At 46.6% G+C, this 46572-nt stretch carries 37 protein-coding genes; 30 read left to right on the forward strand and 7 right to left on the reverse strand.

The features are described from left to right. Window positions 1-315 precede the first annotated feature (315 nt). The 5 genes from ACZLMD_RS07290 (at window position 316) to ACZLMD_RS07310 (ending at window position 5814) form a co-directional block, all read left to right on the forward strand. A complete protein-coding gene (locus ACZLMD_RS07290) occupies window positions 316-504 on the forward strand; it encodes a YjfB family protein (protein WP_482523631.1) in 189 nt (62 codons plus the stop codon). A gap of 254 nt (window positions 505-758) precedes the next feature. Then, the gene (gene fucO / locus ACZLMD_RS07295) at window positions 759-1907 is read left to right on the forward strand and encodes a lactaldehyde reductase (RefSeq protein WP_484107653.1); all 1149 of its coding nucleotides are present in this window, start codon (window positions 759-761) and stop codon (window positions 1905-1907) included. A gap of 258 nt (window positions 1908-2165) precedes the next feature. Next, window positions 2166-3554 carry a glycine--tRNA ligase gene (locus tag ACZLMD_RS07300; protein WP_022304827.1) on the forward strand — a complete coding sequence of 463 codons (1389 nt, stop codon included), beginning with the start codon at window positions 2166-2168 and terminating at the stop codon, window positions 3552-3554. Between the two features lie 266 nt (window positions 3555-3820). Continuing rightward, on the forward strand, window positions 3821-4786 hold the full coding sequence (locus ACZLMD_RS07305) for a hypothetical protein (RefSeq protein WP_482521744.1): 966 nt from the start codon (window positions 3821-3823) through the stop codon (window positions 4784-4786). Between the two features lie 137 nt (window positions 4787-4923). After that, window positions 4924-5814, forward strand: a complete 891-nt coding sequence (locus ACZLMD_RS07310) for a C39 family peptidase (protein WP_489495452.1) — start codon at window positions 4924-4926, stop codon at window positions 5812-5814. 26 nt (window positions 5815-5840) lie between these two features. Here ACZLMD_RS07310 and ACZLMD_RS07315 read toward each other — a convergent pair whose 3' ends face one another. Continuing rightward, complete coding sequence (locus ACZLMD_RS07315) at window positions 5841-6263, reverse strand: putative ABC transporter permease (RefSeq protein ID WP_022305363.1); 423 nt, start codon at window positions 6261-6263, stop codon at window positions 5841-5843. A gap of 215 nt (window positions 6264-6478) precedes the next feature. Between ACZLMD_RS07315 and ACZLMD_RS07320 the strand changes: the two genes are divergently transcribed. The 4 genes from ACZLMD_RS07320 (at window position 6479) to ACZLMD_RS07335 (ending at window position 9492) form a co-directional block, all read left to right on the forward strand. Further along, a complete protein-coding gene (locus ACZLMD_RS07320; protein ID WP_158577103.1) occupies window positions 6479-7654 on the forward strand; it encodes a serine hydrolase domain-containing protein in 1176 nt (391 codons plus the stop codon). 19 nt (window positions 7655-7673) lie between these two features. Next, on the forward strand, window positions 7674-8009 hold the full coding sequence (locus tag ACZLMD_RS07325; protein WP_482523192.1) for a hypothetical protein: 336 nt from the start codon (window positions 7674-7676) through the stop codon (window positions 8007-8009). Window position 8010: 1 nt separating this feature from the next. Further along, on the forward strand, window positions 8011-8769 hold the full coding sequence (locus ACZLMD_RS07330) for a lytic transglycosylase domain-containing protein (RefSeq protein WP_482523191.1): 759 nt from the start codon (window positions 8011-8013) through the stop codon (window positions 8767-8769). Between the two features lie 81 nt (window positions 8770-8850). Next, window positions 8851-9492 carry an HAD family hydrolase gene (locus ACZLMD_RS07335; RefSeq protein ID WP_482523190.1) on the forward strand — a complete coding sequence of 214 codons (642 nt, stop codon included), beginning with the start codon at window positions 8851-8853 and terminating at the stop codon, window positions 9490-9492. Here the strand turns inward: ACZLMD_RS07335 and ACZLMD_RS07340 are convergent. Together ACZLMD_RS07340 and ACZLMD_RS07345 are read right to left on the reverse strand one after the other, a co-directional pair. Beyond that, entirely contained in the window at window positions 9462-10892 is a 1431-nt protein-coding gene (locus ACZLMD_RS07340; RefSeq protein ID WP_489495454.1) for an RsmF rRNA methyltransferase first C-terminal domain-containing protein, read from the reverse strand. The genes ACZLMD_RS07335 and ACZLMD_RS07340 overlap by 31 nt on opposite strands. An 18-nt stretch (window positions 10893-10910) precedes the next feature. After that, complete coding sequence (locus ACZLMD_RS07345; protein ID WP_022305356.1) at window positions 10911-11549, reverse strand: DUF4867 family protein; 639 nt, start codon at window positions 11547-11549, stop codon at window positions 10911-10913. A gap of 198 nt (window positions 11550-11747) precedes the next feature. On the opposite strand from ACZLMD_RS07345, the gene ACZLMD_RS07350 reads away from it, so the two are divergent. The 5 genes from ACZLMD_RS07350 to ACZLMD_RS07370 all read left to right on the forward strand — a co-directional run bounded on the left by ACZLMD_RS07350 (window position 11748) and on the right by ACZLMD_RS07370 (window position 22178). Next, window positions 11748-12542: a nitrilase-related carbon-nitrogen hydrolase gene (locus ACZLMD_RS07350; RefSeq protein WP_489495456.1), complete on the forward strand. Its 795-nt coding sequence runs from the start codon at window positions 11748-11750 to the stop codon at window positions 12540-12542. A gap of 16 nt (window positions 12543-12558) precedes the next feature. Then, window positions 12559-14682, forward strand: a complete 2124-nt coding sequence (locus ACZLMD_RS07355) for a tetratricopeptide repeat protein (RefSeq protein ID WP_486818176.1) — start codon at window positions 12559-12561, stop codon at window positions 14680-14682. 1 nt (window position 14683) lies between these two features. Next, the gene (locus tag ACZLMD_RS07360) at window positions 14684-16330 is read left to right on the forward strand and encodes a putative manganese-dependent inorganic diphosphatase (RefSeq protein WP_118559204.1); all 1647 of its coding nucleotides are present in this window, start codon (window positions 14684-14686) and stop codon (window positions 16328-16330) included. Window positions 16331-16551: 221 nt separating this feature from the next. Next, window positions 16552-20121 carry a metallophosphoesterase gene (locus tag ACZLMD_RS07365; RefSeq protein ID WP_484107645.1) on the forward strand — a complete coding sequence of 1190 codons (3570 nt, stop codon included), beginning with the start codon at window positions 16552-16554 and terminating at the stop codon, window positions 20119-20121. Window positions 20122-20270: 149 nt separating this feature from the next. Next, the gene (locus tag ACZLMD_RS07370; RefSeq protein WP_489495457.1) at window positions 20271-22178 is read left to right on the forward strand and encodes a substrate-binding and GGDEF domain-containing protein; all 1908 of its coding nucleotides are present in this window, start codon (window positions 20271-20273) and stop codon (window positions 22176-22178) included. A 100-nt stretch (window positions 22179-22278) separates the two neighbouring features. On the opposite strand, the gene ACZLMD_RS07375 is transcribed toward ACZLMD_RS07370, so the two are convergent. Continuing rightward, window positions 22279-23562, reverse strand: coding sequence for an ABC transporter permease (locus ACZLMD_RS07375; protein WP_489495458.1), 1284 nt, complete (start codon window positions 23560-23562; stop codon window positions 22279-22281). A 107-nt stretch (window positions 23563-23669) separates the two neighbouring features. Continuing rightward, a complete protein-coding gene (locus ACZLMD_RS07380; RefSeq protein ID WP_489495460.1) occupies window positions 23670-24584 on the reverse strand; it encodes an ABC transporter ATP-binding protein in 915 nt (304 codons plus the stop codon). A gap of 357 nt (window positions 24585-24941) precedes the next feature. Here ACZLMD_RS07380 and ACZLMD_RS07385 point away from each other — a divergent pair, with 357 nt between their 5' ends. The 5 genes from ACZLMD_RS07385 (at window position 24942) to phnX (ending at window position 30335) form a co-directional block, all read left to right on the forward strand. Next, window positions 24942-25712 (forward strand): ABC transporter ATP-binding protein, encoded by a 771-nt coding sequence (locus ACZLMD_RS07385; protein WP_484107644.1) that lies wholly within the window; start codon window positions 24942-24944, stop codon window positions 25710-25712. Between the two features lie 2 nt (window positions 25713-25714). Then, window positions 25715-27382: an ABC transporter permease gene (locus ACZLMD_RS07390; RefSeq protein WP_243100506.1), complete on the forward strand. Its 1668-nt coding sequence runs from the start codon at window positions 25715-25717 to the stop codon at window positions 27380-27382. Further along, window positions 27376-28383, forward strand: coding sequence for an extracellular solute-binding protein (locus tag ACZLMD_RS07395; protein WP_486818174.1), 1008 nt, complete (start codon window positions 27376-27378; stop codon window positions 28381-28383). The genes ACZLMD_RS07390 and ACZLMD_RS07395 overlap by 7 nt, the downstream gene beginning before the upstream one ends. Before the next feature lie 76 nt (window positions 28384-28459). Then, window positions 28460-29548, forward strand: coding sequence for a 2-aminoethylphosphonate--pyruvate transaminase (locus ACZLMD_RS07400; protein WP_489495461.1), 1089 nt, complete (start codon window positions 28460-28462; stop codon window positions 29546-29548). A 16-nt stretch (window positions 29549-29564) separates the two neighbouring features. Further along, window positions 29565-30335: a phosphonoacetaldehyde hydrolase gene (gene phnX, locus ACZLMD_RS07405; protein WP_489495462.1), complete on the forward strand. Its 771-nt coding sequence runs from the start codon at window positions 29565-29567 to the stop codon at window positions 30333-30335. 123 nt (window positions 30336-30458) lie between these two features. Here the strand turns inward: phnX and ACZLMD_RS07410 are convergent, their stop codons facing one another. Both ACZLMD_RS07410 and ACZLMD_RS07415 read right to left on the reverse strand, forming a co-directional pair. Continuing rightward, complete coding sequence (locus ACZLMD_RS07410) at window positions 30459-31079, reverse strand: response regulator transcription factor (RefSeq protein ID WP_489495463.1); 621 nt, start codon at window positions 31077-31079, stop codon at window positions 30459-30461. A gap of 120 nt (window positions 31080-31199) precedes the next feature. Further along, a complete protein-coding gene (locus ACZLMD_RS07415; protein WP_489495464.1) occupies window positions 31200-32276 on the reverse strand; it encodes a sensor histidine kinase in 1077 nt (358 codons plus the stop codon). 269 nt (window positions 32277-32545) lie between these two features. Here ACZLMD_RS07415 and ACZLMD_RS07420 point away from each other — a divergent pair, with 269 nt between their 5' ends. The 11 genes from ACZLMD_RS07420 (at window position 32546) to ACZLMD_RS07470 (ending at window position 46301) form a co-directional block, all read left to right on the forward strand. Beyond that, the gene (locus ACZLMD_RS07420; RefSeq protein WP_489495466.1) at window positions 32546-33478 is read left to right on the forward strand and encodes an ABC transporter ATP-binding protein; all 933 of its coding nucleotides are present in this window, start codon (window positions 32546-32548) and stop codon (window positions 33476-33478) included. 11 nt (window positions 33479-33489) lie between these two features. Next, a complete protein-coding gene (locus tag ACZLMD_RS07425; protein WP_022305731.1) occupies window positions 33490-34623 on the forward strand; it encodes an ABC transporter permease in 1134 nt (377 codons plus the stop codon). Then, window positions 34610-35770, forward strand: a complete 1161-nt coding sequence (locus ACZLMD_RS07430; protein ID WP_484109083.1) for an ABC transporter permease — start codon at window positions 34610-34612, stop codon at window positions 35768-35770. The genes ACZLMD_RS07425 and ACZLMD_RS07430 overlap by 14 nt, the downstream gene beginning before the upstream one ends. A gap of 214 nt (window positions 35771-35984) precedes the next feature. Beyond that, on the forward strand, window positions 35985-37907 hold the full coding sequence (locus ACZLMD_RS07435; protein WP_482523389.1) for a BMP family ABC transporter substrate-binding protein: 1923 nt from the start codon (window positions 35985-35987) through the stop codon (window positions 37905-37907). Window positions 37908-38000: 93 nt separating this feature from the next. Further along, entirely contained in the window at window positions 38001-38663 is a 663-nt protein-coding gene (locus tag ACZLMD_RS07440) for a metallophosphoesterase family protein (protein WP_482521729.1), read from the forward strand. Window positions 38664-38724: 61 nt separating this feature from the next. Further along, window positions 38725-40521, forward strand: coding sequence for a hypothetical protein (locus ACZLMD_RS07445; protein ID WP_118559217.1), 1797 nt, complete (start codon window positions 38725-38727; stop codon window positions 40519-40521). 126 nt (window positions 40522-40647) lie between these two features. After that, window positions 40648-42387: an AAA family ATPase gene (locus ACZLMD_RS07450; RefSeq protein ID WP_489495470.1), complete on the forward strand. Its 1740-nt coding sequence runs from the start codon at window positions 40648-40650 to the stop codon at window positions 42385-42387. Window positions 42388-42451: 64 nt separating this feature from the next. Continuing rightward, window positions 42452-43081 carry an RNA polymerase sporulation sigma factor SigK gene (gene sigK / locus ACZLMD_RS07455; RefSeq protein ID WP_489495472.1) on the forward strand — a complete coding sequence of 210 codons (630 nt, stop codon included), beginning with the start codon at window positions 42452-42454 and terminating at the stop codon, window positions 43079-43081. Window positions 43082-43192: 111 nt separating this feature from the next. After that, window positions 43193-44164, forward strand: coding sequence for a 3'-5' exoribonuclease YhaM family protein (locus ACZLMD_RS07460; protein ID WP_489495474.1), 972 nt, complete (start codon window positions 43193-43195; stop codon window positions 44162-44164). Between the two features lies 1 nt (window position 44165). Beyond that, on the forward strand, window positions 44166-45644 hold the full coding sequence (gene rlmD / locus ACZLMD_RS07465) for a 23S rRNA (uracil(1939)-C(5))-methyltransferase RlmD (RefSeq protein WP_489495476.1): 1479 nt from the start codon (window positions 44166-44168) through the stop codon (window positions 45642-45644). A gap of 237 nt (window positions 45645-45881) precedes the next feature. Continuing rightward, a complete protein-coding gene (locus ACZLMD_RS07470) occupies window positions 45882-46301 on the forward strand; it encodes a SpaA isopeptide-forming pilin-related protein (RefSeq protein WP_489495477.1) in 420 nt (139 codons plus the stop codon). Window positions 46302-46572 lie beyond the last annotated feature (271 nt).

Consider the following 46572-nt stretch of genomic DNA (forward strand, 5'->3'; position numbering starts at 1 on the left):
GCCGTCCGAAACAGCTGAGCCCACCTATGGGGCTCAGTCGTACGGATGCGTATTTATCAAAGCATTGCAAAGCAAAGTCTTTTCAGAAATCCTACTGATCTGCGTCAATTTTTTAGTCACAGCTCACGGATAAATATGTTTTTCGAGGCAAAATGTCTCATTGATTTTTAGGACATAAGAAATATTATGGGCGGATTTCCATCCTTGATATGGGAAGTCTTAGAGAATAAACAAAACGGTAAGAATTTCTTGCTATTTGGCGGTGTCCCTGTTATGATAAGCTTATAAGAAATCGGATAGATGGAGGTGATCCCGATGGATATGATAGGAAGTATTGCGGACCTTTCGGTGGCGATGGCGCAGAACCGGCTGGTATCGAATGTCAGTACGGCGATATTAGATAAGACGATGGATACGTGGAAGGAGCAGGGAGACGAGATGGTCAAGATGATGGAGTCTTCGGTGCAGCCGTATCTCGGACAGAATATCAATACATACATATAAACAATCAGGTGCAGATCATTGATCGGCACCTGTTTTGGTTAAGAATCAAAGAGCAAAGAACTGTTTTAAGCTTTTCTAAAACAAGTATAAAATATGTGCAAATTTTGTGAAAATTCAGAAAAAGACTTCCATTTTTTGTGAAAGTTTACTATAATAATGTGTATGAGAGGTATGGAACTGTAGGACGGCAGATACATACCATAGGAGCTTGAATATCTGCTGACACAATCTAAAAGAAAAGGGAGAGTATTATTATGGTAAACAGATTTGTATTGAACGAGACATCTTATCATGGAGCAGGAGCGATCAAGAGCATCGCAGACGAGGCAAAGGGACGTGCTTTCAAGAAAGCATTTGTATGTTCTGATCCGGATCTTGTAAAGTTCGGTGTGACACAGAAGGTTCTGGATGTGCTTGAAGGCGCAGGACTTGCTTATGAGTTGTATTCCAATATCAAGCCAAACCCAACGATCGAGAATGTACAGACAGGTGTTGCGGCTTGCAAGGCTGCAGGCGCTGATTACATTATCGCGATCGGTGGTGGATCTTCTATGGATACCGCCAAGGGCGTTGGTATCATTATGGAGAATCCGGATTTTGCCGATGTGCGCAGCCTGGAGGGCGTTGCCGATACAAAGCATAAGAGTATGCCGATCTTTGCAGTGCCTACGACAGCAGGTACCGCAGCAGAGGTTACGATCAACTACGTTATCACGGATGTAGAGAAGAATCGTAAGATGGTCTGCGTAGATCCTCATGATATTCCGGTCGTTGCATTTATTGATCCGGAGATGATGGCAAGTATGCCGAAGGGACTGACTGCTGCAACCGGTATGGATGCACTGACACATGCGATTGAGGGTTATATTACCGCAGGCGCATGGGAGCTTTCCGATATGTTCCATCTGAAAGCAATCGAAATTATTTCACGTTCCTTAAGAGGCGCGGTTGACAATACACCGGAAGGCAGAGAGGGTATGGCATTAGGTCAGTATGTTGCAGGTATGGGCTTCTCCAACGTTGGTCTTGGTATCGTTCATTCCATGGCACATCCTCTTGGTGCTCTTTATGATACACCACACGGTGTGGCAAATGCGATCATCCTGCCAACCGTTATGGAGTACAATGCAGATGCTACCGGTGACAAGTACAAGTACATCGCACAGGCAATGGGCGTAGAAGGAACAGAGAACATGTCTCAGGAAGAGTACCGCAAGGCTGCCATTGATGCAGTTCGTAAGCTGTCTCAGGATGTTGGAATCCCTGCAGATCTCAAGGAGATCGTGAAGAAGGAGGATATTCCGTTCCTTGCACAGTCTGCTTACGACGATGCCTGCCGTCCGGGCAATCCAAAGGAGACATCCGTTGAAGATATCACAGCTTTGTATGAGAGCCTGATCTAATCAATTTACGTAGATATTATTACCTAATTATAATAGAAGACACCCGGAGATCCAATGAAGAAGATTTCCGGGCGTCTTTTTATTGTTATCGTCAGGAAATGACAGGATTTTAGAAAATAGCAAATTGTTTCGCAGGGACATGGTTCCCTACAGAAAACAGCCGTACACTCGGGCGGTATACTTGCATTCTGGTTAAGATAATGGTATATTTAGAAACAGTTTAATAGTAGGAACACACCTATGGAATGGAGGATAATCATGGAAAAAACAATGGAGAAGATTCAGGCAGTCGCAAAGGCAAGAGGTTTTATTTATCCTGGATCTGAGATTTACGGCGGACTTGCGAATACATGGGATTATGGTAATCTCGGTGTGGAATTGAAGAATAATGTGAAACAGGCATGGTGGCAGAAGTTTATTCGTGAGAGCCAGTACAATGTCGGTATTGACTGTGCAATTCTTATGAACCCACAGACATGGGTCGCATCCGGTCATCTTGGAAGCTTTTCCGATCCATTGATGGATTGTAAGGAATGTCATGAGCGTTTTCGTGCTGATCAGCTGATCGAGAAGTTTGCTGAGGAGAACAGCATCGAGCTTGACGGCAGCGTGGATGGATGGAGCAATGAAAAGATGCAGGACTTCATTGCGGAACACAGCGTGCCATGTCCAACCTGTGGAAAGCACAATTTTACAGATATTCGTCAGTTCAATCTGATGTTTAAGACATTCCAGGGTGTTACAGAGGATGCTAAGAATACCGTATATCTTCGTCCGGAGACAGCACAGGGTATTTTCGTCAACTTTAAGAACGTGCAGAGAACATCCAGAAAGAAGATCCCGTTTGGTATCGGACAGATTGGTAAGTCTTTCCGTAACGAGATCACACCGGGTAACTTCACATTCCGTACCCGTGAGTTTGAGCAGATGGAGTTAGAGTTCTTCTGTGAGCCGGACACCGATCTTGAGTGGTTCGCATACTGGAAGGATTTCTGTATCAACTGGCTGCAGACGCTTGGCATTAAGCCGGAAGAGATGCGTGTTCGTGACCATGACAAGGAGGAGCTTTCCTTCTATAGTAAGGCAACATCTGATATCGAGTTCCTGTTCCCATTTGGCTGGGGCGAGCTTTGGGGTATTGCAGACCGTACCAATTACGATCTGAGCCGCCATGCGGAGACCTCCGGTGAGGATATGAGCTACTTCGACGATGCCAAGAATGAGAAATATATCCCATATGTTATCGAGCCTTCGCTGGGTGCTGACCGTGTGACACTGGCATTTCTGTGCAGTGCATATGATGAAGAAGAGCTTGAGGGCGGCGATGTTCGTACCGTAATGCATTTCCATCCTGCAATTGCACCGGTTAAGATTGGTGTGCTTCCATTATCCAAGAAGCTCGGCGAGCAGGCAGGCAAGATTTACGAGACATTGTCTAAGCTGTACAACTGTGAATACGATGACAGAGGTAACATCGGTAAGCGTTACCGTCGTCAGGATGAGATTGGTACTCCTTACTGTATCACATATGACTTTGATTCTGAGGAGGATGGTGCTGTAACAGTACGTGACCGTGATACCATGGAGCAGGAACGTATCAAGATTGAGGATCTTCCAAAGTACTTCGAGGGCAAGTTCAGTTTCTAATAAAGCGTATGTGATGTACGAAATAGACCGGAAATAATGTGTGGCGAAAATGTGTCATGAAAATGAGCATTTCTCACAATAGAAAAGAAATAGTAATTTTGTTTGTTCGACAAAATTACTATTTTTTTTGACAATCTATAAAATGTGACGGAAATATAATAAAAAGTTAAGAATCTTTTGTGCATTGTGTCTATTGAATTGTAAGGAGTGCCATGCTAAAATTCCGCATGTATCAAGAAATCCACTAATATAAGGGGGAAATAATCATGAAGACTTCTATGAAGAAAGTACTTTCATTGGCTCTGGCTGGAGCACTTGCACTTACAAGTGTATTCTCTGTAAATGCAGTTGATGCTTCCAATGCTAAGAAGGCAGCCGCTGTTAAGACAGCAAAGCTTTCTATCGTTGCTGCAAAGGATAAGGCAGTTAACGCTTCTACAACAGTAACAGGTGTTGCAGTTTCTACAAAGGGTGCACTTGCCTGCAAGTATGACGCAAAGCTTGCTACAAGCATTGCTTCTGCATCTGCAGTTGTTGTATCCGGCGATGCAATCAAGGTAACAGTTACCGCTACAAAGGGTGCTGTAGCTTGTACAGATGCTGCTGTCAGCGTATTATCCGCTAACACAGAGATCGCTAAGGTTCTTGTAACGATTAAGGGTGCTGCTACAACAAAGGCAACAAAGTCTATCAAGTTCAAGAAGAACAAAGTAGTAGTTGCTGCCGGTAAGAGCACAAAGGTTGCTTACACAGTTAAGAAGGCAGCTACAGCTGATGCTGCTAAGAAGGTGACTGTTAAGTCTGCTAACAAGAAGATCGCTAAGGCTACTCTTGTAAAGGGTCAGAAGAAAGTTAAGATCGCTGTACCTAAGAAGGCTAAGGCAGGTACATCTACAAAGGTAACACTTAAGTCTGGTTCTAAGAAGGCTGTTCTTAAGGTATTCGTTAAGAATCCTGCAAAGAAGGTTAAGGCTAAGAAGGCTACTGTAGTAGTTAAGAAGAACAAGACAAAGAAGATCACTGTAGCAGTTAAGGCTAAGAACAACAAGAAGGCTACAACAGACGCAATCAAGGTTAAGTCCTCTAACAAGAAGGCTGTAAAGGTTAAGTCTGCAGTTGCTAAGAAGGGCAAAGTTGTTATCACTGTTAAGGCTGCAAAGAAGGCTGGAAAGAGCAAGCTGACTGTTAAGGTTGGTGCTAAGAAGGCTACTGTAAATGTAAAGGTTAAATAATTTTACATTCCTTATGTGACTTTGACTTGAGGGTGTCGCACTGGTGACAGTGCGGCACCTTTTTCGTGGTATAGGAAAATGCTCGTAACGTACGTGGAAGCCAACGAAAATTAATTTGGTACGAAAAGAGGAAATATATGCGTGGTACGAAAAAGAAAAGAAAATGGAGTCGCAAGAAGTGCCGTTTACTGCTGATGTGGTCAAGTGTCATATTCGTTGCGGCGGCATTGCTGCTTTCAACGATCTGGAGTCATAATTACCGGATGCGCAGGAACAATACTGTGGCGAAGAACGATCCTGTCAGGAAAGCAGAGACTACAAAGGTGCCGAATAAGACAGCAGAGCCGATGGAAAGTCCGACGCCTTCCATGAAACAGACGGAAAAGCCGGATGAAACGAAGAAACTGTACACGTATCTTCAGGGACCAAAGTCCTGGAAGCGGGGCATTGACTGGTCCGGTGAATGGGGAGAGCAGTATATGGATGGAGGCTCGTTTGGCGGCTTTGGCTGCGGTCTGTGCTGTATGGCAAATGTGTATTCGTCATTGACAGAGTATCAGTGTTCTCCGGTGGATATGTATCGTTTTGCCAAGAAGCATACCGGCTATGGCGGTGGCATGGCAATTGACTGGGGATATATGCGAAGAAGCCTTACCAGGCTGGGATTTCAGTGTCATGTCGAGCATAAGCAGGAGACATACCGACAGTTTCGACAGAATATCAGCGATGCCAAATGTGCGATTGTTCTCGTCTCCAGTAGCAACTCTACGGTTCACTGGAAGAATACACCGGGGCATTATGTGACGATCTTTGCTTATGATAAAAAGCATGACCGGGTTTTTCTGGCGGATTCCGGAGATCCGGATCACAACAGGAAGTGGATCTCGCTGAAAAAGATTTATCGTTCTCTGAAAACGGCAAGCAACTGGCAGTACCTTTTGGTTGAGGGTTATCAGAAATCGAAGGATATCTGGAAGCATAAGACGGCATCCGGAGTATGGAACCGGCCGGCATATCTGCAGAAATAATCGTGCACAGTGCTGTGCCCGGCTGGTCAAAGAATGTGATAATGCGGTAACGGCATGTTGAGCAGAATATGCCGCAGAAAGTCAAACAACAGGATGGAAGGACCGGACAGGAGAAACCAGAGCGTGCTGTTCAGCAGACAGATCTGCCCTTGTATATTGTATGGGCGTCCGGTGTAATCCCAGACGTTTAAATGGAGCTGGTGATTGACAAGAAGTCCTACCAGATATTCGATAGTTGTGATCATCAGACCACAAAGAAGCATTTGCAGCAGAAGGGAAAATCTGGCATGGAACAGAGCTTCCACCGCACCGATCAGCAGAAAGCAGATGCCGGCAGTGAAAAACATGGAAATATGCGTGTATCCCCGGTAGAGAATTTCGATTCCACAGTAAAGAAAGCCCCCTGTGAAAAATATAATGGAATATGCCTGTATTGGAGTAAGTGCCATAGAAATACCATGCCTTTCTGATTCATATTACGTGCCTTTAGTATGATTATTTTTTTGCTTGTTTATACCTGTGTATTGATGAATAGGGCTGGAATATGTTACACTAATAAGAGTGATCAAAACGGGAATAAATTTTTGCATATGGAATTTATTCTTCGGCATACCTGACACAGATCCGGTATGTGCGCAAAATATGTTTAGAAATGAGGAATGATATGAATTACGATATTTTAAATAAAGCGGACAAGGTCATCTGCGAGCGGATTGAAAAGGATGAGATCAAGGGAGCGAGTCTCTGTGTGATCCATAAAGGAGATACCGTATATTTCCGTTCCTTTGGTATGGCAGATGTGGCAAGAGACATTCCGATGACGAAGGATTCTATCTTCCGTTGTTATTCCATGACAAAGCCGGTTACGGCAGCGGCAGTGATGACCGTGGTAGAGAAGGGGCTTCTTTCCCTGAGCGATACGGTGGATATGTATCTTCCGGGGTTTCAGGATCAGAAGGTGTTAAAGGACGGCGAGCTTGTGCCGGTGCAGCAGAAGGTGACGATCCAGCATTTGTTGAATATGACAGCCGGTGTGACATATCCGGATGCCAGTTTTCCGGCGGGAACTTATATGCAGAATATGATCGACAAGTATTATGCAGATCTTGAGGCGGGCAAGCCGACGAGTACATACGATCTTGCTAATCTGATCGGACAGCAGCCGCTGGAATTTGAGCCGGGAGAGGGCTGGCGTTATTCCTTCTGTGCGGATGTGCTTGGTGCTGTGATCGAAGTGGTGACGGGTAAGACATATGGTGAATATTTAAAAGAGACAATCTTTGAGCCGCTCGGAATGGTGGATACCGACTTTTATGTGCCGGAGGACAAGCTGGACCGTTTTATGGAGAATTACGAGTTTAAGCCGGAGACAGGAACGCTGGAACCATGTACATGGCAGCATCTTGGACTTTCCTATATGCACAAAAAGAAACCGGCATTTGAGTCCGGTGGAGCGGGACTTGTATCCACGGTGGGTGATTACTCCAGGTTTGTCCGGATGATGATGCACGACGGATGCTATGGTGGTGTCCGTATTTTGGGGCGCAAGTCGATCGAGCATATGCATATCAACCAGCTGACACCGCAGCAGATGAAGATGTATGACTGGGAGGCACTCAGAGGCTACGGCTATGGTGATCTGATGCGCCATATGATTGATGTTCCGGCATCCTACGGACTTGGCTCAGAGGGAGAGTTTGGATGGGATGGATGGCTCGGCTCTTATGTGGCGATGGATCCGGCGGAGGATCTTGCGATCATTTATGTGATCCAGAAGTGTGGCGGTAACGGATACCGTGATGTGCAGCTTCTGCGCAACATTATTTACAGCGCACTGTAGGCAGGAGAGAGGTGGCGTCATGAAGATCATAGAGGGAAAGCAGGCTGTCGTGAAACAGATTGAGACAAAGACTGCCGTACAGAATCATGCAGCGCAGGCAGTGTGTCGCGATGTTCTGGCACCGGAGTATCAGACGCTGCATTATCATGGCGTGAAACAGGAGAAGGGAAAGTCTCTTGCGTTTCAAAAGCAGGTGATACCGGCTGAAGTGTACGCAGCAGACGAAGGGAGAAACGGAGTCATCGGAGCAGATATCGTGACGCCGGTGTTTGCGGAAGAAACACTCGGACAGTTGGATCATGAGACGACATTGAAGGAGCTGTTTGCGGGGGCAGGCAGTCGGAGAGAGGGATGAAATGGTAGATCATATTGTCAGGCTGGATATTAAGCCGTTAATGACATATAACGATGGTAAGAAGCGTAAAACCACACTGACATCTTTCGAAAAGGTGTTAGCGCATAAAGAGAACGGCATTGTCAATGAGGAGGATATCAAGACTCAGGCAAAGGCAGACCGCAGGAAGCTGCAGAGCACGACGGACCGTAAAGCGGGACAGGCAGTAGAGACCAGGACAGCGAAGACATTATATGCTGATCCGGTGACAGGACGGGCTGTGACTTATGAGGATGTTGCGGATACCAAGAAGAGTCAGGCGGATAAGGCATCGGGAACCGGGAGAGTGTCGGCGCAGAGTAAGACAACCACAGCGGACTCCATGAAAACAACAAAATACGATTCATATTTTAAGAAGGCAGCCGCCAAATACGGAGTATCCGAGAGTCTGCTCAAGGCAATCGCAAAGGCAGAATCTAATTTCAATGCAAAGAGCGTTTCCGGTGCAGGAGCGATGGGCGTCATGCAGCTGATGCCGGATACCGCAAAGGGACTTGGTGTGACTGATCCTTATGATCCGGAACAGAATATTATGGGCGGAGCAAAATGTATTTCGCAGAAGCTCAAGGAGTTTAACGGGAACGAGAGAATGGCTCTGGCAGCCTATAATGCCGGAAGCGGCGCAGTCAGAAGATATGGTGGCATACCGTCCTACTGCAAATCATATGTTAATAAAGTACAAAGCTACAAGAAGGCATATGAAACCGCAGATGCTGTATGATATTGAAATGTTATGGATTCGGTTATGCGGACTTCCTAAGCGGAAATCTGTATAGCCGAAATTTATTAAAGGGGCGTATTTATGATCACAAAGAAATATATTGTCTGGGACTGGAACGGAACAATCATTGACGATGTCGGGATCGCGCTGGATGCCGTGAATGATATGCTCAGAGAGAAGAAGCGGCCGGAAATCACACTGGAGCAGTATCGTCAGGCGATGGATACGCCGATTCTTCGTTTTTATGAACGGTTTTTTGATATGGAAGAGACCGATTTTGACTGGATCGCAGAGAGGTTTCAGGAATATTATGAGGCGCATAAGCGGGAGCTTTCTCTGCATGAGGGAGTGGAGGATCTGCTTCACCGATTTGAACAGGAAGGGTGTCATCAGATTATTTTGTCCTCCTCTGCAACAAGGATCATAGAACAGCATGTCAAGAGATTTGGACTGACGCATTACTTTGATGCAGTGCTTGGAGCCAATGATCTGCTGGCAGCAGGGAAGATTGAGCGGGCGGTCGACTATTTCACACAACAAAAAATACCAAGAGATGAGACGGTCATGATCGGAGACTGTGTTCATGACTATGAGGTGTCTCATACACTTGGTATCGATTGTGTGCTGATGAGTGGTGGCCATCAGGATCTTGCAAGTCTGAAAGCCTGTGGATGTCCGGTGCTGTCCGGATATCAGCCCATGATCCGAAGCCCCTTCGGATAGTGGTTTTTCAGCATACCGTTCTGTGCCTTGCCCCAGCCGAGGGTACAGTTGTCAACGGTGACAAGAACCCAGCCCTTGAAGGACGGATCACAGGCGATTGTTTCGCCGTGAAGATAACGGTTGGCATCTTCATAGCTGCAGGAAAGGCTCTGACATGCCTGTGACGGCTTCAATGCTTTTGCCAGTGCGTGTGCAGGTTCAAACCGGTTCTTTTTGAGTGTACCAAGCTGAAGACCGCTTCTAAGCAGCTTCAAGCCGGCAAGCGAAGGCGCTGCGGCCGGCAGCAGATAAAGAGAATCGCCGAATAACTCCATTCTGCCATGTGCAAACACGGGATCATCCTGCAGAGGTGTCTGCAGGTATTTTTTTTCAAATTCTTTGTAATCGGTCAGATCGACCGCCTTATCGCGCTGTTTCTTTTTGGACTTCTTTGCGGAAACGGTCGGCAGGACTTCGCAGGCCGGCTGTGGTGTACCTGCTTTGACGAGACGTGCGGCAAAGTGTCCTTCTCCATGGAGCTTATGCGGCCAGAGACGCAGAACGCGGGATGAGATCTCGTCGGGGTATGCGGCAATGCCGCAGGAAAGGCCACCGTGATCCGGAAGGTCTGCTACGCGTTGTCCAAGAGCAGTGTCGTGCCAGTCGGTCAGAGTATAATCCGGATGTGTCTCTAAAAACCACTGGATCATGGCTTCATCCTCGTCCGGTGCAAAGGTGCACGTTGAATAGACGAGAACGCCGCCGGGCTGCAGCATCTGGTCTGCCTGCGTAAGGATCATCCGCTGACGGTCAGCACAGATCCCGACATTCTCAAGACTCCATTCACTGACGGCGGTATCATCCTTACGGAACATTCCTTCGCCGGAGCATGGGGCATCGACAACGATCCGGTGGAAGAACAGCGGAAAGTGAGTGGCAAGTCCTTCCGGGGATTCGTTGCAGACAAGTGCATTCGGGATTCCCATGCGTTCGATATTCTGTGAGAGAATGCGGGCGCGGTTCGGGAAAATCTCATTGGACACCAGCATGCCCTGCCCCTGAAGCAGAGCGGCAATATGAGTACTCTTGCCGCCGGGAGCAGCACACAGGTCACAGACAAGTTCGCCGGGCTGTGGATCTAACAGGCTCACCACAGACATGGCACTTGGCTCCTGAATATAGTAGGCACCGGCTTCGTGGAGCGGATGCCTTCCGGGACGCTCCTCCGGATCAAAATAATAGCCATCCTCCGCCCATGCAACCGGCTTTAATGAGAAGGGAAGCGTATCACAGCCTTGAAATGGATTACGCCGGAGCCCGTAAGCTCGCGGCGTATCATACGACTGTAGAAAATCTTCCCACTCTGCACCAAGGATCGGTTTTCTCTCACGGAGAAAATCAGGTGGTAAATTTCTAGACATATTTGACTCCTATCGTGATTAGATCAGATCGATGATATCGACATTCTCTCCGGTAATACCAACCTGAGCACCGTCAGCAGCCTCGGTTGAGTCAGGATGTGCGATGAGCCATTTGTTTCTTGCCCAGAGATACTTGTCGTTATCATTGACAACGGAGATCTCAGGAGCATCCTCGTTGGTTCCCTTCGGAAGAACGATAACAACACGGAAGCCCTCGCCCTTCCTGGCACTGCAAGGTGCATAGTGAAGTGTGGTTGCGTAAAGCTCTACGCCGGTTCCCTTCGGACACAGGAATGCCTCCGTCTTAGAGGAATCAATCTTGCCGTCAATAATGTCCTGCTGTCTTGCAACAAGAAGGATTGCATCGTCAGCAGCAATATCGATCTCGCTGTCTCTGTGATACTCGAAACAGTTTAATTTCGTGTTGGTTCCGTTGCAGTAACCGATCTCGATCGGCATACCACCGTAGCAGTTATCGCGAAGCTGTGCGTAAGCAGGGGTATCCTCAAGCTCTGCGACCGATGGAACATATACAACACTGTCTGCCGGCTTCGGTGTATTGGCCTCCAGACGCTCCAGAAGCAGGGAGTAATCGTAACTGTCAACAACTCGTCCGTATGTACGGAATGCATCATCAAATACTGATTGGATCTTCATATTAGTGTCCTCCATTTCTATGCCTCAAAGGCAGTTATACATCGTAAGAACAGTATAGCATACTTTTGGAAAATGGGGAATGCTTCTGGCAGAAGTTTGGTATTGCCATATGGGTACGATAAATATATAATAAAGTAGAATATGTGAAAAAACTGATACTACAGCAGTAGAATGAATAGGGGGAGTGTGAAAACTCATATGAAAATTGCATTAGGACAATTAAATATGGCGTGGGAGGACAAAGAATTGTCCCTGCAAAAAGTACGGAAGCTGACGGCTCAGGCAGCAGCCGGTGAGGCAGATATGATCGTGTTTCCGGAAATGTCATTGACCGGCTTTTCGATGGATATTGACCGGATCGGAGAGGATCCGGATCAGCCGGAGTCGGTGGAACGGATGGGAAGGATCGCCGGAGAGTATCATATCGCCATCGGCTTTGGATGGGCGGCACTTCCGGAAGCCGGACAGACAAAGGGGACAAACCGGTTTACCGTACTGGACGCAGAGGGGAAGGTGCTTGGAGAGTACAGTAAGCTGCATCCGTTCCGGTATGGGGGCGAAGCTGATATTTATCAGGGTGGCGACCGTCTTGTTACTGTCCCGTTTATGGGACACACGATAGGTCTGTTTGTGTGTTATGATCTGCGGTTTCCGGAGATTTTTGAGCTGGTATCGGAGCAGGCGGATGTGATGCTTGTGATCGCGGACTGGCCGGCTTCGAGAGCGGATCACTGGCTGACACTGTTAAAGGCGCGGGCAATTGAGAATCAGTCTTACATGGCGGGGGTCAATTGCACCGGAAGCCTGAACGGGCTGGATTACAGCGGAGACAGTACGGTGTTTGATCCATTGGGGAATCTGCTTGGCACGCTGCATGGACAGGAGGGCATCGTAATCTGTGAGATCGGTCATGATGTACAGGTGCTGCGGCAGAAGTTTCAGATGAAACAGGACAGAAGAAACGAATTTTATATACAGGAATATCAAAAATAAGGAAGGTACATTAATTATGAGCAAATACGAAATGGCGGTAAGAGTTTCACAGGTGCAGAGTCTGGTTGAGGAAAGAAAGTACCGGAAGGCGGCGGCCGTTCTCTCGACGATCGATGTGCGTCAGGTTAAATCACAGACAGAGCTGCAGACCTTTGCGGAGGTTTATGTGAAGACAGAGCAGTTTGAGGCGGCGAAGGCAATTTATCTGCGTATTTATAAGCGCAATCACAATAAAAAGGTGCTGTATCGTCTGATCTATCTTGCAATCCGGACCAACAATCTGGATGAGGCGGAGCGTTTTTATGAGGAGTTTCAGGATCTGAACCACAGTGAGCAGGAGAGCCTTATTCTTCGCTACCGGATCGACAAGGCAAAGGGAGCACCGTTTAACCGCCTGATCGAAACACTGGAGCGGTTGAAGGAAGAGGATTATGTCGAGGAGTGGGCATATGAGCTTGCAAAGCTGTATCAGCGTGCCGGACGCGAGGAAGAGTGCCGCAGAGAGTGTGAGGACATCAAGCTCTGGTTTGGCGAGGGTGAGATCGTGGAGCGTGCACAGGCATTGCTTGATTATCTGGATGAGGATGAATCTATTTACTATGAAGATAGAGACTATACGGTAGCCCTTCCGGAGGAGCCGAACCCGGATGATACCGGTTCACTGCCGGATCTGGGACCGGAGCTTATGAAGCAGGAAATCGAGAAAATGAAAAAGAAAAAGAGAGAGGAAAGACTTCGCGAACTTCCGGAAGAGGAGCCGGAGGATGAAGAGTTTGTCGATGATTACGAGGATGAGGACGAAGAGGAAGAGCTTTTAGTTTCGCCGGAGGAAATCACCCAGAAGGCAAAGGGCGGTTTTCATCTGCTGCGTGGACTCTGGAAACGCGGCAGCAAGGACAAAGAGGAGGAAGAGGATGCTCAGGAAGCAACTTATCCGGAGGGGATGGAGCCTATAGAGGAAGATACTGCTCAGGTAATGCCGGAGGATGAGATGGCAGCTTCGGAGGAAGAGTCTGAAGCGGTTCAGACTGATGAGATGGATCAATGGAAGCCGGAGGAAAATAAGGAAGAGACGGAGGAGCAACAGAATACGGCTAAACCGATGAGCCGGGAGATGAAGAATACATTGGCGGCAGCCGTGGAAAATGTTCTGGCAGAGCAGGCGGCAGCGAGTGAAGAACCGGAGAAGCCTGAGAAACCGTCGCAGTCGGGTCTTGGCATCACGCAGGATCTGGCAAAGGAGATCACGGCAATCTTTGAGGCGGAGAAGAGAGAGCAGTTAAAGGAAAAGGCAGTGTCAGTCATGGATAATGCGACCGGAAAGATCAGCGATGTGCCGAACCTTGCTTCCGATGTACTGGGACGCATGACACAGGCGGTTCAGAGTAAGGTTGGGAAAACATATATTCCGATGGACATAGCGGAGCCACAGGAGGAAGCGGAAGAAGAGATGCAGACTCTGCAGGAAGAGCAGCCGGTATCATTGACGGAGGACGGCGAGATACAGCGTCCGGTCGGAATGGAGGAGATCATTGCATCCGGCGTGCTTCCGGTGAAGGAGGATGATGTTACGATGATAGAGCTGGACCAGATCATGCCGGAGCCGGATATTCCGGAGCTTCGTCAGGTGATGCCGGAGGACAGCCCGGAACTTGGCAATCTGCCGGAGCTGGAGGAGAGTGAGCTGCCAACGACAAGAGCACTGCATCATTCCTTCAATGATATTCTGACCCTGATCGCCGGAGAGCTGGAGCCGAAGCATTTTGTATTGATTGGTGAAGGTGAGGAGAAAATCCTTGGAATCACGAAAAAGATCGTTCGCGTGAATCACGACAAGGGCTTTTTGTCCACAAGCCAGATCGCAAGGATCAGTTCCACACAGTTAAATCAGATGGATCTGCTGCGTGTCTGCAACCAGATCAAGGGTAACTGTCTGCTGATTGACAATGCATCAGAGCTTGCATTTACGACGATCACAAAGATATTTGCCGTGATGGATGCATTCCGCGGTGACTTTATTGTAGTGCTGGCGGATGACGGTAATACACTGGATGAGCTTTTCCGTGTAGCACCGGCACTGGCAAGACGATTTGAGTATGTAATTGATATCGCACAGTATAGTGAGGAGGATTATCAGTAGAATGGCAGGAGAAGAAATACATGTAATCGGTCATATTAATCCGGATACGGATTCCGTCTGCTCGGCGATCGCATATGCCGATCTGAAGCGGCAGGTGACAGGTCGGTCTTATATTGCAAAGAGAGCAGGGCAGATCAACGCAGAGACGCGCTTTGTGCTGCAGAAGTTTCATGTGCCGGAGCCGGACTATTTAAGTGATGTCCGGACACAGGTTTTTGATATTGATGTGGTACAGGTGCCGGGAGTTGGCAGCGATATTTCCCTGAAAAAGGCATGGGAGATCATGAAGGAAGGTACACTGGCGACGCTGCCGGTCGTACAGCAGGACGGCATGCTTGAAGGTCTGATTACGATCGAGGATATCGCGAAATCCTACATGGATGTGTATGACAGCCGCGTTATCGCAAAGGCACAGACGCCGTTTCGTAATCTGATCGAGACTCTGGAGGGCGAGATGATCGCGGGGGATCCGGATGAGATCATTTCCTCCGGTAAATGTCTGATCGCCGCAGCAAATCCGGATCTGATGGAAAATTATATCGAGAAGGACGATATTGTGATACTGGGTAACCGCTACGAATCACAGCTTTGTGCGATCGAAATGGATGCCAAATGTATTATTGTCTGCGATGGTGCGCTCGTATCCTTTACGATCAAGAAGCTGGCAGAGAGCAAGGGCTGCTTCATTATTAAGACACCGTATGATACTTATACCGCAACGCGTCTGGTCAATCAGAGTATGCCGATCCGTTATTTTATGAAGGCAAAGGATCTGATCACATTCCGGCGCAACGATTACATTGATGATATCCGAGAGACAATGGCACAGAAGAGATACCGTGATTTTCCGATCATGGATCTGAATGGCAGATATTATGGCATGATCTCCAGACGAAGCCTGTTGGGTGCCCGCAAGAAACAGCTTGTGCTTGTGGATCATAACGAGATTGCCCAGGCAGTGGACGGTCTGGATGAAGCAGAGGTGCTGGAGATCATCGATCATCACCGTATCGGTGGGCTGGAGACGATGAATCCGGTATATTTCCGTAACCAGCCGCTCGGCTGTACGGCGACGATCGTTTATCAGCTTTATCGGGAGCAGAATGCTACGATCGACAAGCAGATCGCAGGTCTCCTCTGCTCGGCAATCTTATCGGACACATTGATCCTTCGTTCGCCGACCTGCACGGAGACGGACAAGAAGGCAGCCTACGCACTCGCGGAGATTGCAGGGATCGATCCGGAGAAATATGCCGAGGAAATGTTTGCGGCAGGCAGCAATTTGTCATCGCGCACGCCGGAGGAGATATTCTATCAGGATTTCAAGAAATTCGTGGTGGACGAGGTTTCCTTCGGAGTAGGACAGATCAACTCCATGACGCAGAAGGATCTGGACGATGTGAGGGCGCGACTGATTCCGTATATGGAGAAGGCACTCACTTCGCATGCGATTCCGATGCTGTTCTTTATGCTGACCAATATTCCGCAGGGAACGACCGAGCTCTTGTGTGCCGGCAACGGAGCCCAGGAGCTTGCCAGAAAGGCATTTCATCTTTCCGGGGATGAGGATGCGATCATTCTGAAGAATACCGTATCCCGTAAAAAGCAGCTGATCCCGGCACTGATGCAGGCGATTCAGCAGGGATAGCAAATATGATGCAAAGGGCAAAAAGTCTTTTGCATCCAACATCATAAATATAAGAAAATTGACAGAAATTTGACATAAAATGGAAATAAACTAATGCTAAAATATGACTGCCGGATTGCGGAAATTGCATGGCGGTGGAGCAATCCGTGACATCATTTTTAGGGGACAAAGACATTTTGATCCCAATATTATTACATCGCAAAAGGGGGAAAGAACGCGATATGCAGCTAAGGGGAAAATCAGAACACAGAAGAGGGAACACCAAGACAAGGATCATGGCAGTCGTCATGGCTGTCGCAATGCTTTCGGTACAGCTGTTTAGTGCAGCACCGGTCAACAAGGCTTCTGCCGAGGGGGATACGGCAGACCTTCGTATTATGTTTACGACCGATCTGCACGGACAGGTTGTCGATGTGGACTATTCCAAGGGAACACTGTTTCCGAAGGGAGGTCTTTCCAAGGCGGCAACATTAATTAACCAAGCGAAGAGTGAGGTGCCGGATGGCAACACGCTCTTATTTGATCTGGGAGATGTCATGTATGACTACACGACAGATTATATTTATGAGCATGATCAGTCAGAGACACAGCCGATCTACAAGGCAATGGCATCGTTAAACTATGATGCGATCATTCTCGGCAATCATGACTATGAGTACACACTGCCATACATACAGAAGCAGTATGAGACAAGTGGTCTTAAGGACAAGGTCATCGCCTCTAATATTACAGATGCCGTGACCGGAAAGCATGTTTTCAATGAGAATAAGATCATTGAAAAGACATTAAAGACAAAGGCAGGAGCCAGTGTGACAGTCAAGGTCGGAGTGATCGGGGAGTCGATCCCGATACTTTCCAAGAAGCGTTGTGACTATACCGGTGTGTTAAATGGAGAGGATATGGTTGCCAATGTAAAGAAGGAGACCAAGATCTTAAAGGATGCCGGAGCAGATATCGTTGTGGTACTGGCGCATTCCGGCGTGGGAAGTGAGCAGCCGGCACTGATGGATGAGAATGTCGGATATGCACTGACACAGATCGATGGTGTGGATGCGGTGCTGTGTGGTCATAAGCATTCCAATTTCTGTGCGGATGGCACAACACATTATGATACTTATCCGGGGGTGGATACGAAGACAGGTCTGGTCAACGGCAAGAACCTTGTTATGGTCGCAAACAGCGGTCAGGGTATCGGAGTGATCGATCTCGGCGTATCAGCCGGCAAGAGAATCGTGACCAGAAAGTCACAGATCAAAAAGACACAGATCAATACGGGGATCAATCAGACGATCGCAGCATACATGGACAAGTGGGGCGCCGTTTTCGGGGCAGACAGCACAGAGATCCTGGCTGAGCTGAAATCTTCCGCAAGATGGCAGAACTACTTTGGCACGGTTGAGGACAGCAGTCCGATCCAGCTTCTCAATGATATGGCGATCTCTTATGGCCTGGAATATCAGAACAATGACAATACAGAATGCAAGGGACTTCCGGTTGTTGCCGCATCACGTTATTCAAGATACGGTGCGGGCAGTGGACTGGATTATTATGATATTAAGGACAATTTTACCAGTGCGGATCTTTATCAGCTGATGAACTACAGGATTCAGCTCTGGCGTTACAAGGTGACAGGGGCACAGCTTAAGGAATGGCTGGAGTGGGCAGCGAGTGCTTACGAAACAGCGGGGAGCAACGTTATCACGACCGGTTCTGCAATTTCAAGCCCGTCACCTTCGCCGGCAGCAACAGCGACACCGTCGGCGACTTCGGTAGCAGATCCATCCGGGCAGCCACAGGATTCTGTTCTGACACAGTCTGCCAATAAGGGGATTTCCCAGACGAGTGACCTGTTAGCCGGCATTATCAATTACAAAGGAAGCAAGCCGTTGCAGTATTCGCTGCAGGAGCTGTATCTGACAGATCTGAGCCGTTTCTATGTGATGGACGGTGTGGAATATACGATCGATACGAAAGTGGCACCGCGTTATAACTACGATGGCAAGAAGGTCAATGATACCAGACGTGTTACGAACATTACAAGAAACGGGCTGCCGGTAAAGGATACGGATGAGTTTCTTCTGATCGTCAACCGTCTCGATTCGACAAAGGTGCCGGAGCTGTTTACGACACAGGCAATGACCAAGCTCAGTGCCGCAGATACAAGAGCTTACTTTAAGAAGTATATGCAGAAGCAGTCCGAGTGCGGTACACTGGGTAATCTTGAGGATAACAACTGGGATGTGAAGTATTCCGGCCAATATAATTATGTATTAAAGACCGGTTCCGGTGCGAGTGATCTGATCGGGCAGAGATCATGGATCAAGGAGAAGCTCGATTCGTCGGAGGATTTTGACTATTACAGAGCGGAGCTGTCGAAGAAGAGCACACAGGATACCTCCGGTCCGGATCTGAACCTGGCAGCATTAAATGAGATAGAGACAAATCATCCGGTCCGCGTTGCCGTTCAGGCAACAGACCGCTCCGGTATTGCGTCCCTGACCTATCTGCAGGGCAAATACAACGATGCCTCTATCGCATGGAACAGCGCAAAGGCTGTTGAAAACGGGTATATTTCCTGTGATAAGAACAGCATTTATTCGGTTCGTGCTGTCGATGGCAACGGCAATACAACGATCCGTTATATCCGGATCAATAATATCAATGAGGGTGTTCTGGAAGCACCAAAGGTAGACACTTATACAAATCGTAAGGTTTATATCACAGGTACAGCCGAGCCGGTCACAACAATCTATTTTGAGTTGGAGGATTCCACCGTCTACAAGACAACCGTACCGGACAGTGGCGCATTTAAGTATGCTCTGCCACCGCAGAATGCCGGTAAGAAGGTATTTGTCTACGTCAAGGATGATGAGGGACGCTGCAGTGCAAGAACGGTTGTTACGGTAAAGAGAACCGGTCCGAATAAACCGGTTATGGATAAAATGACAACAGCGGTTCGCACGGTTTCCGGTGAGCTTAATGATAAGAATGTATATCCGGTATTTATTCTGGAGAGTAAGAAAACGGTATTTATGCAGGACGACGGAACGGAGGAGCTTTATAAGCAGTCAGATATTTACAACAAGGATTATAAAGTTGAGAAGCTGAATATGAACATTGCCGGTGATGGAAGCTATAATTTCCAGCTTCCGTATCTGCTTACGGCAAAGACAGAGTTCAAGATGCGTACGATCGATGTGGCAAACAGAGTCAGCATGGGAACGAAGCGTGTTGTAAAGCAGACAGTTCCTGCAAAGCCGACCATGCAGACGGTATCTAACAAGTCTACGATGGTCAAGGTATTTTCCGAGGAGAAATGTAAGAGTGCGACGATCACGGTAGGCAAGAAGACCTACACGATCAAGACGAAGAAATACATTTCTTCCAAGAAGATGTACCGCTACCAGAAGAAGATCAAGAAAACCAATTCCGGTGTCAAGGTCAATGCATATGTGACAAACAGCAAGGGTAACAGTCCGGTATTAAAGACAAAGAAAACAGAGGTCGTACCGGATACACCGAAGACAGATAAGATCAAAGCCGGAGCAAAGAAGATCACAGGTCATGTGGATGTCGTGGGCGATGGCAGTGAGAAGGACGGCGTTACCGTTGATAACACGAGGACGAGGGTATTTGTCATTGTCAACAAAAAGAAATATACCGCATCCATTGATTTCGAGGGTAATTATATCGTGAAGCTTAAGAGTAAGCTTTATTCCGGCAATAAGGTAACGGTTAAGGCGCGCAATAAAAAAGGAATGGGCATTGCAAAGAAATATACCGTCAAATAATCAGAGGTCATGTATTTAGCAAAGGTTTCTGCCACAGAAATGCGGCAGAAACCTTTTTGATTTTAACAAATGAATATGGTATAATCCAATTGATTATATCTGTTATTGAACAGAGTGTACGGAGAATTATTGTATAGTGAGGGGACGATATGGAACAAAAGGAAAAACTGATCGGGATCTTTGTGGCCAGAGCGTTCGAGGAAAACAATCTGAATTTTATTCATGCGCTGCATCGCATCGGAAAGAAGCAGGGGTATAAGCTGGTCATTTTTTCGCTGGATACCTGCGTTGAGAGAAATCTGAAAATGACATCGGCAGAGCTGGAATTTTGCGGACTTGCGGCATATCTGCCTCTGGAAGCCTATGTGATACTGGGAGAGACAATCAAGAACCGAGATATGATCGACTGTATAGCGGGGATCGCTGCAAGGCATAGTATTCCGTGCTTTTGCATGGATCGGGAGGCAGAGGGCTGTTATTTGATCTGCCACAATTATAATTCCGGGTTTGAGCAGATGGTACGCCATGTGATCGAGGAGCATGGTGTCAGACGTGTTAATATGCTGGCAGGCTTTGAGGACAACGAATTATCCGATGCCAGATTGCAGGTCTTTAAAAAGGTATTACAGGAGAATGGTATCCCTGTGGAGGAAGAGCGGATCGGATATGGTCAGTTCTGGGAGACACCGGCACAGCAGGAGATGGAGCGTTTCCTGCAATCGGAGCTTCCGATGCCGGAGGCAATCATCTGCGCGAATGATTCGATGGCACTTGTGGCGTGCAATGTGCTTGAAAAGGCAGGCTACCGGGTTCCGGAGGATGTGATCGTGACAGGATTCGACGGTATCAATGATGGTAAGTATTATCTGCCGACATTATCGACCTGTGTACCGGATTACGATGCGACGGCATGGTTTATTCTGGATAAGGTGCTGGAATGGCGGGAGAGCGGTCAGGTGCGGCCGGAAGCGTTTACCATTAATTATGTGGCAGAGAAGAATCAATCCTGCGGCTGTCAGCCCAAGGATAACGAGAACCGGAATGAGATCATTCGCAGACTGGCATCCTCTCTGGGAGACTGCGCATGGCATACGCATGCAATGAATGAGATGGTGACCGGTGCTTTACTGTTACAATCCATGGAGGAGCTGGCACTGATTCTTCCGAAGATAGAATATATTCCGAAGCAGTATTTCCGCTATGCGGCGGTGAAGCAGGAGCTATTTCGCGGGAGTACCGGAAAGGATGTGCAGGAAGCGATGGTTTCTCTGCTTTGTGGCGGGGGTGGCCGGTATTTTTCTTCCGGGGAAAGCTTTGCGGTGAAGGACTGGTACGTGTCGATCAGCATGCCGGATGACCGGTGGGAGATCATGCTTGTACGTCTGCTAAATGCCGGTAAGACGATCTATGGTTATACCGTGGACGGCTTTAAAGATATTGATCAGAGAGATATGCAGCGCTGTGACGAGTTCAGTATGTTTTTGTCGAACACGATCAATCTTGTATTACAGAACCAGCAGTTAAATATATTAAAGCATAATCTGATGCAGGCGAATAAGGAGCTTGCCAGTCTGTCAGAGTTAGATGCCATGACAGAGCTTTACAACCGCCGGGGCTTTTATAAGTATTTTGCCAGAATGGCGGCAGAGACATCGCGCAAATATGCTGTGCTTGTCTCTGTGGATATGAACCGGCTCAAGTATATCAATGATAATTATGGACATATCGAGGGAGACTTTGCGATCTGTACTCTGGCACATGCCGTACGCGAAATCTGCGGGGATGAGGCTGTCTGTGCCCGGTTTGGCGGAGACGAGTTTGACTGTATTATCTTTGCAGATGATATCACAGAGCTGACGGAGGAAGATCTTGGCTGCAGACTGCAGCAATGCATCGATGAAACGGAGGGTGTTTCGCAGAAGCCGTATCCGATCACAGCCAGCATCGGTGTGGTTGCCGAAGAGAGAACGGATGAGCTGGATGTGGAGCAGATGATCGGTAAGGCAGATACATTGATGTATTCGAACAAGCGTAAAGCCAAAGAAAACAGGAGTTGATACATCCGTATTATGGTATATAATTTATAAAACAAAAAGCAACGCAATTGACAATCAGTCCGTCAGCGTTGCTTTTGTTATTCGTAAGAGATAATTTCTTCTAGTTGTTCTTTAGATTTTTCAGTGCGGTGGAAAGCTTGATAGGATTACCGTAGCGAAGGGTACCCATACGGTAGATCTTGGCAGCGAGCCATCCCGCAGCGATCGTGGATGCGAAAAGGATCACGGCGGAGATTACAATCTCTGATGTGGCGACACTTCCCATGCCGATCCGCACAAACATGGCGGAGTAGGAAGAAAATGGAAGGAAGGAGCAGATTTTCATGATCGTGCTGTCCGGTGTCGGAAGCTGGAACATAACAATAAAGTAAACGATCATGATCAGCATCTGCAATGTGCCGGCAGATTTGTTGATATCCTCTGTTTTGGAGACAAGTGCGCCCATGGCTCCGTACAGGAATGCATAGAACAGGAAACCGCCGATGCCAAAGATAGCAAAGCCGGTGAGCACGCTGCCCGGTATCTTGAGCAGCATATCCAGCTTATCGCCCCAGTAGGTGTGGTTGACGCTGTAGCCTGCCAGAGCAGCCAGAAGGACAGAGCCGAGCTGTACGATGGCTGCCGTGGCACCGGCAAATACCTTGCCAAACAGAAGGTATTTGGCATCGACACTTGTGACAAGCACCTCGATGGAGCGGTTGCTTTTCTCGACGGTAACAGAGGTGGCAACCATAACACCGTATAAAATGATCATCATGAAGATAACAACAACGAGAGCGTAACAGTACCAGTAATTATCACCGGCATCCTTGCCGAGAATACGCTCCGTGCAGTTGACCGGAGCATCATAGCCTGCAGAGAAGGAAGCGTAATCCAGATCGTTTTGTTCACAGTAGATCTGCTGATGAACCTGAGAAAGAAAGCTCTCGAAGATCGCCTGATTCTCATCGTACATGTTCCGGTTCAGAACATAATATTCATAATTCAGATCGTCTTTCACATCAAAGCCGGCAGAGATTTTTTCGGATTTGACTGCCTTTTTCAGCTCTTTTTCACTTTTCATTGTGACAATCTCCGTATCGGAAAATGCCTGCTTTAAAATGGACAGGTCCTTAAAAATACCGGTTTCATCCACCAGACCGATGGTGCTGTCCGCTTCGTCAGAGCTGTCAGAGGAGGCATCGCTGTTGTCGGATGTATCGTCACTTGCGGCGCTTCCGTTAGTCGGCTTATCAAGACCGAGCATGTCAGACATATCGATAAAGCGTGGCAGAAAGGTTCCGGCGCATAAAAGAACGATCAGTAAAAGTGTGGTTATGGTAAAGGATTTGTTGTTAATGTAGCTTTTTAGTTCAAACCCATATATCGTAAAAAAACGTTTCATAGAATCCTCATTTCCGGCATAAAGCCTTATGTAATATAATCCTGTGCGTTCGTGTTATTCCCATGTTCCGGCATAAAGCCTTAAGGAGCAGATCTCACGCATTCCCCTCATTCTCCGGCTTTCGCTACAAAGATGTCATTTAATGATGGTTTGTATGTCTCAAAATGCTCAATGGTGCAGTCGGAAAGCTCAGACAGTTCGCGTAAAAGTGTCTGGCGGGATACGCCCTCATTTAAGCGGACGATGACATCCTCTTTGGTCTGTCCCGTTATATGGACACTGTTTGCAAGCTTTGTGCGAAGCAGGTCAGCAAAATCCTCCGGAGGCATATCGACAGCGCTCAGAACAAGCTGATCCTTGCCAAAGTCACGCTTGATCGTATCGAGGTGGCCGGACAGAACGATCTCTCCATGATTGATGATAACGATATCTTCACAAAATTCCTCGACATAGCTCATCTGGTGGCTGGAGAAAATGACGATCTTGCCGTCGCGGATCAGCTCCTGCACAACATCCTGCAGAATCTGGGAGTTGACAGGATCAAGACCGCTGAAGGGCTCATCTAAGATCACGATCTCCGGATCGCAGACCAGTGTGGAGGCAAGCTGTACCTTCTGCTGATTTCCTTTGGATAAAGTTTCTAACAGTTTATTTTCATATGGAAGAACCTCTAATCGCTCAAGCCAGTGTCTGGCGTTTATAACAGCGCTTTTGCGGCTGATGCCGCGCAGCATGGCGAGATAAACCATCTGTTCCAGAATCTTTCGTTTTTGGTATAAGCCTCTTTCCTCCGGGAGATATCCGATCTGAACCTTGCGGGGATCAAACGGTTTACCGTCCAGTGTGATCTCTCCGCTGTTCGCATGGAACACATCCATCAGGATACGGATCGTTGTAGTCTTGCCGGCACCGTTGCGGCCAAGCAGACCGAGTGCCTTACCGCTTTCCACGGAGAAGGAAATGCCCTTCAGGACATTTGTCTCACCAAAGGATTTGGTAATATTTTTCACTTCGAGTTTCATAGAAACCTCCATTCATTTTTGAGAAGCTGCTGCAATCGGTTCCAGGGGAACAACAGCAGTTTCTGTTGAAATATAAAGTCTTAATAACCAGTATAAAAAATATCGGAAGAAATAGCAAGTGCCGTCCGAAACAGCTGAGCCCACCTATGCTAAATAACCGGACAAAAGAAATATTATGGGCGAATTACCATCCTTAGTATGGGAAGTCTTAGGAAGAATAAAATCATGGTTGTAGTGGCGAAAATGAATTTACAATCAATTTACGTTTCATTTACTTGAGGGCGGTAGTGGATTTTACATAGCGTTTTTATAATGAATTTCAGTGAGTGAGAGGGTAAAACAGAAAGGAAGACAGAAATGCTTAAATTAGAACATATCAGCAAATCCTTTGACGGCGTCAATGTACTTAACGACCTGTCACTGGAGGTGGAGGATGGCGAGATCGTTTCGATCCTCGGACCGTCAGGCTGTGGAAAGACAACATTATTAAATCTGATCCTTGGTATTACAAAGGCAGATCAGGGACAGATCATATATCAGGGAAAAGACATAACAGAGATTCCCATGGAAAAACGAGAGTTTAATATTGTATTTCAGGATTATGCATTGTTTCCAAATCTGAATGTATATCAGAATATTGTATACGGACTTCGCAACAAACCGAATATTTCCAAGATGGAGGAGGTTGATGCGATGATCGATCTGTTAGAACTCAGACCACATTTAAAGAAAGGAATCGACCAGCTGTCAGGCGGACAGAAACAGCGAGTGGCACTGGCGAGAACCATGGTCATGAAGCCGAAGATCCTCTTGCTTGACGAGCCGCTTTCCGCACTGGATGGTGTGATCAAGGAGTCGATCAAGAGCAAGATCAAAACAATCTCAAGACAGTTTCATCTGACGACGATCATTGTTACCCATGATCCGGAGGAGGCGTTGACCTTATCCGACCGGGTGCTGATCATTGAGAAAGGAAAGATCTCACAGTACGATACACCTCTTGGCATTGTGAATGCGCCGGAGAATGAATTTGTGGAGCATTTCATATTAAATCAGTTAATCATCAAGCGGGATAATATTCTGACATTATTTGGAAATGTACCGTTAGAAGCAGGGAAAGCGGTGTAAAAGTGAGAAAAAATTCAATTGGCATTAAAGTAATATTTATGATTCTGACCGTTTTCTTTGTTCTGTTTTTGGGACTGCCGGTCATTCGTTTACTGTGCCGCTCCTTCTCGGGAGAGGACGGAGGGGTCACACTTTCTGTTTATCAGAGCGTGTTTCAGCAGAAGAAATTTGGACAGGCACTTGGCAACAGTTTTCTGATCGCAGCGCTTGCCGCAGGGCTTGCAACGATTGTCGCATTCATTCTTGCTTATACCTGCTATTATACAAATTTGCCGAAACGCTTCAAAAATATCATACGTCTGGCGGCGATGCTGCCGATGTTTCTTCCAACGATCACATATGGTTTCGCAATTATTTACTCGTTTGGTCATCAGGGATTGATTACGAAAACCTTAGGACATACACTCCCGTTTGAACTTTACGGAATCTTTGGTCTGCTTGTGGGCTACAGTGTGTATACGATACCGGTAGCATTTCTGTTAGTCAGCAATACGATGCAGTACATAGACAAAAAGGTCATGATCGTATCAAAGGTTATGGGAGATAAAGCACATGCAACCTTCTGGATCGCCATTGTGCGTCCGCTTCTCGGAACACTCTGCGGCGCATTTATTCAGGCATTTTTCTTAAGCTTCACGGATTTTGGTATTCCGGCATCCGTAGGCGGCCGGTTTGAGGTTGTTGCAAGTGTGCTATATGACCAGATGCTCGGAGGCATTCCGAATTTCGGAAAGGGAGCCGCAGTAGCGATGATCATGCTGCTTCCGTCGATTGTGAGTATCTGTCTTTTACAGTATCTGGAGCGGTTTAATATCCGTTATAAAAAGATCAGCGACGCAGAACTGTCCCAAAACGTGGTCCGAGATGTTGTGTGGTCAATTTTGTCTGTCATTGCACTTGTTTTGATGCTGTGCATTTTCGTTGTCATCTTTGTGGCACCGTTTGTCACAGACTGGCCAAATAAAATATCCTTTTCCATGGAACATTTCGTGTCTGTTTTTACGGACAGTGATCTGTTAAGCATTTATGGAAATACACTGGCAATGGCAGTTTTATCGGCGGCAGCCGGTACGCTGGCAGCTTATGGCGCAGCACTTGTGACTGCAAGAAGCCGGATGCCGAAGTGGTGCAAGGGTGTTGTGGAAGGGATCGCCATGGTCACGAACACGATACCGGGTATGGTTCTCGGCGTGGCATATATGTTTGTGTTCTCCGGCACCAGTCTGCAGAATACGATGGGACTGCTCATCATCTGTAATGTGATCCACTATTTTTCATCGCCTTATCTTATGATGAAAAATTCGTTGTCCAAACTGAATGAAAGCTGGGAGACAACAGCCGGTCTGATGGGAGATTCCTGGATTAAAACGATCATCCGGATCGTGACGCCAAATGTAAAGGAAAGTCTGTGGAGTGTTTTTGGATATTATTTCACCAACTCCTGCGTTACCGTCAGTGCCATTATCTTTCTGGTTGGTTCCAGAACTATGGTGCTTACCACGAAGATCAAGCAGCTCCAGTATCTCAACAAATTTAATGAGGTATTCGTGTTATCACTGCTGATCTTTTTCACCAATCTGATAGCCAAAGCTCTGTTTGCAGGGCTTGCTAAATATAAACCAATGCGTGTTACGCAAAAATTATTCCAAAAGAAGGAGACATTATGTTAAAAAGAAGAATTATGAGTATGGGACTGGCAGTGATGCTTGCTGCCACAGCGATGACAGGATGTGGAAACAGTGCAAAATCGGGAAGTTCCGATTCCGCAGACAAAAAGGTAGTTATTTATTCCAACGCAGACGATGAGGCGATCACCGCAATGCAGAATGCATTGGATAACAATGGTTATAAAGGAAAATATTCGTTTGAGGGCTTTGGAACCTCCGAACTTGGCGGAAAGCTTTTGGCAGAAGGGAAAAATATCGAGGCAGATATGGTGACAATGAGTACCTTCTATCTGGACAGCGCACAGAAGCAGAACAACATGTTCAAGAAGCTTGATTTTGAGGTAAATACCATTGACAAATTCGGCGATTACGCGGCACCGATCACCTCACAGGAGGGTGCGATCATTTTAAACACCGATCTGATGAAAGAACTCAAGCTGAAAACACCAACCTGCTTAAAGGATCTGACGAAGGCAGAGTATAAGGGACATCTTTCCATTACTGATGTTAAGTCATCTTCTACCGCATGGCTTCTGATGCAGGCTCTGATCTCTGAGTATGGCGAGAAGGAAGCACAGAATATCCTGAAGCAGATCTATATCAATGCAGGAGATCATATCGAAGATTCCGGATCTGCCCCACTGAAGCTCTGCCGTGCCGGCGAGGTTGCAATCGGCTTTGGCCTCAGACATCAGGCAGTTGCCGATAAGGAAGACGGTCAGCCGATTGATTTTGTAGATCCGACCGAGGGTAACTTTTCTCTGACCGAGTCTGTTGCTGTAATTGACAAGGGTGACAAGAGCAATCCTGAGGCAATGAAGATGGCACAGTGCATTATCGAAAACGGTCGTAAGGAGCTGCAGCAGTCTTATCCTAACCCTCTTTACAAGGGAGAGTCCTCTGACAATAAGAATAAGTCAAAATATCCGAAGACCTTCTCAGAGCCGCTTACCTTTGAGCTGTATGAGAAGCATCAGCAGTTATCTGATGAGGTAATGCCATAACAGGGACAAAACTAAAGATGAGTATGAAAAAGGGAAAATAGAATAGAAAATCAAAATTTCAGAAATGAGGCGTAACATGCAATATAAGTTATTAACACCGGGACCGCTTACAACAACGGATACGGTCAAACAGGAAATGATGGTGGATCACTGTACATGGGATGATGATTATAAGCAGGTGACCCAGAAAATAAGAAGTGGTCTGTTAGAGCTTGCAGGCGTATCGCCGGAGGAATATACGACGGTACTGATGCAGGGAAGCGGAACCTTTGGTGTTGAGGCTGCCATAACGACGTTGACCGGGAAGGACGATCATCTTCTGGTCCTTGCGAATGGTTCTTATGGCGAGAGAATGGCAGACATTGCCAGACATGCCGGTATCCATTATCAGATGCATCAGTGGCCGATCGATCAGCAGCCGGATGCCACTACAGTAGAGCAGATCTTAAAGGAGCATCAGGAGATCACTCATGTTTCTATGGTGCACAGTGAAACGACAAGCGGTATTTTAAATGATGTTGCATCCATCGGAGCTGTTGTCAAAAATGCCGGCGCCGTATTTATTGTCGATGCAATGAGCAGCTTTGCCGGTGTGGAGATTCCTGTAAAGGAATGGGGCATTGACTGCATTATCAGCAGTGCCAATAAATGTATTCAGGGTGTGCCGGGCTTTTCCTATGTGATCCTGCGTAAGGATCTGCTCGAGCAGAGCGAGGGAAATGCAAGATCACTTTCTCTGGATCTGTATGACCAGTACAAGACGATGAATGTGGACGGCAAATGGCGTTTCACCTCACCAACACATGTTGTGCTGGCATTTGCAAAGGCAATGGAAGAACTGAAGGAAGAGGGCGGTATTGCAGCACGTCATCAGCGTTATTACAATAATGAGGTACTGCTTCGCGAGAAAATGTCCGCACTTGGGTTTATCCCGTTTTTGGGACAGGATGTACAGGGACCGATCATCACAACCTTCTATTATCCGGAGAACTGCAATTTCACATTTCGTGAAATGTATGACTACATCAAGGACCGAGGATATGTACTATATCCCGGAAAGACAACGAAGGAGGAGACCTTCCGTGTCGGCAACATCGGAGAGATTTATCCGGAGGATATCGAGAAGCTCTGCAGTCTGTTAAAAGAATTTCTGGAATCACGATAGAAAGGACGTTAAAGCGATGGACATTGAACTAGTAATTATGGACTGGGCGGGAACAACCGTGGATTACGGCTGCTTCGCTCCGGTATATGCTTTTGAAAAGGCATTTAAAGAGGTTGGTATCGTACCGACCATGGAGGAGATCCGTGAGCCGATGGGAATGCTCAAAAAGGACCATATCCGCACAATGCTTGCGATGAGACGTATTCATGAACTCTGGCTTGCGCAGAACGGCAAAGAGCCGGATGAGACGGATATTGAGCGAATTTATGATATATTTGAAAAGAAGCTGATGGAGGGGCTGGCGGAATATACCGATCCGAAAGAGGGCTGTCTGGAATGCATGGATAAACTGCGTGAGCACGGTATCCGCATTGGCTCAACCACCGGCTACACACATGCGATGATGGACGTAGTCGAGAAGGAGGCAGCGGCAAAGGGATATCATCCGGATCTTCTGGTCACACCGGAGGACGTGGATGGAAATGGACGCCCGAAGCCGTATATGATCTTCCGCAATATGCAGCTTTTACAAGCAGAGGATGTCCGGAAGGTCATGAAGGTGGGAGACACTGCTTCTGATATGAAAGAGGGCAAGAATGCCGGCGTATATACGGTTGGCGTTCTGGAGGGAAGTTCCGCTCTTGGGATGAGTCAGGAGGAATTTGAAGGACTGACCGGACAGGAGCAGCAAAAGGAGCTTGACCGTGCCAAAAAGATATTGATGGATGCCGGTGCAGATCGTGTGATCCGCAGTTTAAAAGAGCTTCCTCATATTATTTTCTCATAAATAGAATAATGAACACCCAAAGAGCCGGAAATATTTTGTATTTCCGGTTCTTTATTGTATAGGAAAATGTTCGTAACATAGTGAGAATCAAGGAGAAATGCTGGATTTGCCCTTTTGGGTGCGTCAGGAATGTTGATAAAAGAACACGGCAAGCTGGGTGCGGTCGCGCAGCTGCAGCTTCTCGAGAATACCGCTGAGATAGTTGCGGATGGTACCTTCGCTGAGAAAGAGCCGTGCGGCAATTTCTTTGTTGCTGAGCCCCTGCGCTACCAGAGTGATGATCTCGTATTCTTTTTGTGAAATGTCATGAGCACTGTAGTTAAAGGAGGCTTCCTGCTGCATAAGCCCGGGGAGCTTCTCCATGATCTCGCTGCCATAGACATTCTGACCGGAATAGACAGCGTTTAGTGCCGGGATGATCGTTTCATAATCCTGTTTGATGATGTAGCCCTTTGCGCCAAGCTGCAGAGCTTTTGTGATGTACTCGTCATCCAAGAAGGTGGTAAGAAACAGCACTCTGGCATCCGGAAACTGCTCAAGCACATCCGACAGTGCGTCCGTCCCATTGCGGTGCTGCATACGGATATCCATCAGAAGAATATCAGGACGGTACTGCTGATACAGGGGCAATGCATCGCTGCCGTCATGACCGATCGCAGATACATGAATGTCACCGGAGGCTTCGAGGATCATTTTTAATGACATGCAGACAAGCTGGTCATCGTCAATAAGAACTATATTCATAATTGATTTCCTTTCCCATATCAATTTTGTGATTGTTTTCTGTTTCGTTAAATTTGTCTGTTTTTATTTCTGCCTTCTTGATCTGTGGACAAGAAGGATTCTGTATATTCAAGCTGTTCATTACGATTTCGGGATCGATATAAATATGCGGTATCCCTGTTGATCACTGATATGCAGAATGCCGTGAAGAGCTTCCACGCGGTCCCTCATGTTCTGAAGTCCCATTCCGTCCGTGGCGGTTTCTGTCATACCCTCCGGAGCTTTCACGCTGCCGTTATCGGTGATCAGAAGCTGATAAAAGGACGGATGCTCCCTGACGGTGATCTGAACCTGAGTGGCGTTGCTGTGTTTTATAATATTGTTCATGGCTTCCTTTGTGATCGACAAAAAGCAGTATTTGATATTCTTGGGAATCTGTCTCGACATATCATACTGTAGCCGAACCGGGCAGAATGTAAACTGTTTGGTAAGCTCATTTAATGCCGCATTCAGATCAACGGATTCATCGCGCAGATCATGGACACTGCTTCGGATATTGTCCATCGCAAGATTGAGTGTGTCCTTTAAAGCGGACAGATGAGGTGTGATGGATGTGTCCTTACAGACAGCGAGAAGTGCTCCAGTTTGCAGAATAGATCGTGACAGCATATGTCCCACGTTGTCATGGATTTCTCTGGCAATGCGGTTTCGCTCGCGCAGGGTTGCAATGTAGATCTGGTCGTTTTGATTTTCCAGTATTCTGCGGTTTGCCTCCCGCAGGGAAAGCTCCTGCTCGACACTGTTATCCCGGAGCAGATGGATCTGTTCGGTTAAGCGGGTGCGTGACCGGTTGGTATATGCCAGATAAAAGCCTATGGCTGCGATCAGCAGAAGAAACGGAACCGGTCTGCCGGAGATCCGATAACTGTAAGTGATCAGTGGGAGCAGATAAAGTCCGGCGGGAACAAACTGTTTATGCAGGAAAAATACATAACAGTGCCACGGCAGAAATATCGTCATCTCCGGATAGAAAAAGCAGAGGATCAAAGCCATAATTCCCAGATAACTGCGCTGTCTGTCTGAGGAACATAACAGCTCAAAGCAATATATTGTGATCAGAAACAAAACACCGGTAATATGTACCGGATCCGGTTTAAACGCCGGATAGACCAGACTGCAAAGGATAAACAGTAAAACAGAATCTATATAAATGCACATGGATATTCCCTCTTTCTGCGGTTTGAACTGCATACGCTGTGAACATGCTTATTATACGGGATTTGCGGCGGGATATCTACCGGTATTTCCGGAATGTGACAAATGTCATATGCGCTTTTTACATTTTTCACTATCATTGTGAATGAGATTTCGGTATCATAGAATTGTATCCGGGGGCAGGAGTTTGTCCGGGTGAAATTGATATCAGGAAAGCAGGAGAAAATATCTGTGGAATTTGTAAGCAGGTTTTTCAGAAATGTGAGGTTTGTATGGTTGTAAAAATAGAAAATCTGGTAAAACGATATGGTGATCTGGTAGCCGTGGATCATTTCAATCTGGAAATTGAAGAGGGAGAGATCTTCGGACTTCTGGGACCGAACGGCAGCGGCAAGTCAACAACGATCCATTGCCTGTTGTCTCTGCTGACGTATGATAAAGGTCACATTGAAATCTTTGGTAAGGAGATGACGCCGACCGGCTATGACATCAAAAAGGACATTGGCATCATTATGCAGAATGTCGCGGTATTCGAGGAGCTTACCGTTTATGAAAATATTGATTATTTCTGTGGTCTGTACATCAAAAACAAGGCAGAGCGAAAAAGGCTGGTGGAGGAAGCAATTGACTTTGTGGGACTTACGGAATACCGGAAATTTTATCCGAAAAAGCTGTCGGGAGGACTTCTTCGCCGGTTAAATATTGCCTGTGGAATTGCTCATAAGCCGAAGCTGATCATTCTGGATGAGCCGACGGTTGCGGTGGATCCTCAGAGCCGCAATAAGATCCTCGAGGGGATCCGGGAGCTGAACAGACAGGGAGCCACGATCATTTACACCACGCATTATATGGAGGAAGTCGAGCAGATCTGCACCAGAATTGCCATTATGGATAAAGGCAGAAATGTTGCACTCGGCACGAAGGATGAGCTTAAGGCGATGATCGATCTGGGAGAGACGATCCAGATGGAGCTGTCTGATTTTTCGGAGGAGATTTCCGATGCAGTCAGAGCACTTCCGCATGTGATCAATGTAAGCCTTGAAAATGGACTGCTCAAGGTTCGTTTCTCAAAAGGAAAGCACAATCTTTTACGTCTTCTGGATCTTTTAAAGGATAAGGAGATCGTGTTTGGGAATGTTCATTCTGAGCTTCCGACCTTAAACGATGTATTTTTGGAAATAACCGGTAAGGAACTCAGAGATTAGGAGGTGGTATTATGTTGCATGTGAGATATCGAATGAAAACCATGCTGCGTCAGAAAACACTTCTGTTCTGGTCTCTGGCATTTCCGATTATTCTCGGAATGTTGTTTTATTTTATGTTTGGCGGGATCAATGATCTTGAGCAGTTTGAGGAGGTGCCGGTAGGTGTTCTGACAAACAGCGATCTTCCGGAAATGTTTGTGAGCATGATGGAGGAGGTACAGACGGAGAATAAAATACCGCTGTTTCGTGTGAAAAAATATACAGACAGGAAGCAGGCGGAGAAAGCGCTGCAGGACGAAAAGATATACGGAATCGTTCAGGGAGGAGAGGAGTTATCCCTTATCGCCAAAACTTCGGACAATTACAGCAGTCTGATCAAGACATTTCTGGATCAGTACCGCGAGAATACCGCCTTGATCGAGGATATCGCCAGGAAGGATCCGGACAAGGTGGCAGATCTTGTGCAGGCTCTGGCGGCAGGAACACAGGCGCAGATCAAGGAGATTTCGTTAAAAGGAACCGACAAGGATCCATACGCTCAGTATTTCTATGCATTGATCGCCATGACCTGTCTGATCGGCACAATGGTTGGAATGCACAATGGCAATGATATTCAGGCAGATCTGACGGCGGTGGGTGCCAGAAGAAATGTTGCGCCGACACCGAAGCTTCGTCAGGTGCTGAATGATTTTATCGCAACATACATTTTGTACTGTATCATTGTGGCGATCGTAACAGGCGTCTGTGTCTTTGTATATGACCAGGATTTCGGACAGAACGCGGGACTGGTTCTGCTGGGAGGATGGATCGGCAGCTTTACGGCACTCGCGATCGGCGAGGTGATCGCTGTATTTATCAAAGGACCTGTCCAGAAAAAGGAAGGTGTCTGCGTGGCGGTATTTATGATAAGCTCCTTTCTTGCCGGACTGCAGTGGGGAGATATCACATTTCTCATTGAAGAGCATTGTCCGGTTATCAACCGGATCAATCCGGGGACATTGATCGTGAACGGCTTTAAGAGTCTGTCCGTATATGGGGACAGACGCAGCTATGTGATCAATATGGTGACACTTGCTCTGATCGGTATCGTCAGTGTGCTCATCAGTGTGTGGAAACTCAGGAGGGTGCGATATGAGAATATTTAAAGCATATTTTTTGATATTAAATAAATACAAGGGAACGGTTTTTATTTTCTTTGCGGTGTTTATGTCCCTATCGCTGATCATGGCGAAGGTAAACGGCGGTGGCGGAGCATCCTCTTTTCAGCAGGACAGTTTGGATATCGCAGTTGTGGATGAGGATCAAGGAGAATTTGCCGGTCAGATCAGGGAGTATTTTGGGACACATAATCAGGTGACCGAAATGAAAATGGATCAGGATAAGATTGCAGATGCGCTGTATTGGAGAAAGCTCGACTATGTATTAGTCATTCCGGAGGGAACGGACGAGGTGCTTTCCAAGGGAGAGATGCCGGAGCTTTCCTGCATGAAGGTGCCGGGCTGTTTTGATTCCGCATATTTTGAGGCGGCTTTGCAGATGTATCTTCAGAAAATGACCGCACTGACTGGGAATGGAATCAGTCTGCGCGAAGCAGGACAGAAGCTGACAGCTCTGCAGAAGAAGGAGACAAAGGTGCATATGGCATCCTTTGTCAATAAAAGACAGGGCGATATGAGTACACGGTTCTTTCTGTATGTTCCATATCTGTTTATTGCGGTTGGTGTGTCCGGAATCGGTCTGGTGCTGCTTCGGCTGAACCGCAGGGAGGTACGGGAACGGACGGAATGCAGCTCTATGCCGATGAAGAAAAGAGTGGCCGCGATTACGGCAGCAGTGCTTGTATATGGGGGCGGCTTGTATCTGTTTGTGCTTGTGGCAGCAGTCGTTATATCCGGTGGCAGCATTCTTACCGATCCGCGTCTGCCGTGGTTTGCCGTGAATATTTTCACGATGCTTCTGTTTGGATTAAGCCTTGGCTTTTTCGCCGGCATGGTTGCCAAAACGGATGATGCCATCAACGGTATTGTGAATGTGTTGAGCCTGGTACTTTGCTTCCTCGGCGGCGTTTTCGTTCCAAGGCAGTTTTTCGGAGCCGGGGTACAGAATGTGGCGAAAATATTTCCGACCTACTGGTATGTGGTGAATAATGAGAGCATCGGTGCTATGAAAACAGTATCGCATACCTTTGTGAAAAATATTCTGACCCAGTCCATGGTATCTCTGGGATATGCGCTTGTGATCTTTGCGGTGACACTTGTGATCGTTTCGGCAAGGCGCACATCGGAGGCATAAAATATGACAGGAGCCGTCAGACAGGCTGATGTGAATTCAAGTGGTCTGCGGCTTCTTTTTTGTGTATAGGAAAATGCTCGTAATGAGGTGGAAATCAGGGGCAAAATGCTAGATTTGCCCTTTTTTGGTGATTTTCAGGGGATAATTATTGTAAGACAAACAGAATATATAGTATAATCAGGAAAGGTATAATGTTACGGAAAGGAGATACCATATGGCATACGATGATTATCTGAAAGCACAGAAGTTAGCACTGAAAGCATATAAAAGTAAAACACTGCAGGGAAGTTATCCATATCTTCCGGTTCTGGATGAGATTTTATCTCATGTGCATATAGAGCGCGAGGAGAATCTTGGCACGATCAACATCCCGGCGAAGCAGGTGATCGGAACCTCTTCCGCAGGACGGACGCAGGCATTTGCCTGTAATTTCATGCCGCTTTTAAACTATGGCAGTGAGTTTTCCGTGAAATGGTCTCTGCTGTATGATGCGCAGATTCAGGAGGGAATTCATACGCCGATCAAGGTGTATGAGTTTTTAAATAAATATTATGTTGTCGAGGGAAATAAAAGGACAAGCGTATTAAAGTACGTGGGTTCTCCGACCATTCCGGCAGAGGTGATCCGCAAGGTGCCGCGTCTGACGGACGATCCGGATATTCAGATTTATTATGAATTTATGGATTTCTACCGGAATTCAAAGATCAATTATGTCGTATTTACCAGAAAGGGAAGCTATCAGAAGCTTTGCCAGTATGTGGGAAAGGGAGAGGATGAACAGTGGTCCGAGGATGACTGCATGAACTTTTCCTCCTTTCATGTGGCATTTTATAATGCATATAAGGCGATGGGCGGCAACGAATTAAAGGGGATGACAGAGGATGATGCAATGCTGTTTTATCTGTCCCTTTATCCGTACAGTGAATCCATGGAAAAACTGTCCGGTGAGATCAAAAAGGATCTGGCAAAGATCTGGCAGGAAATTGTAACACTGGCTGAGGATGAGCCGGTGGAGCTTTTGACCGTTCCGAATACAGAGACCTCCATGATCAAAAAGATGCAGTCGCCGAAGGTGCATAAAGTGGCATTTGTCTATGATGTCAAGCCGTCGGAATCCGACTGGATCTACGGACAGGAGATGGGAAGAAAGCATATCATTGATGCCTTTCATGGAGATATTGATGCCAAAGCATTTATCGCAAAGCCGTATGAGGACGATGAGGAGATACTGCGTAAGCTCTGTGAGGAGGGCTATGACATTATTTTTGCGATCGCGCCGATGTTTGTGCGAGCCTGCATCAAGATCGCCCCGCTCTATCCGAACACAAAGATATTAAACTGCTCGCTTAACTCACCGCATGCCTCGATAAGAACCTATGGAATTCGTATTTATGAAGGAAAGTTCCTGCTTGGAATGATCGCAGCAAGCTTAAGTGAGCAGGATGATATCGGCTATCTTGCAGATTATCCGATCTACGGCGTGATCCCCGGCATCAATGCGTTTGCGCTCGGGGCAAGAATGATCAATCCGAGAGCGAGGATCCATCTTCAGTGGTCTACAATGCAGGACTGCCCTTCCGATCAGTATTTCCTTGACCGAGGGATTTCGTTTATCTCATCCCAGAACATGATCTCGCCGACGAAGGAAGACCGTACTTTGGGACTGTACCATTTATCGGACAAGGGGACCAGAAATGTTGCCACGACGGTTTATCAGTGGGGCGCGTTTTATGAGGAGCTGATCAACAGTATTATGCGCGGTTCCTGGAAAACGGATTCGACGAAGGAGCCGAAGGCGTTAAATTACTGGTGGGGTCTTTCTGCCAATGTACTGGATGTGATCTTGGGCAGCAGTATCCCGGAGAACACCTGCCGTCTGATCCGTTTCCTGAAAAGTTCGATCGCAAACGGAAGCTTTACTATCTTCTCCGGTATATTGTACGACAACGAACATACAATGCGCTGTGGGGAGAATGAAGCGCTGACGCCGGAGGACGTCATGATGATGGACTGGCTCATCGAAGGTATTGAGGGAGAGATTCCGACGATTGACCAGCTGAGTGATCACGCAAAGGATCTTGTGCGGCTGCGAGGTCTGAAGCAGACGTTAAGTGAGGGAGAACGACAGCTTGTGTGATCCGTATGAAACAGATATCAAAGTGATCTCATACGGCAGATTTTGTGCCTGTGACCGGGCGTTTGCGGGCTGAGAAGAGCATGAGGGATTAGTATGAAAATTTTATTGCTAGCGGACGAAGAATCGAAATATCTTTGGGATTATTTCGAAAAAGAAAAATTAGATGGGATCGATCTGATCATTTCCTGTGGGGATCTGAAAGCGGAGTATCTGTCGTTTCTGGCGACATTTACGACGGTTCCGGTTCTTTATGTACACGGCAATCATGATGTGCATTACGACAGAAAGGCGCCCGACGGCTGCGTCTGTATTGACGATGCCGTGTTTGTGTATAAGGGACTTCGGATCGCAGGACTTGGAGGTTCGATGAGCTATTCTATGAGAAAGTATCAGTACACCGAGCGTCAGATGTATCAACGGTGGTCCCGCCTGAAATGGAAGGTCCGCATCCGCGGCGGACTGGACATTCTGGTGGCACATGCACCGGCAAAGGATCTTGGCGATGCCGAGGATCTGCCGCACCAGGGCTTCCGGTGCTTCCGCTGGATCATGAAGCATTATAAGCCGGCTTATTTTTTCCATGGTCATGTACATATGAATTATCGTCGTGACCAGCCGCGGGTCAGCCATTATCTGGACACAACGATCATCAATGCCTACGAGCGGTATGTGATCGAGGTGCCGGAGCCGGCCAAGAAGCGCAAATTCTGGGAGAGGATGAATAAGCTGCTGTATCCAAAGGATATTTATTATTAAGGAGTATTGAAAAGGGAAAAGTGAAATTGTAACCGACATATCGTTTGCAAAGGAGAATTCTATGAAGAAAATTACAAAAGTGATCGTGGTGGCAGCCATTGCTGTGGTAGTGCTTGGGGGAGTATCTATCCTCAAACATGCAAACACAGAGAGCCGGCAGAAGGAATGCCGGAAGGTGATCGATGGCTTTGAGTATCAGTACACGGTACAAGGCGATGAAGCATGGATCCAGAATATCAGACCTCTTGGCGATAAAGATCTTTCGGTGCTTAAAATACCTTCAAAGCTGGGAGGAAAGGCGGTCACCAAATTAGGAGATGAGAATGACCGCTTTGATAAGGAGGAATCCACATCCGGAAATACAGTTTGTGATATTTTCGGAGAAAAATATATGGAAGATTCTACTGCGCAGACGACTTATATCTATCCGGACGATGTACATGACCGGGTGGCTGATATTCAGGAAATATATCTGCCGGATACCTTAAAATATATTTCCTTCAATGCATTTCGTTATGTGCAGGATGGCAAGTCCCTGTATTTTTCTGCACCGATTCATACGGAGCTGAAAGATACCAGTCTTCTGGACGTTGTATGGGAGAAGCTGGTGCTGCCGGAGAATATGGAAGAATACCAGGTATTAAACGGCTGTCTCTGTTCCAAAAATGGGACAGATGTTTATGGGATTGCAGAGAATGCACAGAAGGTATCGGTTCCGGAAGGAACAAAAACTTTGACCATGCAAAGGATACCGTCGGAACTCGAAGAACTTGTGATTCCGGCAAGTGTGGAAAAGATATCTCTGGAGCTGCCGTACAATTATGCTGCGGCGCAAAATATCGATTTTAATGTTTCCGGATCAAATTCGAGATACGCCGGACAAAAGGGCGCTTTATATGATAAAACAAAGGGAAAACTGCTGATCGCGTCCATTCAGGACGGCAGTATGACAATTCCGGAATCAATCTCCATGATCGATCAACCGGTGGTCCTTGGTGATGGCACGAAGCTGCGTACGGTTAAGCTTTCACCGGATGTGCTGTCGGTGAAATTCAGTGGGTATGATGACGACAGGATTCCATACTATCGACGTGGTGTAAATTTCGTGATACAGGGGGATCATGCTCCGAAATTTTATGACAAAATCTATCAGTCAAATGTTGTGTCTGCTTCTGATATTGGCAAGAAGGATCTGAAGCAGTTAAAAGCATACCGGAAGCTGGTGAAGGATCCTGCTGCATGGAAAAAGGTCAACGGAAAATATCAGTATCCGGTGTGTCCGTACGGAGCATATTCTTTTCTTGCTGTGGATTATCAGAAGGAATATGATTCCTTGTTTGATGCTCCCAAAAGCCTGCTGGCAGACATGTCCACAGAGGAGTTATTTGAATTTGTTATGCGAAATCCGGTGGCAAACAGCCTGATGGATCAGGACCGCTATTATGCAGAAGGAATCGAGTATGCAGCAAAGCGCATTCCGGCACTGCGCATTCTTCTGAACCGGGAGGACTTGTATCAGACCGTGATCAAATATTATAAGAAATACCAGATTCCTGCCGATGCATCCGGGATAAAATGTGAAATGAATTATCCGTCTGAGAATGATTTGCTCAAGTCGGTTTATCTGCGTTACACGGCAGTCAATACGTTAAATTACTGTGAGTCAATTCTGGTCATGTGGGCGGACAGGAACTCAGAGCAATTAAGAAACAAAGCAAAGAATGTTTTGCAGCAGAAAATAAAAGAAGCTAAGGATTCGGAATTTCTGGATGAATTGAGTCAGTTTGCATGGGATCTCGGGCAGGATACGAGCGTGCCGGAGGACACCGAAATGTATCTGGCAGCATTGGTTCCGTAAAGAATCGGGCAGGAAAAGCACAGTTGTTTTGCTATTCAATGTGGCTTGTAACCTTGAGAAAATATCGCTATAATGAAACAAAGTGTATAGGAGTTGTATAGTGCTAAAATGAAAGCAGGTGAGTGTATGAAAAAGGCGATTAGTATAGGAATACAGGGATTTTCTGCTTTGAGAGAGCAAGATTGTTTTTTTGTAGATAAGACAAATTTTATAAAAGAATGGTGGGAAAACCGGGATGTTGTAACATTAATCACACGTCCGCGGCGTTTTGGTAAGACGTTAAATATGAGTATGCTGGAGTGTTTCTTTTCTAATAAATATGCGAATCGGGCAGATCTGTTTGAGGGACTTTCTATCTGGCAGGAAGAGGCGTACCGGAAACTGCAGGGATCATATCCGGTAATATTTTTGAGCTTTGCGGCAGTGAAAGCGGGAAATCTGGAGGATGCCAAAACCCAGATTAAACAGGAGATTGCAAGGTTGTACCGGGAAAACAGGAATCTCATGAAAGAAGATATTTTTGGTGAGGATGAGCGTGAATTATATTACCAGACAACAGTAAAGATGGATGATGTTACGGCACAGGATTCTTTGAGAAATCTGTCTGAATGGATGGAACGTTATTACGGTAAGAAAGTCATCATTCTTTTGGATGAATATGATACACCAATGCAGGAGGCATATGTTCAGGGATACTGGGATGAATTTACAGCTTTCGTGAGAAGCTTGTTTAATGCATCCTTTAAGACGAATCCTTATTTAGAGCGTGCTATTATGACGGGAATTACGAGAGTCCGGTATCCAAAGTGTGTGAAGTTTGCGGAGCAAACTTCTAATGGCTCGGTGTTAACCGAGCCTATTTTTTCTGATTTGAATAATTTACAGGTGATTACAACAACGTCTGATTTATACGCAGACTGCTTTGGATTTACGGAGTCAGAAGTGTTTCATGTGCTCGATGAGTTTGGAATGGGAGATAAGAAGGATGAAGTAAAACAGTGGTATGATGGCTTTACCTTTGGAGAACATAAGGATATTTATAACCCATGGTCTATTACAAATTATCTGGACAAAAGAAAAACCTATCCATATTGGGCTTCGACCAGTTCCAATGGGCTTGTCAGCCGCCTGATCCGAACTGCATCTGCCGATGTGAAGGAGAAGATGGAGGATCTTTTAAACGGACGGGAAATTGTTGTAAGTTTTGATGAGCAGATCGTCTATAATCAATTGGATCATAATGAAAATGCAATTTGGAGTCTTTTGCTTGCCAGTGGCTATTTGAAGGTGAAACATGTTGATTACCGAGGCATTACAAGAGAACCGTGGTATACGCTGGACATTACAAATATTGAGACCTTGAGTATGTTTACGACAATGTTTCAGGATTGGTTTCAAAATCAGGATGCGAACTATGGTTATTTTATGAAAGCTCTGATTAACGGTGACTTGGAGGCAATGAATTATTATATGAACAAGGTTGCTCTTGCCACATTCAGTTATTTTGATGTGGGAAGCGGAAATGGGAGTGATCCGGAACCGGAGCGTTTTTATCATGGCTTTGTGCTTGGACTCATTGCAGAGCGTGCAGGGATCTATGAGATACGTTCTAATCGGGAGAGCGGATTTGGAAGGTATGATATTATGATGATTCCGCAGGAGCGTGAGAAATATCCGGCGATCATTATTGAATTTAAGGTGTGCAGCCGGATGAAAAAGGAGACTCTGGAAGAAGCGGTTCAGTCTGCGTTGGATCAGATAGTTGACAAAAACTATGATGCAGAACTGTTATCACAGGGAATTGCGGCAGATAGGATCCGTCATTACGGCTTTGCCTTTGAAGGAAAAAGAGTTTTGATCGGGTAGGAAAAGCACAGACATCTTCCTTCGCGCATAGGATAGAAGGAAAGCGTGAAAGAGGTATGTCATTATGCAGTCTTTTCCACAGCCTCCCAGCGCAAAAGAGGAAAGAGAGTATCTGAAAAGGTGCCGGGCGGGAGATAAGGATGCGAGGAATGCTCTGATCGAGCGCAATCTGCGTCTGGTCGCATATATCGCCAAAAAGTATGCCTCGATGGATCGGGACATGGAAGATCTTATTTCCATAGGAACGATCGGTCTGATCAAGGCGGTGGATTCGTTTGATGAATCCAAGGGGATACGGCTTGCCAGCTATGCCTCCAGATGCGTTGAGAATGAATTGCTGATGAACTTCCGGGCAAGGAAGAAAACAGCAAGAGATGTGTATCTTTATGACACGATCGGATCTGATAAGGAAGGCAACGAGATCAGTCTGATCGATATTATTGAATATGAGGACGAGGATATTCCGGAACGGTTGACAAGAGAACAGCATTTGCGGAAATTAAAGGGTTTTATGAATGAGGTTCTGACGAAGCGGGAGAGGGAGATCCTGGGACTTCGCTATGGACTGGATGGGCAGAGGGAGTGGACGCAGAAAGAGGTGGCACAGCGCTATGGCATCTCCAGATCCTATGTGTCCCGTATCGAAAAAAAGGCGCTTCTCAAATTAAATCAGTGTTATCAGGCATTGATGTGACGGAAGAGAGAATAATTTTGGACGGTGCTCTTGTGGGGGGAGAATGAATGTGATACACTTATCTCGATTATGTTTTGCAGTTATGCATTGAAGAGAGAAAGGGACAGAAATATGTATTACATCAGTGAATATAAAGAAGGAGATAAATTTACCGGAATCTATCTGTGTAAGAGCAAGCAGATTCTTAAAACGAAGGCGGGAAAGACCTATTACTCCCTCCTTCTTCAGGATAAGACAGGAATTATTGACGCAAAGATCTGGGAACTGAATAACGGGATCGCCGATTTTGATTCTATGGATTTTGTCATGACGGACGGAATGGTGACATCCTTCCAGGGAGCACGTCAGGTCAATATCCGCCGCCTGCGCAAGGCTGAGGAGGGCGAATACGATCCGGCAGAGTACATACCTTCCTCAAAGTATGATATCGAGGAAATGTATCAGGAGCTTTGTGGGATCATTACTTCTTTGAAGGAGCCTCATTTAAAACAGCTTGCCGAGAATACCTTCATCAAGGACACCGCATTTGTCAAGGAGTTCAAGGTACATTCCGCAGCGAAAGCAGTGCATCACGGCTTCGTGGGCGGACTGCTGCAGCACACACTGGCAGTAACCAGACTGTGTGATTTTATGGCAGCGAATTATTCGGTATTGGATCGTGATCTTTTGCTGACCGCAGCGATTTTCCACGACTTTGCAAAGGTATATGAGATTTCTAATTTCCCGATGAACGATTACACCGATGATGGTCAGCTTCTGGGACACATCTTTATGGGTGCAGAAAAGATCGGACAGAAGATTCAGGAAGTACCGGGATTTCCACCGGTTCTTGCCTCCGAACTGCGTCACTGTATTCTGTCGCACCATGGGGAGCTTGAGTTTGGCTCGCCGAAGAAGCCTGCTTTGGCAGAGGCGATCGCTCTCAGCTTTGCGGATAATACCGATGCGAAGCTTGAGACCATCACAGAGATTTACGACAAGGCAGAGCCTACCACAGAGTGGCTTGGTTTCAGCCGTTATGTAGATTCCAATGTGCGCCAGAGCTCCGGTTATGTACAGAAAAAGAAAGGAAACAAAATCTGACATGGCATCAAATAAGAACAATCATGATACATGCCCCGATGGGCAGAAAATGCCACAGCTTGAAAAGGGGCGGGAGATTTCTTTAAAAATAGAAGACATGGGAACAGATGGAGAGGGTATAGGCCGTTTAGACGGTTATACCCTTTTTGTCAAGGATGCACTGGAGGGGGATCTGGTACGCGTCAAGATATTAAAGACCAAGAAGCGGTACGGATATGCCAGACTTCTGGAGGTGATCGAACCGTCACCGTGGCGTGTCACGCCAAAGTGTGACTGCGCCCGTGCATGTGGTGGCTGTCAGATCCAGCACTGCAGCTATGAAAAGCAGCTTATCTGGAAAGAGAAAAAGGTACGGGACTGCCTGCAGCGGATCGGCGGCTTTGCGGAGATTCCGATGGAGCCGATCATGGGAATGGACAAGCCATATCATTACCGTAACAAAGCGCAGTTTCCGGTAGGCTATGACAAAGAAGGCAATCTGGTCACAGGATTCTATGCAGGAAGGACACATTCCATTATACCAAACACCGACTGTGTCATTCAGCATCCGTGCAATCATGCGATTCTGGAAACCGTTCTCTCCTTTATGAAAACGTATCACATAACCGCATACAATGAGAAAACGCATACGGGACTGGTGCGCCATATATTGACAAGGGTTGGTAAATATACCGGCGAAGTCATGGTGTGCCTGATCATCAACGGAAATAAGCTGCCTTATTCAGAAAAGCTGGTAGAAGCCCTTCTTTTCTGTCCAATAAATGGGGCAGGAAAGAACACCCCAAAAGAAAATGAATCAGACGATAACTGCCAGATAAAAAGCATCTGCCTGAATATCAATCAGGAGAAAACAAACCGGATACTCGGAGATAAGATTGTCCAATTATATGGACAGACCTATATTGAGGACAAGATAGGAGATATCACTTACCGCATTTCACCACTGTCCTTTTATCAGGTAAATCCGGAGCAGACACGCAAGCTTTACACAACTGCACTCGAATACGCAGATCTTCACGGGGACGAAGTCGTGTGGGATCTGTACTGCGGCATCGGAACAATCTCTCTGTTTCTTGCACAGAAGGCAGCAAAGGTCTGCGGTGTCGAGATCGTCCCACAGGCAATCGAGGATGCCAGAGACAATGCAAGACGTAACGGCTTTACCAATGCGGAATTCTTCGTGGGCGCCGCTGAGGATGTTGTGCCGGAGCAGTACGAGAAGAGTGGCGACGCACTGCGGGCAGATGTGGTGACAATTGATCCTCCGCGGAAGGGCTGTGACGAGAAGCTGCTTCGCACCGTGGTTCAGATGGAGCCGGAGAAGATTGTATATGTAAGCTGTGATCCGGCAACGCTCGCAAGAGATCTGAAGTATCTGTGCGGGGAGGGGTATGAGCTGAAGAGAGTGCGAGCCTGTGACATGTTTGGACATAGCGGGCATGTGGAGACAGTGGTTGGACTACAACGGAAAAGTATGTAGAAATCCTTGAATTTACGCACTTTACAGAGTTTTGGACTTTTAATGAAGTTGGTGTAAATCATAAAGAAAAAGTACAAGTTCGTAAAGTGGAGGTGTCTGTGGTACTTGACCTTGACATGTGAAACACAATTTCTGTATATAAAAGTGAATAGAGATCATCAATTATGATGAATGTAGGGATACTTGCAACAGAGTGTCCCTATTTTTATATAAGGGCATTCCTAACAGGGATGCCTTTTGAATTTTAGGAAAGGAGATGCAGAACATATCCAGCTTTTGAAACTGGACAAGGAGACAGGGCAGGCTCTCGGTGGCGTAAAGTTTGTTGTAACCGATTCCAAAGGAAACAAAGTAATGAAATTTGTTACAAAAGATGATGCTTACGACATCACGGGTAAACTGATTGTTGGAGAGACTTACACATTTACAGAGATTTCTGCTCCATCCGGTTATCAGCTGGCAAAGCCGGTACAGTTGACGATCAAAGACACTGGGAAAGTGCAGACAGTGACTGTTAATGATGCACCGATTCCAGAAGTACCGGATACACCACAGACAGGAGGAAACATGCCAATCATTCCGATTGCAGCAGGATTGCTTATGGTAGTTGGTGCAGCAGTGATGATCTGGAAGAAAAGAGCAGTGGTAAAGAAATAAGTTTTTAGTAGATGTCTGGCAGTTCATTTGGTATAATTATGGTGCAGGGGACAAGGAATTGTTCCCTGCATTATACAATCAATTGTTTACAGAAATAAAAATAGATGCAAAGATAGAAATAAATGTTTTTGTTGATAGGGCATGAGAGGAGTGTAGATAAAATGTATGGAGAGGAATTAAAGGGTATAATTGAAGAGTATTTGAGAGATTCTAAGGCTGAATATGCTGTAATGATAGATGGAGATTGGGGGTCAGGAAAAACATATTTTTT

The sequence above is a fragment of the Jutongia sp. genome, assembly GCF_057878315.1.

Excerpts from the sequence above, each read along its gene's own strand:
- ACZLMD_RS07410 (WP_489495463.1), bottom strand. The coding sequence starts at position 31,079 with ATGAATATAGTTCTTATTGACGATGACCAGCTTGTCTGCATGTCATTA.
- ACZLMD_RS07305 (WP_482521744.1), top strand. The coding sequence starts at position 3,821 with ATGAAGACTTCTATGAAGAAAGTACTTTCATTGGCTCTGGCTGGAGCA.
- ACZLMD_RS07415 (WP_489495464.1), bottom strand. The coding sequence starts at position 32,276 with ATGTGCATTTATATAGATTCTGTTTTACTGTTTATCCTTTGCAGTCTG.
- ACZLMD_RS07385 (WP_484107644.1), top strand. The coding sequence starts at position 24,942 with ATGCTTAAATTAGAACATATCAGCAAATCCTTTGACGGCGTCAATGTA.
- ACZLMD_RS07400 (WP_489495461.1), top strand. The coding sequence starts at position 28,460 with ATGCAATATAAGTTATTAACACCGGGACCGCTTACAACAACGGATACG.
- ACZLMD_RS07335 (WP_482523190.1), top strand. The coding sequence starts at position 8,851 with ATGATCACAAAGAAATATATTGTCTGGGACTGGAACGGAACAATCATT.
- ACZLMD_RS07325 (WP_482523192.1), top strand. The coding sequence starts at position 7,674 with ATGAAGATCATAGAGGGAAAGCAGGCTGTCGTGAAACAGATTGAGACA.
- ACZLMD_RS07300 (WP_022304827.1), top strand. The coding sequence starts at position 2,166 with ATGGAAAAAACAATGGAGAAGATTCAGGCAGTCGCAAAGGCAAGAGGT.
- ACZLMD_RS07360 (WP_118559204.1), top strand. The coding sequence starts at position 14,684 with ATGGCAGGAGAAGAAATACATGTAATCGGTCATATTAATCCGGATACG.
- phnX (WP_489495462.1), top strand. The coding sequence starts at position 29,565 with ATGGACATTGAACTAGTAATTATGGACTGGGCGGGAACAACCGTGGAT.
- ACZLMD_RS07330 (WP_482523191.1), top strand. The coding sequence starts at position 8,011 with ATGGTAGATCATATTGTCAGGCTGGATATTAAGCCGTTAATGACATAT.
- ACZLMD_RS07380 (WP_489495460.1), bottom strand. The coding sequence starts at position 24,584 with ATGAAACTCGAAGTGAAAAATATTACCAAATCCTTTGGTGAGACAAAT.
- ACZLMD_RS07345 (WP_022305356.1), bottom strand. The coding sequence starts at position 11,549 with ATGAAGATCCAATCAGTATTTGATGATGCATTCCGTACATACGGACGA.
- fucO (WP_484107653.1), top strand. The coding sequence starts at position 759 with ATGGTAAACAGATTTGTATTGAACGAGACATCTTATCATGGAGCAGGA.
- ACZLMD_RS07370 (WP_489495457.1), top strand. The coding sequence starts at position 20,271 with ATGGAACAAAAGGAAAAACTGATCGGGATCTTTGTGGCCAGAGCGTTC.
- ACZLMD_RS07430 (WP_484109083.1), top strand. The coding sequence starts at position 34,610 with ATGAGAATATTTAAAGCATATTTTTTGATATTAAATAAATACAAGGGA.
- rlmD (WP_489495476.1), top strand. The coding sequence starts at position 44,166 with ATGGCATCAAATAAGAACAATCATGATACATGCCCCGATGGGCAGAAA.
- ACZLMD_RS07375 (WP_489495458.1), bottom strand. The coding sequence starts at position 23,562 with ATGAAACGTTTTTTTACGATATATGGGTTTGAACTAAAAAGCTACATT.
- ACZLMD_RS07320 (WP_158577103.1), top strand. The coding sequence starts at position 6,479 with ATGAATTACGATATTTTAAATAAAGCGGACAAGGTCATCTGCGAGCGG.
- ACZLMD_RS07365 (WP_484107645.1), top strand. The coding sequence starts at position 16,552 with ATGCAGCTAAGGGGAAAATCAGAACACAGAAGAGGGAACACCAAGACA.
- ACZLMD_RS07460 (WP_489495474.1), top strand. The coding sequence starts at position 43,193 with ATGTATTACATCAGTGAATATAAAGAAGGAGATAAATTTACCGGAATC.
- ACZLMD_RS07355 (WP_486818176.1), top strand. The coding sequence starts at position 12,559 with ATGAGCAAATACGAAATGGCGGTAAGAGTTTCACAGGTGCAGAGTCTG.
- ACZLMD_RS07350 (WP_489495456.1), top strand. The coding sequence starts at position 11,748 with ATGAAAATTGCATTAGGACAATTAAATATGGCGTGGGAGGACAAAGAA.
- ACZLMD_RS07310 (WP_489495452.1), top strand. The coding sequence starts at position 4,924 with ATGCGTGGTACGAAAAAGAAAAGAAAATGGAGTCGCAAGAAGTGCCGT.
- ACZLMD_RS07395 (WP_486818174.1), top strand. The coding sequence starts at position 27,376 with ATGTTAAAAAGAAGAATTATGAGTATGGGACTGGCAGTGATGCTTGCT.
- sigK (WP_489495472.1), top strand. The coding sequence starts at position 42,452 with ATGCAGTCTTTTCCACAGCCTCCCAGCGCAAAAGAGGAAAGAGAGTAT.
- ACZLMD_RS07425 (WP_022305731.1), top strand. The coding sequence starts at position 33,490 with ATGTTGCATGTGAGATATCGAATGAAAACCATGCTGCGTCAGAAAACA.
- ACZLMD_RS07445 (WP_118559217.1), top strand. The coding sequence starts at position 38,725 with ATGAAGAAAATTACAAAAGTGATCGTGGTGGCAGCCATTGCTGTGGTA.
- ACZLMD_RS07450 (WP_489495470.1), top strand. The coding sequence starts at position 40,648 with ATGAAAAAGGCGATTAGTATAGGAATACAGGGATTTTCTGCTTTGAGA.
- ACZLMD_RS07340 (WP_489495454.1), bottom strand. The coding sequence starts at position 10,892 with ATGTCTAGAAATTTACCACCTGATTTTCTCCGTGAGAGAAAACCGATC.
- ACZLMD_RS07420 (WP_489495466.1), top strand. The coding sequence starts at position 32,546 with ATGGTTGTAAAAATAGAAAATCTGGTAAAACGATATGGTGATCTGGTA.
- ACZLMD_RS07290 (WP_482523631.1), top strand. The coding sequence starts at position 316 with ATGGATATGATAGGAAGTATTGCGGACCTTTCGGTGGCGATGGCGCAG.
- ACZLMD_RS07315 (WP_022305363.1), bottom strand. The coding sequence starts at position 6,263 with ATGGCACTTACTCCAATACAGGCATATTCCATTATATTTTTCACAGGG.
- ACZLMD_RS07435 (WP_482523389.1), top strand. The coding sequence starts at position 35,985 with ATGGCATACGATGATTATCTGAAAGCACAGAAGTTAGCACTGAAAGCA.
- ACZLMD_RS07440 (WP_482521729.1), top strand. The coding sequence starts at position 38,001 with ATGAAAATTTTATTGCTAGCGGACGAAGAATCGAAATATCTTTGGGAT.